Origin of the sequence: Flavobacterium sp. (assembly GCF_044361015.1) — a bacterium.
GTDB lineage: Bacteria > Bacteroidota > Bacteroidia > Flavobacteriales > Flavobacteriaceae > Flavobacterium.
Map to the genome: position 1 here is coordinate 1 of NZ_JBIKJL010000019.1, position 42,060 is coordinate 42,060.

Annotated in this window: 37 protein-coding genes, 1 tRNA gene and 2 pseudogenes; 22 read left to right on the forward strand and 18 right to left on the reverse strand. The window is 32.2% G+C overall.

The genetic code is table 11. The annotated features are described in order from the left end of the window. The 11 genes from ACIQ2Z_RS06535 to ACIQ2Z_RS06585 all read left to right on the forward strand — a co-directional run. On the forward strand, nucleotides 1–407 hold a 407-nt coding region (locus tag ACIQ2Z_RS06535; protein WP_396183344.1), incomplete at its 5' end, for an outer membrane protein assembly factor BamD. Nucleotides 408–416: 9 nt separating this feature from the next. After that, complete coding sequence (locus ACIQ2Z_RS06540) at nucleotides 417–734, forward strand: DNA-directed RNA polymerase subunit omega (RefSeq protein ID WP_290860995.1); 318 nt, start codon at nucleotides 417–419, stop codon at nucleotides 732–734. 6 nt (nucleotides 735–740) lie between these two features. Next, nucleotides 741–1,964 (forward strand): bifunctional phosphopantothenoylcysteine decarboxylase/phosphopantothenate--cysteine ligase CoaBC, encoded by a 1,224-nt coding sequence (gene coaBC / locus ACIQ2Z_RS06545; RefSeq protein WP_396183345.1) that lies wholly within the window; start codon nucleotides 741–743, stop codon nucleotides 1,962–1,964. Continuing rightward, nucleotides 1,957–2,844: a DUF4835 family protein gene (locus tag ACIQ2Z_RS06550; RefSeq protein WP_396183346.1), complete on the forward strand. Its 888-nt coding sequence runs from the start codon at nucleotides 1,957–1,959 to the stop codon at nucleotides 2,842–2,844. The genes coaBC and ACIQ2Z_RS06550 overlap by 8 nt, the downstream gene beginning before the upstream one ends. An 89-nt stretch (nucleotides 2,845–2,933) precedes the next feature. Next, nucleotides 2,934–4,586, forward strand: coding sequence for a DNA repair protein RecN (recN, locus tag ACIQ2Z_RS06555; RefSeq protein ID WP_396183347.1), 1,653 nt, complete (start codon nucleotides 2,934–2,936; stop codon nucleotides 4,584–4,586). A 52-nt stretch (nucleotides 4,587–4,638) separates the two neighbouring features. Continuing rightward, nucleotides 4,639–5,451: an enoyl-ACP reductase gene (locus ACIQ2Z_RS06560; RefSeq protein WP_396183348.1), complete on the forward strand. Its 813-nt coding sequence runs from the start codon at nucleotides 4,639–4,641 to the stop codon at nucleotides 5,449–5,451. An 89-nt stretch (nucleotides 5,452–5,540) separates the two neighbouring features. Then, complete coding sequence (locus ACIQ2Z_RS06565; protein ID WP_396183349.1) at nucleotides 5,541–8,165, forward strand: choice-of-anchor J domain-containing protein; 2,625 nt, start codon at nucleotides 5,541–5,543, stop codon at nucleotides 8,163–8,165. A gap of 80 nt (nucleotides 8,166–8,245) precedes the next feature. After that, the gene (locus ACIQ2Z_RS06570) at nucleotides 8,246–9,247 is read left to right on the forward strand and encodes a glycosyltransferase (RefSeq protein ID WP_396183350.1); all 1,002 of its coding nucleotides are present in this window, start codon (nucleotides 8,246–8,248) and stop codon (nucleotides 9,245–9,247) included. A gap of 1 nt (nucleotide 9,248) precedes the next feature. Next, nucleotides 9,249–9,833, forward strand: a complete 585-nt coding sequence (coaE, locus tag ACIQ2Z_RS06575; protein WP_396183351.1) for a dephospho-CoA kinase — start codon at nucleotides 9,249–9,251, stop codon at nucleotides 9,831–9,833. 71 nt (nucleotides 9,834–9,904) lie between these two features. Next, nucleotides 9,905–11,485 (forward strand): sensor histidine kinase, encoded by a 1,581-nt coding sequence (locus ACIQ2Z_RS06580; RefSeq protein WP_396183352.1) that lies wholly within the window; start codon nucleotides 9,905–9,907, stop codon nucleotides 11,483–11,485. Nucleotides 11,486–11,507: 22 nt separating this feature from the next. Then, nucleotides 11,508–12,221 (forward strand): response regulator transcription factor, encoded by a 714-nt coding sequence (locus ACIQ2Z_RS06585; RefSeq protein ID WP_396183353.1) that lies wholly within the window; start codon nucleotides 11,508–11,510, stop codon nucleotides 12,219–12,221. Nucleotides 12,222–12,267: 46 nt separating this feature from the next. On the opposite strand, the gene ACIQ2Z_RS06590 is transcribed toward ACIQ2Z_RS06585, so the two are convergent. From ACIQ2Z_RS06590 to ACIQ2Z_RS06635, 10 genes are all read right to left on the reverse strand, one after another. Further along, nucleotides 12,268–13,011, reverse strand: a complete 744-nt coding sequence (locus ACIQ2Z_RS06590) for an acyl-[acyl-carrier-protein] thioesterase (protein WP_396183354.1) — start codon at nucleotides 13,009–13,011, stop codon at nucleotides 12,268–12,270. 16 nt (nucleotides 13,012–13,027) lie between these two features. After that, complete coding sequence (locus ACIQ2Z_RS06595; RefSeq protein WP_396183355.1) at nucleotides 13,028–13,576, reverse strand: hypothetical protein; 549 nt, start codon at nucleotides 13,574–13,576, stop codon at nucleotides 13,028–13,030. Between the two features lie 52 nt (nucleotides 13,577–13,628). Next, entirely contained in the window at nucleotides 13,629–14,555 is a 927-nt protein-coding gene (gene miaA, locus ACIQ2Z_RS06600; RefSeq protein ID WP_396183356.1) for a tRNA (adenosine(37)-N6)-dimethylallyltransferase MiaA, read from the reverse strand. After that, nucleotides 14,545–15,384, reverse strand: a complete 840-nt coding sequence (locus tag ACIQ2Z_RS06605) for an ion transporter (protein ID WP_396183357.1) — start codon at nucleotides 15,382–15,384, stop codon at nucleotides 14,545–14,547. The genes miaA and ACIQ2Z_RS06605 overlap by 11 nt, the downstream gene beginning before the upstream one ends. A 32-nt stretch (nucleotides 15,385–15,416) precedes the next feature. Further along, nucleotides 15,417–16,778: an exonuclease domain-containing protein gene (locus ACIQ2Z_RS06610; RefSeq protein ID WP_396183358.1), complete on the reverse strand. Its 1,362-nt coding sequence runs from the start codon at nucleotides 16,776–16,778 to the stop codon at nucleotides 15,417–15,419. Between the two features lie 81 nt (nucleotides 16,779–16,859). Beyond that, nucleotides 16,860–17,555 (reverse strand): YggS family pyridoxal phosphate-dependent enzyme, encoded by a 696-nt coding sequence (locus tag ACIQ2Z_RS06615; RefSeq protein WP_396183359.1) that lies wholly within the window; start codon nucleotides 17,553–17,555, stop codon nucleotides 16,860–16,862. Nucleotides 17,556–17,816: 261 nt separating this feature from the next. Next, nucleotides 17,817–19,034, reverse strand: a complete 1,218-nt coding sequence (locus ACIQ2Z_RS06620; RefSeq protein WP_396183360.1) for a DUF1015 domain-containing protein — start codon at nucleotides 19,032–19,034, stop codon at nucleotides 17,817–17,819. Nucleotides 19,035–19,105: 71 nt separating this feature from the next. Then, on the reverse strand, nucleotides 19,106–19,993 hold the full coding sequence (locus ACIQ2Z_RS06625) for a 3-hydroxyacyl-CoA dehydrogenase family protein (RefSeq protein WP_396183361.1): 888 nt from the start codon (nucleotides 19,991–19,993) through the stop codon (nucleotides 19,106–19,108). Between the two features lie 48 nt (nucleotides 19,994–20,041). Beyond that, nucleotides 20,042–21,046, reverse strand: a complete 1,005-nt coding sequence (locus ACIQ2Z_RS06630; protein WP_396183362.1) for a YhcG family protein — start codon at nucleotides 21,044–21,046, stop codon at nucleotides 20,042–20,044. A gap of 100 nt (nucleotides 21,047–21,146) precedes the next feature. Next, nucleotides 21,147–22,112: a Gfo/Idh/MocA family protein gene (locus tag ACIQ2Z_RS06635; protein ID WP_396183363.1), complete on the reverse strand. Its 966-nt coding sequence runs from the start codon at nucleotides 22,110–22,112 to the stop codon at nucleotides 21,147–21,149. Nucleotides 22,113–22,268: 156 nt separating this feature from the next. Here ACIQ2Z_RS06635 and ACIQ2Z_RS06640 point away from each other — a divergent pair, with 156 nt between their 5' ends. Next, on the forward strand, nucleotides 22,269–22,910 hold the full coding sequence (locus ACIQ2Z_RS06640; protein ID WP_396183364.1) for a protein-L-isoaspartate(D-aspartate) O-methyltransferase: 642 nt from the start codon (nucleotides 22,269–22,271) through the stop codon (nucleotides 22,908–22,910). A gap of 32 nt (nucleotides 22,911–22,942) precedes the next feature. Then, nucleotides 22,943–24,223, forward strand: a complete 1,281-nt coding sequence (locus tag ACIQ2Z_RS06645) for a T9SS type A sorting domain-containing protein (RefSeq protein WP_396183365.1) — start codon at nucleotides 22,943–22,945, stop codon at nucleotides 24,221–24,223. A gap of 27 nt (nucleotides 24,224–24,250) precedes the next feature. Here the strand turns inward: ACIQ2Z_RS06645 and ACIQ2Z_RS06650 are convergent, their stop codons facing one another. From ACIQ2Z_RS06650 to smpB, 3 genes are all read right to left on the reverse strand, one after another. After that, entirely contained in the window at nucleotides 24,251–25,303 is a 1,053-nt protein-coding gene (locus ACIQ2Z_RS06650; protein ID WP_396183366.1) for a Fic family protein, read from the reverse strand. A 100-nt stretch (nucleotides 25,304–25,403) separates the two neighbouring features. Next, nucleotides 25,404–26,042 (reverse strand): hypothetical protein, encoded by a 639-nt coding sequence (locus ACIQ2Z_RS06655; protein WP_396183367.1) that lies wholly within the window; start codon nucleotides 26,040–26,042, stop codon nucleotides 25,404–25,406. Between the two features lie 80 nt (nucleotides 26,043–26,122). Then, the gene (smpB, locus tag ACIQ2Z_RS06660) at nucleotides 26,123–26,575 is read right to left on the reverse strand and encodes an SsrA-binding protein SmpB (RefSeq protein ID WP_396183368.1); all 453 of its coding nucleotides are present in this window, start codon (nucleotides 26,573–26,575) and stop codon (nucleotides 26,123–26,125) included. A 207-nt stretch (nucleotides 26,576–26,782) separates the two neighbouring features. Between smpB and ACIQ2Z_RS06665 the strand changes: the two are divergent. From ACIQ2Z_RS06665 to ACIQ2Z_RS06680, 4 genes and pseudogenes are all read left to right on the forward strand, one after another. Next, a pseudogene (locus tag ACIQ2Z_RS06665) lies at nucleotides 26,783–27,605 on the forward strand (IS982 family transposase). 84 nt (nucleotides 27,606–27,689) lie between these two features. After that, a tRNA-Pro gene (locus ACIQ2Z_RS06670) sits at nucleotides 27,690–27,763 on the forward strand. A gap of 261 nt (nucleotides 27,764–28,024) precedes the next feature. After that, the gene (locus ACIQ2Z_RS06675) at nucleotides 28,025–28,318 is read left to right on the forward strand and encodes a hypothetical protein (RefSeq protein ID WP_396183369.1); all 294 of its coding nucleotides are present in this window, start codon (nucleotides 28,025–28,027) and stop codon (nucleotides 28,316–28,318) included. Between the two features lie 11 nt (nucleotides 28,319–28,329). Next, on the forward strand, nucleotides 28,330–28,623 hold the full coding sequence (locus ACIQ2Z_RS06680; RefSeq protein ID WP_396183370.1) for a hypothetical protein: 294 nt from the start codon (nucleotides 28,330–28,332) through the stop codon (nucleotides 28,621–28,623). A gap of 53 nt (nucleotides 28,624–28,676) precedes the next feature. Here ACIQ2Z_RS06680 and ACIQ2Z_RS06685 read toward each other — a convergent pair whose 3' ends face one another. Both ACIQ2Z_RS06685 and ACIQ2Z_RS06690 read right to left on the reverse strand, forming a co-directional pair. Further along, a complete protein-coding gene (locus tag ACIQ2Z_RS06685; RefSeq protein WP_396183371.1) occupies nucleotides 28,677–29,699 on the reverse strand; it encodes a hypothetical protein in 1,023 nt (340 codons plus the stop codon). A 240-nt stretch (nucleotides 29,700–29,939) separates the two neighbouring features. Beyond that, nucleotides 29,940–30,362, reverse strand: a complete 423-nt coding sequence (locus tag ACIQ2Z_RS06690; RefSeq protein WP_396183372.1) for an energy transducer TonB — start codon at nucleotides 30,360–30,362, stop codon at nucleotides 29,940–29,942. 209 nt (nucleotides 30,363–30,571) lie between these two features. Between ACIQ2Z_RS06690 and ACIQ2Z_RS06695 the strand changes: the two genes are divergently transcribed. Further along, nucleotides 30,572–31,246 carry a hypothetical protein gene (locus ACIQ2Z_RS06695; RefSeq protein WP_396183373.1) on the forward strand — a complete coding sequence of 225 codons (675 nt, stop codon included), beginning with the start codon at nucleotides 30,572–30,574 and terminating at the stop codon, nucleotides 31,244–31,246. Nucleotides 31,247–31,312: 66 nt separating this feature from the next. On the opposite strand, the gene clpB is transcribed toward ACIQ2Z_RS06695, so the two are convergent. Then, the gene (gene clpB, locus ACIQ2Z_RS06700; protein ID WP_396183374.1) at nucleotides 31,313–33,916 is read right to left on the reverse strand and encodes an ATP-dependent chaperone ClpB; all 2,604 of its coding nucleotides are present in this window, start codon (nucleotides 33,914–33,916) and stop codon (nucleotides 31,313–31,315) included. 163 nt (nucleotides 33,917–34,079) lie between these two features. Between clpB and ytxJ the strand changes: the two genes are divergently transcribed. Next, complete coding sequence (ytxJ, locus tag ACIQ2Z_RS06705; RefSeq protein WP_396183375.1) at nucleotides 34,080–34,469, forward strand: bacillithiol system redox-active protein YtxJ; 390 nt, start codon at nucleotides 34,080–34,082, stop codon at nucleotides 34,467–34,469. Nucleotides 34,470–34,508: 39 nt separating this feature from the next. On the opposite strand, the gene ACIQ2Z_RS06710 is transcribed toward ytxJ, so the two are convergent. Further along, a complete protein-coding gene (locus tag ACIQ2Z_RS06710) occupies nucleotides 34,509–35,690 on the reverse strand; it encodes a hypothetical protein (protein ID WP_396183376.1) in 1,182 nt (393 codons plus the stop codon). Nucleotides 35,691–35,771: 81 nt separating this feature from the next. Beyond that, nucleotides 35,772–37,055: a fumarylacetoacetase gene (fahA, locus tag ACIQ2Z_RS06715; protein WP_396183377.1), complete on the reverse strand. Its 1,284-nt coding sequence runs from the start codon at nucleotides 37,053–37,055 to the stop codon at nucleotides 35,772–35,774. Between the two features lie 110 nt (nucleotides 37,056–37,165). On the opposite strand from fahA, the gene glyA reads away from it, so the two are divergent. The 3 genes and pseudogenes from glyA to ACIQ2Z_RS06730 form a co-directional block, all read left to right on the forward strand. Continuing rightward, the gene (glyA, locus tag ACIQ2Z_RS06720) at nucleotides 37,166–38,440 is read left to right on the forward strand and encodes a serine hydroxymethyltransferase (RefSeq protein ID WP_396183378.1); all 1,275 of its coding nucleotides are present in this window, start codon (nucleotides 37,166–37,168) and stop codon (nucleotides 38,438–38,440) included. 161 nt (nucleotides 38,441–38,601) lie between these two features. Then, nucleotides 38,602–40,830: a LysM peptidoglycan-binding domain-containing protein gene (locus ACIQ2Z_RS06725; RefSeq protein ID WP_396183379.1), complete on the forward strand. Its 2,229-nt coding sequence runs from the start codon at nucleotides 38,602–38,604 to the stop codon at nucleotides 40,828–40,830. Then, nucleotides 40,830–42,060 (forward strand): annotated as a pseudogene (locus ACIQ2Z_RS06730) (hypothetical protein); the annotation flags it as partial. The gene ACIQ2Z_RS06725 and the pseudogene ACIQ2Z_RS06730, both read left to right, overlap by 1 nt.

Sequence of the window (42,060 nt, forward strand, 5' to 3'; positions counted from 1 at the left end):
CAATCGATAAAATGCAAGGTTTTATTGATAATTACCCGGAATCAGTTCTACTTTCTGAAGCAAACGTTATTGTAAAACAGTTAAGAGAAAAAATTGAAAAAAAGGCTTTTGAAAACGCAAAACAATACAATACTATTTATGATTACAAATCAGCTATCGTAGCTTTGGATAATTTTATTTCAGATTATCCGGGTACACCATTTAAAGAAGCTGCGTTGTATTATAAATTTGATTCTGCTTATTATTTAGCAATCAATAGTGTTTCAGAGAAAGTAGAAGAACGATTAAAAAGTGCAAAAGAGGCTTACGATAAATATATTAAGCATTCTAATTCATCAGAATATAAAGAACAAGCAGATGATTTAATGAATAAACTAAATCAAAATTTACAACAATTTTCTAAATAGATACATGTCATGGATTTAAAAAAAACGAATGCTCCGGTAAACACAATTACATATGATAAAAGAGTAATTGAAGAACCTACAGGGAATGTTTACGAAGCTATTACTATTATGGCTAAAAGAGCAAATCAAATTAATTCTGAAATTAAAAAGGAATTAATTGAGAAATTAGAAGAGTTTGCTACCTATAATGATAGTTTAGAAGAAATTTTTGAAAACAAAGAGCAAATTGAAGTTTCAAAATTTTATGAAAAATTACCTAAACCACATGCGTTAGCTGTTCAAGAGTGGCTAGAGGGAAAAATTTACTACAGAGATACTACAAAATAAAACGCTATGTCAGTTTTAAAAGGGAAAAAAGTGCTGCTGGGTGTAACCGGTGGAATTGCTGCCTATAAAACTGCTTCCTTAGTTAGATTATTTATAAAAGCAGGTGCCGAGGTACAAGTCATCATGACACCTGCTTCTAAAGAGTTTGTGACACCATTAACTCTTTCCACACTTTCTAAAAATCCTGTATTTTCTGAGTTTTATAATGAAGAAAATGAATCGGACAATCAAAATGCTACTTGGAATAATCACGTTGAATTAGCCCTTTGGGCGGATTTGATGCTAGTAGCTCCTACAACGTCGAATACCTTAGCAAAAATGGCTAATGGGAATTGTGATAATTTATTGATGGCTACCTATTTGTCCGCAAAATGTTCGGTATATTTTGCCCCGGCAATGGATTTAGATATGTATAAGCATCCAACTACAATAGCCAATTTAAATAAATTATCGCTTTTTGGAAACATTATGATTCCTGCTGAGCATGGTGAATTAGCTAGTGGCTTATCCGGTGAAGGCAGAATGGCAGAGCCTGAAAATATTATTGCCTTTTTAGAAAATCATTTGCTCCAACAATTACCTTTAAAAGGAAAAAAAATATTAATAACTGCAGGTCCCACATACGAAGCAATAGATCCTGTGCGTTTTATAGGAAATCATTCAACTGGAAAAATGGGTTTTGATATTGCCAATGAAGCTGCAAAATTGGGAGCTGAAGTTATTTTAGTGACAGGACCAAGTCATTTTCAAAATGATAATTCAAGTATACAGTTAATTCGCGTGACATCTTCAGATGAAATGTTTGATCAATGCCATCTGTTATTTGATGATGTTGATGTTGCAATAGCAGCAGCAGCAGTGGCGGATTATAAACCAAAACAAATTGCTAAACAAAAAATAAAAAAAACTGAAGCAGCATTTTCTATTGAACTTGAAAAAACGAAAGATATTTTAGCTTCCTTAGGAAAAATTAAAACGAAACAATTTTTAGTAGGTTTTGCATTAGAAACTGAAAATGAAATTGAACACGCCAAGTTGAAGATTCAGAAAAAAAACTTAGATTTGATTGTTTTAAATTCGCTCAATGATGAAGGTGCCGGTTTTGGTAAAGCGACAAACAAAATTACATTTATTGACAAATCATTTAAAATTGAACCGATGCCATTAAAACCCAAGGAAGAAGTGGCTAAAGATATTTTAAATAAAATAATAGGGTTATATCATGCGTAAAATAATAGTTGTTTTAGTTTTAATGCTGTTTGGATTTATTCAAGCTCAAGAACTTAATTGTGTTGTAAGTGTAAATTCTGAAAGGGTTACGGCTAATACACAGCAGGTATTCAAGACGTTAGAAACATCATTAAATGATTTTGTAAATAAAACAAAATGGTCTAGCCAAAATTTTAACCAAAATGAACGAATTGAATGTTCTATGTTTATTAATGTTTCGGAAGTAGATAATACCACTTTTACGGCAACTATTCAAATTCAATCTTCCAGACCGGTTTATAACTCGATATATTCAACCCCAATATTTAATTATAACGATAAAGATTTCACATTCAAATATGTTGAATTTGAAAGTCTAAATTTTAATCCCAATTCATTTGACTCTAACTTAGTTTCAGTGGTTGCCTTCTACAGTTACATTATAATGGCCTTAGATGCAGATTCATTTGAATCTTTAAAAGGAAACAGGTATTTAGAGATGGCTCAAAACGTGATGAGTGTAGCTCAAACAGGAGGTTATAAAGGTTGGTCTCAAACCGATGGTTTACAAAACCGCTATTATTTAATCAGTGATTTGTTGTCTAATACGTTTAATCCAATCAGACAAGCCTATTTTGAATACCACGCAAATGGTCTTGATAAAATGGCAGATGATGTGAAATTGGGAAAAGAGAATTTGAAAACTGCACTTTTAAATCTCTCAGTAATTCATTCAGTTAGACCAAATGCATTTTTAACCCGAGTGTTTTTTGATGCAAAATCAGATGAAATAGCCGATATTTTTTCAGATGGACCCAGCATACAAACTACTGAATTAGTTGACAAGTTAAATCGACTTTCTCCTTTAAATGCGTCTAAATGGTCTACAATAAAGTTTTAATAACTTTGTTTAAATAATCTCATTTTTACTTCTATCTTCTTCTAATTTATTGAGTACATTGCAGTTGTTTATTTGTATTCAGAATAGTTATGCTAACTTCATTATCCATAAATAATTATGCTTTAATTGACAAATTATCCATTGATTTTTCAAATGGATTTTCAACCATTACCGGTGAAACCGGAGCAGGAAAGTCAATTTTATTAGGAGCACTTGGATTAGTTTTAGGGAAAAGAGCAGACTTAACTTCACTTAAAAATAAAGAAGAGAAATGTATAATTGAAGGGCATTTTTCAATTGAAAAATATGCTTTAAAAGATTTTTTTGAACTTAACGATTTGGATTATGAAGAGGTAACTATTATTCGACGTGAAATTCTTCCTTCCGGAAAATCGAGAGCTTTTGTAAATGATAGTCCCGTTAATTTGCAAACCTTGGTTGAACTCAGCGAATATTTATTGGATATTCATTCACAACATCAAACTCGGGAATTAACCGAAGAGCAATTTCAGTTTCAAATAATCGATGCTGTCGCTTCAAATCAGAATTTATTAGTTGATTATCGTCATAAATTGAAAAATTACAAATCACTTTTAAATACCGTAGAGCAACAAAAAGAATTATATGCAGAAGGTTTAAAAGAGCAAGATTATTTAGCCTTTTTGTATACGGAATTGGAACAAGCTAAATTAATTGATGGTGAACAAGAAGAAATGGAAATTCAATTAGAAAAATTGAATAACGTTGAATTAATTAAAGAACAACTGGAAAAAAGTTTGTTATTGTCAGATAATGAACAATTTGGGATACTTCAGCAAATAAAAGAGTTTAAAATTGCCATCCAAAAAATTAGTCAATTTTCGTCAGAATATGCTTTGCTTTATGAGCGTATTGAGAGTATTTCTATTGAACTGAAAGATATTGTAAATGAACTAAATCTTTTTTCTGATTCCGTTGATAATGATCCGGAGAGATTAGCTTTTATCTCTCAAAAACTACAATTAATTTACACTTTACAGAAAAAACATCAGGTTAATACCATTGGTGAATTGCTTCAAATTCAACAAGAATTGAATGGAAAAGTGAGTTCTTTGGAAACGTTAGAAAAATCAATTTTGGGACTTGAAAATCAAATTCAGAAGGAGCAAACAATTTTGATTGATTTAGCTAAAAATATTCACTTTAACAGAAAAAACAGCCTACCACGTTTGACAAAAATGCTTATTTCTATTTTGAGTCAGCTAGGTATGCCAAATGTGCAATTTAATATTGAGTTGACATTCTCGGACACCTTTTTTTCAAACGGAAAAGATACTATTCAGTTTTTGATTTCAACCAACAAAGGATCTGATTTTGGATTACTGAAAAAAGTAGCTTCCGGTGGTGAAATGTCACGAATTATGTTGGCAGTTAAAGCTGTTTTAGCTCAATATTCAAGTTTGCCAACCCTAATTTTTGACGAAATTGATACCGGTGTTTCCGGAGAAATTGCTAATAAAATGGGAGATATTATGAAGGAAATGAGTAAGAATATGCAAATTTTTGCTATCACTCATTTGCCACAAATTGCTGCCAAAGGTAATTTTCATTACAAAGTTTTTAAATCTGATTTGGGAGACAAGACAAAATCTGAAATTATATTGTTAAATAATGATGAAAGAATCATCGAAATTGCTCAAATACTTTCAGGGAATTCTTTATCTGATTCAGCCATAAATCATGCAAAAGCATTGTTAAACTGATTTTTTAACTATATTTGAAACCTCATATAAATAAAAATAAAATTAAAATAGTATGTATAATTTACTAAAAGGGAAAAGGGGAATTATATTCGGAGCATTAGATGAAAATTCAATAGCATGGAAAACAGCAGAGCGTGTTCATGAAGAAGGTGGTACTTTTGTTCTGACCAATGCCCCAATTGCTATGCGAATGGGAACAATTAATCAACTGGCTGAAAAAACAGGCTCTCAAATTATTCCTGCAGATGCAACATCAGTTGCTGATTTGGAAAATTTAGTAGAAAAAGCAGTTGAGATTTTAGGTGGAAAATTGGATTTTGTCCTTCACTCGATAGGAATGTCTGTGAATGTTAGAAAAGGAAACCATTATACAAATCAAAATTATGAGTTTACACATAAAGGTTGGGATGTATCTGCAGTTTCTTTTCACAAAGTAATGCAGGTTTTATATCAAAAAGATGCCATGAATGAGTGGGGAAGTGTTGTAGCCTTGACATACATGGCTGCTCAACGTGTCTTTCCTGATTATAACGATATGGCAGATAACAAAGCATATTTAGAATCTATCGCGAGAAGTTTTGGTTATTTCTTTGGCAAGGATAAAAAAGTTAGAGTTAATACAATTTCTCAATCGCCAACACCAACAACTGCAGGACAGGGAGTTAAGGGTTTTGATGGTTTTATTACCTATGCCAATAAAATGTCGCCACTTGGTAATGCCACTGCTTTAGATTGTGCTAATTTTACGATAGCAATGTTTTCGGATTTAACCAAAAGAGTGACATTACAAAATTTATATAACGATGGCGGATTTTCAAATATGGGTGTAAGTCAGGACGTTATGGAATATTTTACAAAAGAATAACAAAGAGTTTTATAAAAAATCATACTCACAATACAATTTTGTGGGTATTTTTTTTTATATTTATACATTGAATTTTAAAATTTATAAATATGAAAAAAATTACATTATTTTTATTAATGCTTTTCAGTTTTACTGCTTTTGCTCAGTTTCCTGAAAGTTTTGAAACTACCGTTCCTCCAGCTGGTTGGGCATCCTTTAGAGGGACCAATGGTTTAGGAACTGAATTTGATTGGTCTGTAACTACTGCGACTGCTTTTGTTCAAACAGGAACACAAGCTGCTTTTGTTCGTTGGGAAGATGTGACTGGTGGTTTAGCAGAGGATTGGTTAGTATCACCATTGCATACGGTTACTGCTCCAAATACATTGTTGACTTTTTATCAAAGACAACAATTTACTGTAGACTATGGTACAACGTATGATATTCGTGTGTCAACAACTTCACAAACAAATCATGCAACATTTACAACCGTTCTATCTCAAACAGAAGCAGACTTAAATTTAACAACAATGACTGTAAAATCTGTTGATTTGAGTGCTTATGTTGGTCAATCCATTTATATTGCTTTTGTCATGACAAATGATGATGGTGACAACTGGGCAATTGATAATGTAAACATGGAATCATCAGTAGCGGCTCCCGGTTGTGCAACATTGTTGACTCCTGCTGATGGAGCTACTATTCCTGTTGGACAAGTTAATTTCTCTTGGACTGCCCCAACTACAGGGGATGCTCCAACATCATATGATTTCTATTATGGAATTGCTCCTGATGCAGTTAATACTTTTTTAGGAAATTATACTACAACTTCAATTAATGTTAATGTCAATGATTATAGTTTTACATTCTATTGGAAGATTGTTCCAAAAAATTTAGGAGGAAGTGCAATAGGATGCCCTGTTTGGACATTTACGACTCAAGACCCTCCAGGATATTGTTTAAGTGCTCCTAATGGACAATATCCTGCGGATACTTATACTCCGGTAACTTGTGATGGATTGACAACAAATGTTATTGTAACAGATGGATGGGCTGGTGAGTACTCTGTTGTGAATGTAACTTCCGGTGAAACTTATATTTTCAGTTCCGGTTCTACAGATTTTATTACATTAAGTACTGATGCCGGTGCAACAGCTGCTGCTTTTGGAGATACACCTTTAACTTGGGTTGCTAATGTGACCGGGGAAATTAGGTTTTATTCTCACGTTGATGATGAATGTGGTGATGAAGATGTAAATAGAGTTCGTTCTATCGTTTGTGGTGTAGTAACGACTGATACACCGGATTATGTAAACCTACAGTTTCCTTCTGCGTTTGATATTACTCAAGGAGGTTCAGGAACTGTTTACGGCCAAATTTATAAAGCTGGTTTAACAGATGTTGAACCTGGTTATTCCGGTCAAGCAGCCGGGATTCAAGCATGGGTAGGAATCAGTCCTGTTGGAGAAAATACCAACCCATCTACTTGGACAAATTGGGTGGATGCCACTCACAATGCAGCTAGTGTTGGAAACAATGATGAATATATGGCAGAAATAGGCACGGGTTTAACACCGGGCACCTACTATTATGCAACAAGATTTAGACTGAATTCAGGAGATTATGTTTATGGAGGTATCAATGCCTCTAATGATGGTAACTTCTGGGATGGAACTACTTATTTAAGTGGTGTTTTAACAGTAAACGAACCTGTTTTTGTTGGTTGTTTGAATGATCCGAACGGACTATTCCCATTAGCTACATTTACACCAGCTTGTATTGGAATTACTCAAATCATTACTAATGTGGGATATGCTGGAGAATATTCAAATGTGAATTTAACCTCTGGGGTTGAGTATACATTTAGTAGTAGTATTGCAACTGATAGAATTACAATTGGTAACGTAGACGGTACTGTTGTATTAGCTTATGGTGTTACACCATTAACTTGGACATCTAATGTTACTGATGTAGTAAGATTCTATTTACACACTGATAATGCTTGTGGAGATAATACTACTTTCAGAGCTAGAAATATATTTTGTGGAACGCCACCACCTGCACCTGCAAATGATAACTGTGCCAATGCAATAGCTTTAACTGCTGGTGCTGTTTTTGCAGACTATGCATTAACAACAACTAGTTTAGGAGCTACTTCAAATGTTTCCGATCCACTTCCATCTTGTGGTGCATTTGGTTTTGCTACTAATGGAAAAGATGTTTGGTATTCTGTTGTTGTACCTGAAGCCGGAACAATCACAATAGAAACACAAGGTAATGCAGGTTTAGCAGATACCGCTATTGAAGCTTATTCGGGTACTTGTGGAGCACTAGTTTCTATATCGTGTAATGATGATACAACTGGTTTGTTTTCAACATTATCTTTAACCGGGTTAACAGCTGGTGAAACAATTTTAATCAGAGCTTGGGGTTATAATGGTTCTCAAGGTTCATTTGTGATTTCGGCATTTGATGGTTCATTAAGTGCTACATCATTCGATAATGCTAATTTTACATATTATCCAAACCCGGTGAAAGATGTATTGAACTTATCATATGTTTCTAACATTTCAAAAGCAGTTGTTGTTAATCTTTTAGGTCAACAAATGATAACTGCTAATGTTAATGCAACACAAGGTCAATTAGATTTATCAGCTTTAGCTTCAGGTACTTATTTAGTAAAAATAACTACTGAAGATAATCTTGAAAAAACAATCAAAGTTATCAAACAATAATTTTTAATAATTTGATTTCAAAAGCCATGCCTACCGCGTGGCTTTTGTTTTTTATGCTGTATATTTGTTAAAATTTCAACATGTATTTTTCAATTATTATCCCGGTTTATAATCGTCCGGAAGAAATAGAGGAATTACTTGATAGTCTCATAATTCAAGACTACAATAAACCATTTGAAATTGTAATCATAGAAGATGGTTCAGCAATTAGCTGTGAGAATATAATTTCTAACTATTCGGATAAACTAACAATAGCTTATTTTTTTAAAGAAAATTCAGGACCGGGTGATTCCAGAAACTTTGGCATGAAACGAGCAAAAGGAGATTATTTTATCATTTTCGATTCTGATTGCATTATTCCGACAAATTATTTATCAGAAGTAGAATTAGCTTTAAATAGTGACTATATTGATTGTTTTGGTGGACCTGATAAAGCGTTAGATAGTTTTTCTGACATCCAAAAAGCAATTAATTTCAGCTTGACTTCGTTTTTAACTACTGGAGGAATACGTGGTGGTTCTGAAAAAATCGATAAGTTTCAACCCCGAAGTTTTAACATGGGAATTTCTGAAAAAGCTTTTGAAGCATCCGGAGGTTTTGGAAATATTCATCCGGGGGAAGATCCTGATTTATCAATTCGATTATGGAAGTTAGGATTCAATACTAAATTATTGACTAAAGCCTATGTTTATCATAAACGCAGAATAGATTGGTCTAAATTTTACAATCAAGTATTCAAATTTGGAAAAGCACGTCCAATTTTAAACAGTTGGTATCCTGAATTTAGTAAGCCTACTTTTTTCTTACCAACCCTGTTTATTATTGGTTTGGATTTGGCAATCATAGTTATGTTTTTTGGTCTTTTTTTTCCCATTTTATTTTATGGGTTTTATTTTTTGCTTTTATTTTTTGTGTCTTCAATTTGTAACAAAAGTGTTAAAATAGGGTCTCTTAGTTTAGTTGCTGCCTTAATTCAATTTTATGGATATGGTTTTGGTTTTTTAATTTCGTTTATTTTAATAACCATTTTAAAGAGAAATCCCAAAACTGAATTTCCTGAATTGTTTTTTAAATCAAATTAAAATGACTAGGATTATTGGTTTAACTGGAGGAATCGGAAGCGGAAAATCAACTGTGGCTAATTTATTTATTTCAAAAGGTATTCCTGTTTATATTGCCGATACTGAAGCTAAAAAATTAATGGAAACAAGAAAAATCATTACTAAAATAACAAAAGTTTTTGGTAATGATATACTAGTAAATTTAAAAATTGACAGACCAAAATTGGCTAAACTAGTATTTAATAATCCTGCAAAACTTTCTGAATTAAATAATATTGTTCATCCTGAAGTGCAAAAGCATTTTAAAAATTGGTTAAAGAGCAAAAAGAATTTTCCATTTGTTATTAAAGAAACTGCCATTTTATTTGAAACCGGAGGCAATAAGCAATGTGATAAAGTTATTACGGTTGTTGCTCCGCAAGAACTCCGAATTAAAAGAGTAAAGGATAGAGATAAAGTAACTAGAGAAGCTGTTTTGGAAAGAATAAAAAATCAATGGACTGATGAAATGAAGATTTCAGCGAGTGATTTTGTAATTGAAAATATTGATATTGAGAACACTAAAACAAAAGTTGATCAAATTCTTAAAGTATTAAATGATTTATAATAAAAAGGCATGATGTTAATGTTTGGTTAATCTATTAACAATACAAATGTTAAAATGTTAAATTTGTAACGATGACTAGAGTGTTATTTAGACTATTAGTGTTTTTGATGAGTATTTCACTTATCGGAATAATTTTAGTTCAGGTTTATTGGTTTAATTCTTCTTTAGAAAACAATCAAGAACAGTTTAAATTCCATGTGAAACAGGTATTAGGGAATGTTTCGGCAAATATCCAAGAGCAGGAGATTTTATCTTTCGTTGATAAAATAAACCAGTTTAAGGACAGTACAGGAAGCGATAAAGTTGATGCGGATTTTTTAGAATTTGGCTATTATCAGCGAAATTCACAAACAAATGAAACTATAATTTATTCGAATAGTATCAATTCACAAGATTTTACTATTTCACCCTCGTTCTTTGATAAAAAATTTGACAGTATGAAAGTGAAAAGTTTTTCTGCAAAACGAAAAACTGAAATATATCATAATGGAATTGATAAATCAAATTTGCAAAATAATTTAAGACCTGATTTAAAAATTGAAAAATCAGGAAAACTTAAGGTTTTAGACAAATTATTATATGATATCTCTTTTAATGATATTGCATTAACTTATCCTATTCAACGAAGAGTTTCCAAAGAAAAACTTTTCGAATTATTGAAAAGACAACTCACGGAATATGGAATAAATACTCCTTTTGAATTTGGAATTTATAGTAACGGTTTAGCTACTAAAGTTAAATCTGATAAGTTTAAATTCAATAAAAATGATACATATAGTATTCCTGTTTTTACAGATAATGATGGTAGAAGTCAATACCAATTATTAGTAAGTTTTCCGGAAAAAAAGAAATTTATTTTTTCTGATTTGATAGGGGTTGCAATTCTTTCATTGATTTTTACGTTAATAATTATAATTGCTTATGCCAATGCATTGAATCAATTATTTAAGCAACGTCAAATTTCCGAGATAAAAACAGATTTCATCAACAATATGACTCATGAATTCAAAACACCTATTGCAACTATAAATCTTGCCTTAGATGCCATAAAAAATCCAAAAGTTATTGATGATAAGGAGAAAGTTCATCGATATTTACAAATGATTCGTGATGAAAATAAGCGAATGCATGCTCAAGTAGAAAATGTATTGCGAATATCTAAATTAGAAAAAAGAGAATTAGAAATTAATAAAGAAGCGATTGATATTAATGAAATAATTAGCGATGCTATCGAACATGTGAGTTTAATCGTCGAAGATAGAGAAGGTGTTATTAATACACATTTTAGTGCATCAAGAACTTCGGCTCTGTTAAATGATGTTCATTTTACCAACGTATTTGTAAATATTTTAGATAACGCCATAAAGTATTCACCTGATAAACCTAAAATTGATATTTTTACAGAAAACGTGAAAGATTTTCTGGTAGTTAAAATAAAAGATTGTGGTACAGGAATGAGTAAAGTAGCTCAAAAGCGAATTTTCGAAAAATTCTATCGAGAGCATACCGGAGATATACATAATGTAAAAGGGCATGGACTAGGTTTAGCTTATGTCAAACGAATTGTAGAAGAACACAACGGACAAATAACTGTTGAAAGCGAAAAAGGAAAAGGTAGTACCTTTATTATAAAATTACCATTAATAAATTAAATACCATTAAATAAATTAACTCATGGAAACTGAAAACAAAAAAATTCTTTTAGTTGAAGATGATCCAAATTTTGGAGCCATATTAAAAGATTATCTTGTGCTAAATGATTTTGATGTCGTTTTAGCCAAAAATGGAATGGAAGGATTTGAAAAATTCAAAAAAGACATTTTTGATTTGTGTATTTTGGATGTGATGATGCCTTATAAAGATGGTTATACTTTAGCAAAAGAAATTAGAGAAAAAAATAAAGAAGTACCTTTGATATTTTTGACAGCAAAGTCAATGAAAGAAGATGTTTTAAAAGGATATAAAGTTGGAGCAGATGATTATTTAAATAAACCATTTGATTCTGAAGTGTTATTGATGAAAATTAAAGCCATCATGCAACGCAAACAGTCTGAAAGTAAAACTGATAATTTAAAATTTGAATTTCAAATTGGAAAGCTTCATTTGAATTCTAAGTTGCGCTTCTTAACTTTTGGCAATCAAGAACCAATTAAATTGTCACCTAAAGAAAATGAATTGCTAAAAATGTTGGCTCTTCACGAAAATGATTTGATGCCAAGAGAATTGGCTTTAACAAAAATTTGGAGAGACGATAACTATTTTACTTCTAGAAGTATGGATGTTTATATTGCCAAATTAAGAAAATACCTTAAAATGGATCCGGATGTAGAAATTCTTAATATTCATGGAGAAGGTTTCCGATTAGTTATTAAAAATAAATCTATATAAATTTTTAATGCCTCTGAAAAGAGGCTTTTTTTTGTTTTATAATGAACTATGGGTTATATTCCAAAAAAAGAGCAAAACAGTATTTGTCATTTTTTATCACTGAAATGAAATTTGGAATTTCTTCCATAGATGATACTAATTCAACTTCATCATGCCAATGTAATTCTCTTAAAAAATTCATATCAAATGCATTGATGCCATTTTTGAGTAAAATGTTTGGGTGAATACAATCCAAACACCATTCTAAATATTTCACATTATTGGCATGATTGACAATGTCTAAATCAGACAAGAGAACCTCTTTGTTTTTTAGAAACGTAGTTGCTACATGCAAGTTGATTTTTGAAAAAGATTTTTCGGTGGGGACATTTTTAGGATACACTTCAAAGTGTTCAAAAGGCAAGGCCAAAGTTTCCGGTTTTCGCAATTCGGTATTTAAAACAACCCAATAGGTAAGTGAGCTGACCATTTTTTTATCTCCTACATACAATTCTAAAGCTCTCACTGAACGCGAACCCTGCATATCCACAATCCAAGTTTTTACTGTGACACGATCTCGCCATTTGGGTAATTCAGTTACCTCCACTCGCATTCTACTCAAAACCCAAGCTTGGTTGTGAACTTGCATATCACTAAAACTCAATCCGCCCATTTCTGCATGAAAGCCGGCAGTTAGTTGCAAGATATTGCACAGTTCCGTATGTTTCAATTGTCCGTTGGGATAACATTGAATGAAATTAATTTCCCAGTCTTTGGAATATACAGAAGTGAAATTTGGTGAGATGGCCATTTTTTTATGTTTGAATTTACTCCACTATAAAAGTAAACACTTTACTATCCATTCCATTAAAATCTGTTGGCATTGAATAGGTGGTGAAATTGCAACCTATCCGGTCTCGATTAAAAGAAGAAACATTGTATATAAGTAATGAATAAGTTCCCGGTTCTAAAAGTTTGATTCCGATTTTACTTTTGAATTGCTCATTGTTTTTTGTTAAAATAATGGTGTTCCAATCTAGTTCTCCTTCTTCCATTACGGTTGTGTTTTCATTTATGTTAAGAAAAATCGAACCATTGTAAAGTGATGTTTTACTAAATCCTAAATAATAAGCTAATTTCTGATCAGAAGAAAACAAATCATAGGTAGTTTCTGTTATTGGGTTTACCTGAAATCTGTCCACAATTGACGAAAGCCAAATTAAATCGCCAACTTGATAGGTGGTTTGTTGGTTTTCAATTGTAATCAAATCTCGTTTTTCAAATTCAATATATTCGCCACAAGGTCCCGGTTCAGGATCACATTGAAAAGCAAATAAAAAGGGGATCAATGCAAAAAGTAAAACTATTTTTTTCATCTGTAAGGCTTTGTTTCAGATGTAATAGTAGTAAAAAGGTTGTGTGATTTTTTTATTTTATGGAATTATTGACATAGTTCATAACTACCGAATTTGCAGTTTCAAAATCAAACCATGCCACGTTTTCCGTTCGCTTAAACCAAGTGAGTTGACGTTTAGCAAATCGGCGTGTATTTTTTTTAATTTCTTCAATGGCAAACTCTACGTTCGTTTTGCCATCCAAATAATCAAATAGTTCTCGATAGCCAACGGTTTGTAAGGCATTCAAATTTTTGTTGGGATGTAAATTTTTCACTTCTTCCAACAATCCGTCCTGCATCATGAGGTCGACTCTTCGATTGATACGTTCATACATGATTTCCCGATTGGCTTCCAATCCGATGATAATCGGCGTGAAATTCCGTGTACTTTGCTTCTGATTTAAAAAAGAAGAATAGGGTTTGCCGGTTCCCAAAGAAACTTCGACAAATCGCATCATGCGTTGCGGATTTTGTAAGGTCTGCGGATTTTCAGAACTTAGTTTTTCAAAATAATATGCATCTAATTCTTGCAATTTTTGTTGTAAAAATTCCAATCCTTTTTCTTCATAATTTCTTCTAATTTCTTCACGAATGGAGGATGCTATATCCGGAAAATCATCAAAACCTCGCAAAACAGCATCCACATATAACCCTGAACCGCCCACCATGATTTGGATGTTGTTTTTTTGAAACAATTCATCCAGTTTCAAAAGTGCTTCTCGTTCAAAATCACCTACGGAATAATTTTCGAAAACCGATTTGTTTTGAATGAAATGATGTGGTGCAGCTTTCAATTCTTCATCAGAAGGAACAGCGGTGCCAATTTTCATCTCTTTGAAAAACTGTCTGCTGTCGCAGGAAATAATGTCGCAGCCAAAATGTTTGGACAAAGTAATACTCAAAGCCGTTTTTCCGATGGCGGTTGGACCAACAATTGTAATCAAGTAATTAGTTTTCATCTAACGAATGTCCGCAGTTCTGACAATATTTTGCGTCGGATAAGTGTGTTTCCGACCCACATTCAAAGCAATGTAATTTGTTTGGCAGAGGCATTTTGGGAGTTGTGTTTTTAGCTAATTCAGCAGTAACTATTCCTGTGGGAACTGCAATGATTCCATAACCCATAATCATTACCAGCGAGGCAATAAATTGACCTAACGGAGTGATCGGTGAAATATCTCCATAACCTACTGTAGTTAACGTAACGATACACCAATAGATGCTCGTTGGAATACTTGTAAAACCTGCTTCTTTGCCTTCTACCACATACATAACAGAACCAATGATTATGCAACTAATCAGTACAAAATACATAAATACTAGTATTTTGCCTCTACTTGCAATGATAGACTCCCTTAAATGTACTGATTGGCCCGAAAACTGCGGGTGATTGAGGATTTTGAAAAGTCGGAGTAATCGTAACGCTCTTATTGTTGTAAAAATACTTGTACCGGCAAAGAAAAAAGAAAGATACATGGGAAGCGTTGCAATCAAATCAATAATTCCATAAAAGCTTAAAATATATTTAATCGGTTTATTGATGGTGATAATTCTTAGGATATATTCAATGGTAAAAAATATAGTAATGACCCATTCCAAAAAAACCAATTGCTCATGGAATTTTAAATCGATTCCTTCAACGGTTTCTAGCATTACCAATAAAACACTCAAAAGTATAATTCCCAATAAAATCAAGTCGAATAATCTTCCGGCAACAGTATTTGTCCCATAAATAATGATATGAGTTTTTTGTCTGAAAATTTCCCAAGATGATTTTACTGAATTCATGAGCCTTTTATCAACTTTAGTGCTAATATAAACTAAAATTTTACAATTTTCATTACTTTATGTTTTCTTAAATAGGCTTTAATGATATTTCGGGTATCCCGATTATTTTGCATGTGAATGATAATGTTGTTGAGCACATCTGTATTGGTAATTTGATAGTTCAAATCGTAAAAACAGTAACCTTTGTAAATACCGCCTTCAATTAATACCGCCGAACGTTCTTGGAGGGTTCTACCGCGGTCGATAATTACCATATTTTCGTTTTCAAATAAGTTAGTTTCAATAAACTCCTGCACTCGTTCATTGTATTCTTCCGGCGAAATTACTCCTACGCAAGCACCGTCGCATTCTTTTATTTTGTATTTAAAACAGGCATTTTTTGTGTCATACAAACCATTAATTTTTTGGCAAAGATTGAATTGGTCAGTGAATTTAAATAATGCATTTTTTCCTTCTTGAATGGAGCTAAAAGAGGTAATTTCTTTTTTGCGACCATCCGCTTTTTGCAGTTTTAATGCCAAATAGCCGTTTTCATCTTTTTGTGCATACAAAGCCCACTGGAAAATGGTTTTGCGTTGAGCTCGATTGTAAATGGGTTTATTGATTTTAATTTCTTCACTTTCTTTCAATAAAGCAATTAGTTCACTTCCGGTTTCTTCAAATGTTACCGCAAAAACTTCTAATTGAATTTTTTTGCATTTACGGGAAGTGCCTGTAAAATGTTGATTGACCCTCTTTTTTATGTTTTTACTTTTTCCGATGTAAATTAAATCACCTTTTTCATTATGGATGTAATAAATCCCGGTTTTGGAAGGCAAATTTTCAACAATGTCTAATAATTTCGGTGACATACCCGATTTAATTTCGGTTTTCACCATGCTTTTGACAATTTCTTTTTCAATATCTTGAGTCAAAAGCATTTTGAATAATTTCACTGTTGCCATCGCATCGCCACTTGCTCGATGTCGGTCGGCCATCGGAATTCCCAGTGCACGAACCAATTTCCCTAAACTATATGATTCATGTCCGGGTAACAATTTTTTTGATAATTCAACCGTGCAAAGTGTTTGTTTATGAAATTGAAATCCCAATCTTCTAAATTCAGTTTGCAAAATTCGATAATCAAAAGAAGCATTGTGAGCCACAACAATACAACCTTCGGTCATTTCAATGATACGCTTAGCTACTTCATAAAATTTGGGAGCCGACCGCAACATGGCGTTGTTGATTCCGGTTAATTTCACCACAAAAGGCTGAATAGGTTTTTCAGGATTCACCAAACTAATGAATTGATCAATCACCTCATGACCATCAAATTTATAAATGGCTATTTCGGTAATTCCTTCTTCGTTGTATTGACCTCCGGTGGTTTCTATGTCTAAAATTGCGTACATCAGCCCCCTAACCCCCGAAGGGGGAATTACTATTACTAATTATTTTCTTTTCTCTTTTCATGCCTACTATTTTAACAGTTCCTACTCTATTCCCCCTTCAGGGGTTAGGGAGCTCCTGTCGCCAAAGATACTACTTCCAATCCGAATCATGTTACTTCCGCATTCAATGGCAAGTTGATAATCGCCACTCATGCCCATGGATAACGTTGTCAGATGGCAGTTGTCAGTTTTCATTTGACTGTGTTTATCAAAAATAGCTTTTAAATGTAAAAACTCTCTTTTTATTTGTGTTTGATCGTCAGTAAATGTTGCCATTCCCATCAGACCGACAATTTTGATATTTACAAACTGGTCTTTGTCATGCTGAACTTGTTTCAGCATCTCTTCTAATTCATTTTCATCCAAACCAAATTTCGTTTCTTCTTCGGCAATGTGAATTTGCAACAAACAATCGACTTTTTTCCGCCATTTTGCGGCTAATCGATTGATTTCTATGAGCAATTTCAAACTATCCACGCCATGAATTAAACTGACATACGGAATCATATATTTCACCTTATTCGATTGCACATGACCAATCATATGCCATTGAATATCTTTTGGCATTTGTTGCCATTTTTCGGTCATTTCTTGGATTTTGTTTTCGCCAAAAATGCGTTGACCGGCGTTATAGGCTTCCATCAAATCAGTTACCGGTTTTGTTTTGGAAACGGCTACTAAAGTTACGTGTGGCGGAAGAGCGGATTTTATCTTTGCTAAATTATTTGCTATTGACATTTTATTGCTTTTATTAGAACACAGATTTAAGAAATTTTAAAAATTAGAAAAGCACTTATATAAATGATGCTTTACTTAAACTGTGATTTTTATTTGCATATATAGTTATACTTATAAAATCAATCACAGGTGGGTTATCTACTGGCATTTTAAATATTTGTGTGATTTCTCCTTTGTCGAAATGACAAAGAATGCGTCTGTTTTTTTTCTCTAAATTCTATCTTCTAATCTTCCATCTTCCATCTTCCCTCTTCCCTCTTTTCACAATTCATACACCATCAACCCACTTCTAAACTTCGGTTCAATATAGGTACTCTTCGGTGGCATAATCAAATGATTGTCAGCCAATGCTTTAATCTCCGAAATATCCGAAGGATAAAGCATAAAACCGACTTCAAATTCGCCTTCATCAATCAATTCCTTGAGTGTTAAAATAGATTGCTTTCCGGGAATGTATTCAATACGTTCGTCGTTACGCAAATCGTCAATTCCAAGCAGCGGTTGCAAAACTTTGTTGTATAAAATTTGAGCATCTAAGTTTTCTAAAATAGTTGGATTTTTAGTTTCTTGCTTGTAAAAAAGTGCGTAAAAATTACCATCTAAATACATGCCAAATTCAAACTTACTTTGTGGCTTCCACAATTCTTGTTCTTTGTTTTTAATGATGAAATGTTCTTCTAATTTCAATAAGAAATCAATTGTTTCATACCCGTTTAAATCACGAATAATTCGATTGAATTCGAAAATTTTGACATTACTTTCAGCAATTAAAAAACTCATGAAATAGTTCAAGTTTTCGTTGCCCAAATGCTTGTCTTGGTCATATAATAATTCAGCTGAAGCCGAACGATGATGACCGTCGGCAATGTATAATTCTGGAATCAATTCAAATTGTTTTTGCAACCACTGAATTTCTTCGGCACTTTCAATTTTCCAAAGCTGGTGCTTTTCTTTATTGGTTGTGGAATAATTGTAGATGGGCTGACTTTTTTTCTTTTCTTCAATCCATTGGTTAATCGATGGATTATCTGGATAGGTAATCAAAACAGGTTCGGTATTAAAACCGGTTTGATGCAAATAATCTTTGAATAATTCCACCCGATATTGCAAGGTATCTTCGTGTTTTTTAATCACATTGTTTTTGTAATCTTCAATGGATGTTCCCGCAACAATTCCGGTAAATACATTGGTTTTAGTTTGAATTTCATACAGAAAGAAAACGGGTTGATCTTCTTCTATAAAAATTCCATCGGCTTTAAAATCCTGGTATTTATGAGCTACACCTTTGAAACGTTTGTCCAATGTGATTTTTTGCGAATGCACATATGCCGGATGAATCACATGTAAAAATGAGTACGGATTAAAATTCAGCCACGAAGCCAATTCGGTCTGACTGTAATCGTCATAATTTCTACAAGTAACTAAAGCGACTTTGTCCGGTGTGGGACGAACGGCTTTAAAGGGGATTATTTTACTCATTAAATAAAAGTGTTCAGTTGGCAGTTTTAAGTGTTCAGTAACTGCCAACTAATTACTGAACACTGATTACTTTATTTACATTGTTTCGAAACTTTCTCCGCTTTCTTGCTCTCCGAATAATCATAAAAACCTTCACCGGATTTCACCCCTAGTTTTCCGGCCATCACCATATTTACTAATAGTGGGCAAGGAGCATATTTTGGATTTTTGAAACCGTCGTACATCACATTCAAGATGGAAAGACAAACATCTAAGCCAATAAAATCAGCCAATTGCAAAGGTCCCATTGGGTGAGCCATTCCTAATTTCATCACCGTGTCAATTTCTTGAACTCCAGCAACTCCGTTATACAATGTTTCAATGGATTCATTAATCATCGGCATTAAAATTCGATTAGCCACAAAACCAGGATAGTCATTTACTTCTGTAGGTACTTTGCCTAATTTGACTGATAAATCCATGATGATTTTAGTCACTTCATCCGAGGTATTATACCCGCGAATAATTTCAACCAATTTCATAATCGGCACCGGGTTCATAAAATGCATACCAATTACTCGTTCCGGATGAACCACTTGAGCTGCAATTTGTGTGATGGATATGGATGAAGTATTCGTTGCCAAAATCACATTGTGATCACAAACATCACTTAGTTGTTTAAAAATTGTCATTTTTAAGCCTACATTTTCAGTGGCCGCTTCCACAACTAAATCACAACCTACAACTCCGTCATTAATGTCGGTATAAGTTATAATGTTTGAAATGGTTTGGTGTTTGTCATCTTCAGAAATAGTGCCTTTTGCTACCATTCTATCCAAGTTGGAAGCAATAGTTGCGATACCTTTTTCTAACGATTTTTCAAATTTATCAATTAATTTTACTTTAAATCCGCTTTGAGCAAAGGTGTGAGCGATTCCATTACCCATGGTTCCTGCTCCGATTACTGCGATTGTTTTCATTTGTTATTTAGTTTCAAGTTTCAAGTTTCAAGTTTCAAGTACTTGAAGTTAGTTATTTTGATTTAATATGTTTATTTCTCGTCTAATTTCTTTCAATAATTGTTCTTCAGATGGAAGATATAGTTGATATTGGCTAGCTAAAATAGAATTGTTTTTTTCTGGCAATGAGTATTTTACAACGGCATTATTTTTATCAGCACAAAGCAAAATTCCAATCGTGTGTTTTTCGTGAGCTACTTTTTCAACGCGGTCATAGTAGTTAACATACATTTGAAGTTGACCTAAATCTTCATGCGTTAATTTATGTGTTTTAATTTCAAATAAAACGAAGCATTGCAACAAACGATTGTAAAAAACTAAATCGATAAAAAACTCATCACCTTCTAAATGAATTCGTTTTTGACGAGCAACAAATGAAAATCCATTACCTAATTCTAATAAAAAATCTTGGAGATTCGTAATAATAGCTTGTTCAAAATCTTTTTCATAATAAGCACTTTCACGTTTTAATCCTAAGAATTCTAATATTAAAGGATCTTTGATGATTTCATTTGGATGGGTTGGGATCACTTCATTTCGAGCAACTGCCAAAACACTTTCTTTGTCATTACTCAACAATAGTCGTTCAAATAATTGACTATTTATTTGCCTTTCCACTTGGCGAACCGACCAATTGTTTTTTGCTGTTTCAGCTATATAATATTCTCTTTTGTCTTCATTGTCAATACTTAACAGTAATTTGTAATGCGACCAACTCAATTGCGTCCGCAGTGTGGACGCAATTGGAAATATTCTGTAAAATTGCCTGTAACGTTCTAATTGTCTTACTGAAAATCCACTACCATATTCAGGTTGCAGCTGTTCCGAAAGATATTTAATCAAATAATTTCCATAATCCGCTCTCTCTTTTCCCTGTTGTTCTTCATTGAAAATACGTTCGCCAATATGCCAATACATGACCGTTCGATGATGATCTACCGAACGAATTGCACCTTCTTTAGCTTGAGCTATTAAAGTTTTTATTTCAAGTAGTAAACTATTGGATAAAGACATATAGTGTTTCAGGTTTCAAGTTTGGCTTTGCCTTGTTAGGCTTCGTATTGAGTCAAGTTTTAGGTTTCGCAACAACTTGAAACCTGAAACTTGAAACAAATTACCTTTCCATCGAATCAATAATCATATACGCCACTCGCAGAGCTTCCGTTCCATCTTCCAACGTCACAACCGGAGTAGAATTGTTATTTATCGCATCCGCAAAAGTTTCCAATTCATCCAAAATAGCGTTATTCAAAGAAACTTCGGGATTGTCAAAATAAATTTGTTTTTTGATTCCTTCCGCATTTTGTAAAATCATGTCAAAATCACCTGGGACTTCCGGTGCGTCTTTCATTTTTACCACTTCACACACTTTGTCTAAATAATCGACAGAGATGTAAGCGTCTTTTTGAAAAAAACGTGATTTCCGCATGTTTTTCATCGAAATCCGACTCGAAGTGACATTGGCAACACAGCCATTTTCAAATTCAATTCGAGCATTGGCGATGTCGGGAGACTGACTTAAAACGGGAACACCACTCGCATGAACGGCTTTTACTTTTGATTTCACCACACTTAAAATAGCATCAATATCGTGAATCATTAAATCTAAAACTACAGGAACATCCGTTCCACGAGGATTAAATTCGGCCAAACGATGAGTTTCAATGAACATCGGATTGTGAATTTGATTTTTTACAGCTATAAACGCAGGATTAAATCGTTCTACATGTCCCACCTGACCTTTAACATGATTTTCTTTTGCTAAAGCAATGATTTCTTCAGCTTCCTCAACAGTTGTAGCAATAGGTTTTTCTACAAAAACATGTTTGCCAGATTTAATTGAAACTTTAGCACACTTGTAGTGGGAAAGGGTAGGAGTTACAATATCAATTACATCCACCGCATGAATTAATTTAGCAATTGTGTCAAATTGTTTATATCCAAATTCGGCTGCTATTTTTGCTCCGTTTTCTTGATTTTCATCATAAAAGCCAACTAATTCGTATTTTGAGGATTGTTTGAGTAATCGTAAGTGTATTTTTCCAAGGTGACCGGCACCTAAAACGCCAATTTTTAGCATAAAAGTAAATTTTATCAAAAATAGTAATAATATGAGAAAATACAATGTTTAAAAACTTCAAATTGCTAAGAAGGTTATAAATATTTATTCTTCAACTTTAGATATTGTAAATTGGATTTTTTACCACTATTTTTACCAAAATAAAGATTACCAAAATTGAAAGACACTTCTAAACATCAAGGACTTCGAAATCAGTTGGTCAAGCTATTGGAAGGAAAAGGAATAGTTGATAAAAACGTGCTGGAGGCAATACAAAAAATCCCTCGTCATTTATTTTTAGATTCAGGTTTTGAACAATATGCTTACCAAGACAAAGCTTTTCCGATAAGTGCAGGGCAAACCATTTCGCAACCTTATACTGTTGCTTTTCAAACGCAATTATTAGAAGTAAAAAAGGGAGATAAAGTATTAGAAATTGGAACAGGTTCTGGTTACCAAACGGCAGTTTTATGTAGTATGGGAGCTAAAGTATATTCTATAGAAAGACAATTGGAACTGTTTAAAAAAACATCATTATTATTACCAAAATTAGGAATCAGAACCAAACATTTATCATTTGGTGATGGATACAAAGGATTACCTGATTATGCTCCTTTTGATAGCATTATTGTTACTGCCGGAGCTCCAACAATTCCCAAACCATTGATGGAACAGTTAAAAATTGGTGGAAGATTAGTTATTCCTTTGGGAAAAAACGAGCAGATAATGACTTTGTTAATTCGAAAAAATGAAACACAATTTGAAAAACATGAACATGGTGAATTTCGATTTGTTCCTCTGTTAGAAGATAAGAATTAGATTAATTTTCTTGTTTTTATAAAATAAAATTTATGCTAAAAAAAATATTCTTTTTATTCTTTTCTATGTTCTTGAATGCTCAAGGATACACTAGTTATTTTACCGGAAATTCAACTAATATTACCACGCAAACTCAATTTGGAGTTTGTTTGATGGGTGGAGCTTCTGAACATGATGAAGCTATGAAGTGGCTTTTACAAAAGGCTAATGGCGGTGATGTTGTAATTTTGAGAAGTTCAGGTAGTAATGGATATAATAATTATTTATTTTCAGAATTAGGAGTGGTAGTTAATTCTGTAGAAACATTGGTTATTACATCAGTAGCCGGTGCTACAAATCCTTATGTGTTAAATAAAGTGGCGAATGCAGAAATGTTATGGTTTGCTGGTGGTGACCAATGGAATTATGTATCATTTTTTAAAGACAATGCACTTGAGGATCTGTTAAATCAACACATCAATATAAAAAATGCCCCTATTGGCGGAACAAGTGCTGGAATGGCGATTTTGAGCGGTAAATATTTTAATGCTCAAAACGGTTCAATAACATCTGCACAAGCAATGAATAATCCGTATCATCCTAATGTAACAATTGGATATGATGATTTTTTATCCGTTCCTTTTTTAAACGATGTAATTACCGATACACATTATGATAATCCTGATAGAAGAGGAAGACAAAGTACATTTATTGCAAGATTAAAAAATGATTTAAATGTAAATGTAAAAGGAATTGCCGCTAATGAATACGTAGCCATTTGTATTGATGAAAATGGTAAAGCTCAGGTTTTTGGCGATTATCCGGCTTATCAAGAGTTTGCCTATTTTGTTCAAGCCAATTGCAGTAATCCGAATCCAATAGAAAATATTCAGGCTAATCAACCTTTGACATGGAATTATAATGGTCAGGCCCTTAAAGTGTATAAAGTTCCCGGTACTATGAATGGGAGTCACTTTTTTGATTTGAGTAATTGGTATAATGGCAATAATTCAGGTGGTAGTTGGGAAAATTGGTCGGTGAATAATGGTGTATTTGACTCTGTTGTTGGTACACCAATTGATTGTGCTTTATCATTATTTGATTTTAAAAAGTATGATTTTAAGGTAATTCCAAATCCATTTTCAAATCGTTTTTTTGTAGAAGGAATTACTTTAGCTAAAATTTTAATATTTGATTTACAAGGAAGATTAGTTTTGCAAACTCAAGTAATCAGTGAAGAATTTATTGAAACAAGTCAATTAAATTCGGGAATTTATACTATTCAAATAGAGGAAGAAAATCAAATACAATTTAAGAAACTAATAAAAAAATAAACACACAACTCTAGTAGTTTAGGTAGTTTATAGATGATTAATAATGCTTAAATATCGTTCTAAACTTTCTTTTTCAAGCTGTGCAATAAAGAGTAAGAAGTCTTCTTTATTTTTTTTTGTTTGAGCAGATTCTAAGGCATTGTAATACTTCATTCGATTATCATAATTACCTTTAATATTGGCTATAACATAACCATGTTGTAGTAAAATTAAGTTCATGACTAAACGGGAAGTTCTTCCATTTCCTTCAATAAAAGGATGGATATTGACTAACCTTTGGTGCATTTCTGCAGCTAAAATTAACGGATGTAATTTGTTTTTTTGACTTTCATACCAAATAAAATAATCTTCCATTTCTTTGAGAATCAAATAGGGTTGAGATGGCATGTTTTGACTTCCGGTAATAATTACTTGCACCCTGCGATAACTTCCGGCATCTTCCGGATTAATACCACGAAGAATCAAATTGTGAATAGAAAGCAATTCTCGTTCATTAAACGGAAAGCCTCTTTCTATCAATTGCTTGATATATCCGATGGCTTCTTTATGATTAATTGCTTCTAAATGTTCACGCATGCTTTTTCCGGAAACGGTTAAACCTTCGTTGATAACTAATTCGGTTTCACGCAAAGTCAATGTGTTTCCTTCAATTCGATTACTTTCAAAAGTATATTCCAACTCAAGAGCTTGTGCAATTCTAAGACGATCATTACTTCTTTTTTGATCTAAAAATTTCTTTAAACCATCAATTTCATTTAGAACTAGTTGCAATGAATTTGAAATTTCCTTTCGATTAAAAGAGAGATTATTTTTGATATGTTCTTCAGCTACTTGTATGGCTTTTAAGGCCAACTCATCAGAACCAATTTCATATAAAATTTTTTCTTTTAACCAAACAATCATCAAGGTTTCATAATCTATCTTTAAAATAGAAGCTAATTTGGCAATTTGTTCACGAGTTGGTTTCCTTGTACCATTTTCAAATTTACTAATCAATGCTTGATCTATCCCCAAAAGTTTTGCTACTTCACGAGTTTTTAGATTCTTTTGTTCACGAGCATTTTTTAATAAATTTTTCATCACATTAATGTCATTACAAAAATAGTCACATATGCTGGACGCACAAAAAAATCGCAAGTAACTTTTTAAATTACTTGCGAAACTATTACTTTTTGAACTTTTATTTTTTTGGAGGCAATGAACCGTCTTTTCTCATTTGAGTAACAATTTCATTTATAATATTTCCGGCTGTTTCGTCAATATGACCGGATACATTAGATGATTTTGTTGTTCCTGACCAAATTAAATTATTATTTTTTAATGAAAAGATATTGGTTTCTATAAAATAATAGGTGTTTTCAACATAATAACCAGGATCGTAATAATAAGGTGAATAATAGCCATACCAACCACCAAACATGGTACCATAACTGTTGTAATAAGGATTACCATAATACAATGAAGTGTTCATTCCTGCAACATAATCTGTTTCTACACGTGTGTCTACTAATCGCAATGTCACAACGCCATCAAATTTTTCTAAATTTAAAAGTTTAATTAACATCTCTTGTGTCATATCCTTGTTTCCTTTATGCAAAAAATTGTAGGAGGGTTTAAATCCTGGATTATATTCTTGGAATTTAGTCTCTACAACTCTTCTGGTAACATCATCTTTCAAAAGTGCAACTACTAATACTTTTTTAAATTGTTCACTGACTAACGATGTGTTTGGATCTCTCCAACTGTTAACAATGGTTGTGTTACTACTACTACAAGAAAGTAAAAAAGAAAATGCTATAAATCCCAGAATTTTTTTCATAAAATTATTTTGAAAAGTTTATTATTGTTTAAAAATAGAAATAAAATTAGAATAATCAGATAGACTTTTAAAAAAGTGCGTTAAAAACTTTTTTTCATTCTATCAATTTCACGCTTGGTATCTCTGTCTTTTATGGTTTCTCTTTTATCATAGGTCTTTTTACCTCTGCATAAAGCAATTTCCATTTTGGCATATCCTTTTTCGTTGACATATAATCGCAAAGGAATGATTGTTAGGCCTTTATTTTGCATACTTTTTTCTAAACTTTTTAATTCTTTTTTGTTTAATAAAAGTTTACGTTCACTTTTAGCTTTGTGATTATAATGAGTGCCATATAAATATTCCTCAACTTGTGAATTAATTACAAATAATTCACCATCGTGAAATTCGCAAAAACTTTCTGTGATTGAAGCTTTTCCGAATCTTATAGATTTAATTTCTGTTCCGGTTAAAACAATTCCGGCATCATATTTCTCCAAAAATTCGTAATCAAATTTGGCTCTTTTATTCAGTATGTTTATCATTCTTTGCATAATGTTGCAAATGTATGAACAAAAATGAGGATTATTTAAAAATTTATTATACTAGAAAACCCGTTGGGTGAAATTATTTGAAGTAAAATAAATTGAATAAATGTTGGTCAAGATGCTGAAAATCAGTATCTTGAAGTCGAAAAACAACCAACATTTATTATAAATATAGTTAAAAATTATTTTAGAGTATTAGAAGTTATAAGTTCTTTGAATTTTGAGTTAGATTTTAAATTAGGAATTGGCAGAAAGCAAAAAATGTCTGATATAGAAGTAGTTGCCTTGAGTTTGACTGCAGAATTTATGTCAATTGACAGTGAAAATTCACTTTTCAAACAGCTACTTCCAGGTGAAATTTCCAATTTAATTGAGCGTAGTCAATTTAATAAAAGACGTAAAAAGCTGTTTTTGTTTTCTGAACAAATTAGAACAGAGTTAGCTGCTAAATTTAAGTGTTTTGAAGACTACTTTATTGTTGACAGTATGCCTTTAGAGATTTGTAAATTTTCACGACATAACAGGATAAAAATCTGTAAAAATGATTTTGAAACGGCTCCATCAAAATGATTTTGTGCTTCACATAACAATTTGTTTTATGGGTACAAACTTCATGGCGTTTGTTCTGTTACTGGTGTTTTCCATTCGTTAGACATTACAAAAGCGGAAGTTCATGATATTCATTTTTTGAAAAACATAAAACAGCAAATGTCTGATTGTGTCTTGCTTGGAGATAGAGGCTATCTGTCTGATAGCATACAACTGGATTTATTCCAATCAGCAAATATTAAATTGGAAACACCAAAAAGAATGAATCAAGTGAATTATAAACCACAACCGTATGTTTTCAGAAAATCCAGAAAAAGAATAGAGACATTATTCTCTCAATTATGTGACCAATTTTTAATTAGAAGAAATTATGCTAAAACTTTTGAAGGATTTAAAACTCGAATTTTAGCCAAAATAACAGCATTAACTCTAGTTAAATATATCAATAAATTGACCAATAAACAATATCAAAAATCAAATCATTTAACTACACCCAACGGGTTAAATTAATAATTTCATCCCTATTATTTTGTGATATATAGTACAATGAATTACATTTGCCCTCACTATTCGGGATGTAGAGCAGCCTGGTAGCTTACTAGCATGGGGTGCTAGGGGTCGCTGGTTCGAATCCAGTCATCCCGACGAAACAAATCCTTTGAGGAATACTCAAGGGATTTTTATTTTCTAAAAATTAGTATTAATCGAACGATATTTTCTGCAAAATAATAATTTGAAATTTTTAATACTAATTGATATTTTACATAATAATTAAATCAACTATTCAATACACATTTCAATATTATTTTGAAAATAATCAAAAAAAATCAAAAAAAATGTTGATATTTAAAATATTATGTTAAATTTGAGTCCCCTTAAATCTATTATTAACCTAAATTTAGCACTATGGCGACTCTTTATGAATCCATTGAAAACGAGAAAATTTCTTCTCTCGTGTTTCCTAAGTCTGATGTATTAAGTAAAAATGAAGCAATTCTTCAACGTATTTCCGAGTTGAAATTGGCTTTGTCATTTGGCAATCTTGATTATTTTAAAATCAAGATATACTTTGAAGATAATCTTTCTAAAAAAGTTGTAGAAGCAAAAGTATGTGGTGTCACAAACAAACGCGTGATATTAACACATGGTATTGGAATTCCAATTAATAGAATTTATAGAACGTTTAAGTTTTATAACTAAATTGCTATTATATGAAGAAAACTATGCCCACTTTCTTTGAATCAATAGAGAAAGAATTGATTCATTCGCTGAGTTTTCCAAAACTAGATGTTTTAGAAAGCAAAGAGCTAAAAAGACACCGCATTGCCGGATTAACAAGAGCTTTAGCTCTAGGAAATATTGAACATATTAAAACAAAAATCTATTTTGAAGACAGTACTTCTAAAAAAATGGTAGAAACTACTATTTGGGGTATTACTGATGATAAAGTTATCCTAAAAAAAGGAGCAATCATTCCAATAAACAGAATCTATTATTCGCAATAGAATCTAGTTAGTTTGTTAAGTTGAAAACACCAACTGTGCCGGTTGGTGTTTTTTTATAAATTATCCAAAATAGATGAATCTAAATCATTTTGTTGATAATATTCAAGTACTGATTTTTTAAATTCAATTGATTTTTTGGCATCACCCATTTTATTTAAACATAAAAGTTGTTGATAAAGCAAATCACCTTTTTGTTCAGGTTCCATTTCCAATTTTGATAAAACGTCCAGTTCATCTTTAACAATTGATATGGTTTGCTTACTTTCAATTATTTTGATGTAAAAATCGGTAATGTATAAGGAAGAAAATATATTGTCTTTACTTTCGTTTAAAAGAACTTTCATAAGTGAAATTGCTTCCTCATTTTGTTTAGTTTCAACTAATATTTTTGCTTCTTCTTCCCATAAAAAATCATTTCCATCTTTTGATAATACTAATCCAATTGTCATTTTTTTTACTTTTCGATTGGTTTCCAAATTCCAAGTTGATTTTTGTTTTTGAATAGATTCTAATAAAATACGTTCCAATGCTTTTATTTCTGTACCCTTTTGTGATCCTTTTTCAACATCTTTTAGATTTTCTCTGTTTTCATACCAATAAATAAAAAATCCGTTATCAATGCTTTTGACGGAATTTTTTAAAATCAGATAACTTTGATTAGTTGCTAAATTTTGTTTGGGAAAAACATCAAAAAGCTGACTAGAAATTTCATTACTTAATGCATTATTTTGATACAGTTGAATCAAATCTGAATAGGCATAAAGAGTTTTGATACTTCTGTCTCCTGCTTCGTATTTTGTTTGAAGGCTTCCTGTTCTTTCTTTAGGATTTAAAGCTTTTTTTCCAATATTTATAAGATATTCTAAATCATTTTTTGCCCCGGAATAATGCACAAAATTCTTGTCTTGATCAAAAAATAAAAAGAAAGGAACTCCCGTGAATTTTAATTTTCTTTCAGCCATGAAAAGGCTATCTTTTCCTTTTAAACCACCTTTGGTGTTTATTTTATAATTAACAAAGTTGGTATTATAAAAATCAGCCATTTCCTTATTTTCAAATAAAGGTTGAATGCTCATACAGATAGTGCAATCCGTGTTGTAATATTCTATGAAAACTAACTTATTTAGTTTTTTAGCTTTTACAAATGCAACATCAGCACTCGACTCAAAAACTATTTTTTGACCAAATGATAGATTAAAAAATAAAATTAAAAACAAGAAATATTTCAAAACAGAATCTATTTACTATAATCTCACAAATTTATAAAGTTGCAATCAATTTGTTAGAATTTTTAGTCAAACTTTAACCAGTAATTGCTAAATTCGATCAATAATTATAGGTAATATATATTGACATCGCACTTGTTTGTTGTCTTTTACAGCCGGGTACCATGGTTCATCAAACTTAATCATTACCCGAATGGCTTCTTTACTGAAATTTTCAGGAATATTATTAAGTATCTTTATGTCAGTAATAGTTCCGTCAGTTTCAACTATAAAACTGCAAATAATTTTAGGAACAAGAGCTTCATTTTTTGGAAATTTAAAATTTCTTGACATGAAACGGTACATACCGTTTTCACCATATATAAGCTTAGGTTTGATGTCGACGTCTTTATCTAAATATACTTTTTCACCGGAAACAGAATGATTTAATTTTCTTGAATAATCAGTTTCTGATTGAGCAAAAATGGTGAAAGAGATGAAAAATAATAATAATTGTATTTTTAATTGTTTCATTTTTAATTGTTTAAAATTTATTTTCTATTAAAATGGTATTATAATAAAATTAATCAGTATTTAAACACTTCTTTTAATTTAGTATATTAAAATTATATTTTATTAGTATATAATCATAAATAAAAGAAATTGTTTAATAAATTAATAAATATTTTATTTTCTTAAATTAATTATATATTTTTGTGGCTTAAAATTTTAAATCTAAAAAAATGAAAAAAATAATTACTTTATTCTTATTGACATTAGTTTTTTATCCGGAATTATCTGCTCAAAGTTTTTCTCCCGATAAAAGAATTTCGCTTTATGGTTCCTATACTTTTGAAGATAGTTTTGATTCGTATTATGATTCTGGTAATTACTACCAAGGCGTTATTCAAGATGGAATGCTTTACGGAGTAGGTTTTGAATTTGAAGTTCGAAAAGATATTTTTTTGGAACTTTCTTATCTTCGTGAAAACACATCGGCTCCTACGCAGTATTTTAATGGAGGCATTTTTGGTAAATATGCTGATATTGATTTAAAAATAAATTATTTAATGTTAGGCGGAAATCACAGTTTTAGCAAACCGGGTTCTAAAGTTGAAGGCTTTGCAGGAGGTTCTCTAGGAATGGCCATCGTCGATTTAGATTATAATGATGGTAATCCAAATAATTATATAAATAATAGAGCTACAAAGTTTGCATGGGGTTTAAAAGCAGGTGCCATTGTTTGGGCAACGCCAAAATTTGGAGTTAAGTTGCAAGCTCAACTTTTATCTGTTGCACAGTCAGTTGGTGGTGGTGTTTTTTTTGGCACAGGAGGTGTAGGAGCTGGTGTAAGTACCTATTCATCAATTTACCAATTCAGTCTTGGTGGAGGTTTGGTTTACAGCTTCCAAAAATAGAAATAGATGCTGTTATAAAATAGAAAGCGACCCGATTTGGGTCGCTTTTTTAGTTTATTTAAATAGTTAAAGCACTAATTCACTTTGATTTCTAAATACTAATTCGCCATTCAAACTATCTAATAATATGATGCTGTCTGTTTTTATAGTTCCTCCTAAAATTTCTTTAGAAAGCTTATTTAAAACTTCACGTTGAATTACTCGTTTTACCGGTCGTGCACCAAACTGAGGATCATATCCTTTTTGAGCCAAATAATCGATTACTTCTGGAGTCGCATCTAATGTAATGTGTTGGATGGCCAACATTTTTGTCACACTTTTTAATTGCAACCCAACAATCTCTCTAATGTTGGCATTTGTTAAAGGGGTAAACATGACAATTTCGTCAATTCGATTAATAAACTCCGGACGAACGGTTTGTTTCAATAACCCTAACACTTCTGACTTTGCTGCTTCGGTTGCAGCGTCAATTCCTCCCTTTAAATTTTCAAATTTCTCCTGAATAATGGCACTTCCCATGTTGGAGGTCATGATGATAATGGTGTTTTTAAAATCAGCCAAACGTCCTTTGTTATCAGTTAATCGTCCCTCATCTAAAACTTGAAGTAGAATGTTAAAAGTATCTGGGTGTGCTTTTTCAATTTCATCCAGCAATATAACAGAATAGGGTTTTCTTCGCACAGCTTCAGTCAATTGACCACCTTCATCATAACCTATATAACCCGGAGGAGCACCAACTAATCGGCTCACAGCATGACGTTCTTGGTATTCACTCATATCGATTCGGGTCATTGCATTTTCATCGTCAAATAAATATTCAGCCAATGCTTTAGCTAATTCAGTTTTTCCAACACCTGTTGTTCCTAAGAAAAGAAAAGTTCCAATTGGCTTTTTCATATCTTGTAATCCGGCTCGACTTCTACGAACGGCATCGCTAATAGCTTCAATAGCTTCTTCTTGACCAACAACTCTGAGGTGCAATTTATCTTCTAACTTCAACAATTTTTCGCGTTCTCCTTGTAGCATTTTCATCACAGGAACTCCTGTCCATTTCGCAACTACTTCTGCAATATCTTCTAGAGTAACTTCTTCTTTTATTAGGGAAGTTCCAGACTGATTTTCAATTAATTGTGTTTGAAGGATGTCCAAACGTTCTTGTGCTTCTTTAATTTTTCCGTAACGAATTTCAGCCACTTTTCCATAATCGCCTTCTCGTTCCGCACGTTCAGCCTCTTGTTTGAAATCTTCAATTTCCAGTTTCACATTTTGAACATTATCGACTAAATCTTTTTCTGATTTCCATTTGGCAAAAATTTCGTTGCGTTCTTCTTTTAAATTGGCTAAATCCAAACCTAAAATTTTTAATTTTGTTTCATCATTTTCTCGTTTGATGGCTTCAATTTCAATTTCTAATTGCATTATTTTTCTATCTAAAACATCCAATTCTTCAGGTTTTGAATTGATTTCCATTCGAAGTTTAGAAGCGGCCTCATCCATTAAATCAATTGCTTTATCCGGTAAAAAACGGTTAGTAATGTATCGCTGAGAAAGTTCTACCGCTGCAATAATTGCGTCATCTTTAATTCTAACTTTATGATGAGCTTCATATTTTTCTTTGATTCCACGCAAAATGGAAATCGCACTTTCAGTATCCGGTTCATCGACCATGATTTTTTGAAAACGTCTTTCAAGAGCTTTGTCTTTTTCAAAATATTTTTGGTATTCATCTAAAGTGGTAGCTCCAATTGCACGTAATTCACCACGAGCCAAGGCCGGTTTTAAAATATTTGCCGCATCCATCGCCCCTTCACCGCCACCGGCACCAACCAGTGTGTGAATTTCATCAATGAACAATACAATGTCTCCTTCGGCGGCAATAACTTCTTTGACAACTGATTTCAGACGTTCTTCAAATTCACCTTTGTATTTTGCACCGGCAATTAAAGCTCCCATGTCTAAAGAAAAAACGATTTTGTCCTTTAAATTTTCGGGCACATCACCATCTACAATTCGGTGCGCTAATCCTTCAGCGATGGCAGTTTTGCCAACACCGGGTTCACCCACAAGCATTGGATTGTTTTTGGTTCGTCTCGATAAAATTTGCAACACTCTTCGGATTTCTTCATCTCGACCAATTACAGGGTCAAGCTTACCTGTTTTGGCTAATTCGTTGAGATTTTTTGCATATTTATTCAAGGAATTATAGGTTTCTTCAGCAGAAGCAGATGTTACACGTTCGCCTTTTCTCAATTCAGTAATAGCGGCTTCTAAGCCTTTTTCGTTCACTCCATGGTCTTTTAAAATCTGAGCAACTTTACTTTTCGATTTAAAAATGGCTAAGATTAAATGTTCGATTGAAACATATTCATCGTTCATTTTTTTGGCAATGATAGAAGCCTCGTTTAACATGGTTCCGGCTTCGCGGGAAAGCATTATTTCGCCACCGGAAACTTTTGGCAAACTCTGAATTGTACTATCTAAAATTTGTGAAAATAAGCTTACATTCACATTCATTTTTTTTAAAATAAATGGAGCAACATTTTCATCAACTTCTAAAATTCCTTTAAAAATATGTTCGTTTTCTAGTTGTTGTTGATTATAACTTTGTGCAATTTGCTGAGCTTGTTGCAAAGCTTCTTGCGATTTGATGGTTAAATTTTTTAAATTCATATAGTGTGTTTTTATAATTTTCAGACAAGTAAATGTCTTTTAATTCAATATCTTTGGTAAATAATTGTCAACTACTGTTCCAATTCTAAAATCAAGACAAAATGTCTTTTTTTGAGTAAAACTTATTCAAAACCAAGTCAAAATGTCTTAAAAGTGTCAAAATATGAGTTTTTTAACCAATTTATTCGGAAGTTCAGAAAAAGATAAAGTATCGAAAGTAGGATGGAGGATATTAGCCGATTTAGGACAACTTAATGAAATCATCGAGCTTTCTCATCAAAAGCCAGTTTTGATTTTTAAACACAGTACACGATGCAGCATTAGTCGTTTTGCCTTGAAAAATTTTGAAAACGAATATGATTTTTCAGAAGAAAAACTTCAGCCTTATTTATTAGATTTAATGGAATACAGAGCTATTTCAAATGAAATCACTAATAGATTTGACGTGATGCATCAATCTCCACAAATTCTTCTCATTAAAGAAGGAAAATGTGTTTATGATGATTCACATGATGGAATTGAAGTAAATAAATTGAAAAAATTTATTGTTTAACTGTTTTAGAAATTTTCATTTGTCAGCATATCAAATGAACTATCTTCTGATTCGATTTCTACTAATAATCTCTTTTAGTTTTGCTTTCAAATCTTCACCGGTATCAAAAACCATTTGTTCGTTAGATGGAAATGGAACTGCTCTTTTACCGAAATACGAAATATATTGTTCATCAAATGCTCTTCGATCACCCCGAAAAGTAGCATAAATATTTTCAAAAATAAACTCACTGGCAAGTGGGTAAGTGTTGATTAACTGATTATTATTGAAATCAATATAATCCACTTTTGCTGTAACTTGACAGGCTTTGAATTGTATAAACTGATACGCTGTTCCTTTTACAGTTATGAATTTATCTACTTTGATGGGATTTCCTAAACTGTCACGAACTATGTTTCCGTTGGCATCTAAAAGATTTTTCACACCATCTTTTATCTGTTTTTCTTGAATCACTTGTTTTTCCTTGATTTGTTCAGGTGAAATGTTAATTTCTCTGAAATTCAAAATGATGCCGAAATCATAAGTAATTCCTTGATGTCTGTTGCTGTGATAAACCGTCCATTTATCGTTTAAACCATAGGTGCTAAAATCCAATAAATCATCTTGCAAACGAATAGGAATCATCATGTTGGTTTCGTTTTTTGTATAAACATTTACAAAATCAGTTCCTTTGAATTGAGCTTCTTCAATTAGTTTTTTGACATCTTTAAATCCCGGATTGATGCTGTTTAAATAGTTTAAATCATCGAAAACTTTTCTAGCTTCAATTTTATTTGCTGTTTGTAATAAGTTTTTAGAATTGGTATATAAATAATTAGACAAGGCATTTTTACTATCAATAATTTCTGTAGAATAATTGTCCATAGGAAAAAAAGCGTCTCTACCTTCTTTCAGTAATTTTAAGGGTAGCAAAGGTCTAATTAATTCTTGACGACGATTGAGTTGAACGTACGAATTATATATTTGTTCTAAATTTGTTGGATTGGCGTCTTTTGACCATGAATCGATGTTTCTTAAATCTCTTTCTTTTGCTTTGGCAAATGCTTCTTCAAGTATATAAACGTAATCTTGTTTTCCTTTTGTATTTTTATTGTTTCGTAAACTATTTACAGCAATATGAATTGCTTCGTCATAATTACCTGAATTTAGCTGGTTGGTAGACTGTTTTACTCCACAAGAGAGAATGCTGTAGAAAAATAAAAGAAGCGTAATTTTTTTCATGAAATCAAATTTTTATAAAAATCAAATATAATAAACATGAACAATCTGGAGCAAAAAAAATCCGGTAAAACCGGATTTAAATTATTGTCTTACAAAGGGGGGGAGTAGCTTGCTTTTAACTTCACCAAAGCCAATTCTAATTTGTCCATTTTGACAATATCCCTTCATTGTAACAGTATCGTTGTCATTTATGAATTTTCGTTCACTTCCATCTTTCATTTTTATTGGGTTTTTTCCACCCCATGTTAATTCCAACATAGAACCAAAGCTATCTTCAGTAGAACCTGAAATTGTTCCGCTTCCCATCATGTCTCCGGAATTTACTTTACAACCATTAGAAGTATGATGAGCTAATTGTTGGGCCATTGACCAATACATATATTTAAAATTCGATTTGCTCACTAAAGTGGAGTCTGTTTTTTCAGGAGTGATATAAACTTCTAAATTAATATCAAAGGCATGTTTTCCTTTTTGTTGCAAATAAGGAAGAGGAGCCGGAGATTGTTTAGGGCCTTTTGTTTTAAAAGGTTCTAAGGCATCCATCGTTACAATCCAAGGTGAAATAGAAGAAGCAAAATTTTTCGATAAAAAGGGACCAAGCGGAACATATTCCCATTTTTGAATGTCCCGGGCACTCCAATCATTCAACAAAACCATTCCGAAAATATAATCTTCTGCTTCATTAACGGGAATATTTTCTCCCATTATATTAGCATCGGTTGTTATAAAAGCCATTTCTAATTCAAAATCAACTAATCTTGAAGGACCAAAAACCGGTTGGGTATCTCCATTTGGAAGCGTTTGACCCATAGGACGATGAACAGGTATTCCGGAAGGAATTATTGTAGAACTTCTTCCGTGGTAGCCTACTGGAATATGAAGCCAATTTGGTAACAATGCATTCTCGGGATCACGAAACATTTTACCAACGTTTGTTGCGTGTTCTTTACTAGAATAAAAGTCAGTATAATCACCAATTAATATAGGAAGTTGCATCTCTATATCATTCATTTTAAAAATGATGATATCTCTATGCTCTTTGTTATCTCTTAGTTTTGGGTTATTGCTATCAAATAAATCTCCAATTCTGTTTCTTACTAAACGCCAGGTTTTTTTTCCGTCAGAAATGAAATCATTTAAAGTATCCTGCATGAACATATCATCCGTTAAATCAATACCTTCAAAATAATTCAATTGCTGCATAGCACCTAAATCAATAGCACAATCACCAATTCTTGTTCCAATGGTTACAATATCATCCTTAGTTAAAAAGACGCCAAAAGGAATGTTCTGAATAGGAAAATCACTCTCGATTGGTACTTCTATCCAAGATTTTCTGTTGGGGTTGTTAGCTGTTATAGGCATTTTTAAATGTTGATTTAATGTTGAAAAATTATAAACCAAATATATTATTTACTATCAATTTAACAAACGATTTTTGTAATTTTGAGCTCAATTTAACGAAATATTATCAAATGCAACGCGACGAACAAATTTTTGACCTTATTTTAGACGAGCAAGATAGACAAATTCACGGATTAGAACTTATTGCCTCTGAAAACTTTGTGAGTGACCAAGTGATGGAAGCTGCCGGATCTGTTTTAACAAATAAATATGCCGAAGGTTATCCGGGTAAGCGTTATTATGGAGGTTGTGAAGTAGTGGATCAAGTGGAACAAATTGCCATAGATAGAGCAAAAGCCCTTTTTGGTGCCGAATATGCTAATGTCCAACCTCATTCAGGTTCACAAGCGAATACAGCGGTCTTTTTTGCTTGTTTAAAACCGGGAGACAAAATTCTAGGTTTCGATTTGTCACATGGCGGGCATTTAACGCATGGTTCACCGGTGAATTTTTCAGGAAGATTATACAATCCTGTTTTTTACGGAGTTGAAAAGGAAACCGGACGTTTGAATTATGATAAAATTCAGGAAATAGCAACTAAAGAAAATCCTAAAATGATTATTGCGGGAGCATCTGCTTATTCCAGAGATATGGATTTTAAACGATTCAGAGAAATTGCAAACAGTGTTGGAGCAATACTCTTAGCAGATATTTCTCATCCTGCCGGATTAATAGCAAAAGGTTTATTAAATGACCCGATACCACATTGTCATATCATCACAACAACTACTCATAAAACACTTCGTGGTCCTCGTGGAGGGATGATTTTGATGGGGAAAGATTTTGAAAATCCATTCGGAATAAAAACACTTAAAGGAGAAATCAGAATGATGTCCTCGTTATTAGATGCTGCAGTTTTTCCGGGAAATCAAGGTGGTCCACTAGAACATATTATTGCAGCCAAGGCAGTTGCTTTTGGTGAAGCGTTATCAGATGAGTTTTTTAGATATTCACTTCAAGTGCAAAAAAATGCAAAAGCAATGGCTGAAGCATTTGTCAAAAGAGGATATGATTTAATTTCAGGCGGAACAGATAATCACATGATGTTGATTGATTTACGAAATAAAAACATCACAGGAAAAGAAGCTGAAAATGCATTAGTAAAAGCAGAAATTACGGTGAACAAAAATATGGTTCCATTTGATGATAAGTCACCTTTTGTGACATCGGGAATTCGAGTAGGAACTCCTGCTATTACTACAAGAGGTTTAGTTGAAGCGGATATGGAAACCGTTGTTGTCTTAATTGACCGCGTAATTATGAATTTTACAAACGAAGAAATCATTGAGGAAGTTGGTAATGAAGTGAATGATTTTATGGGTGAAAGAGCCATTTTTGTGTATTAAAAAATTGTTAATAACAATCTTAAAAATAACCTTCAGAAGACATAAACTTTCGAAGGTTTTTTTTAAATTTATAAATTAGAAAAGTAAGTTTTTATTTACTATTGTAATTTAATCGAATGAAAAAATTTTATTTTTTAATTATACTACTGCTACAGTCTTGTTTGAGCCTATTATTTGCTCAGGAAGGCATTACAAAACACACCGTTTTAAAAGGAGAAACAGTGATTTCTATTGCTCAAAAGTATAAAGTGACACCAAATGATTTGTATAAACTTAATCAGGAATTGGCAAACGGAATTAAGGAAAATGAAGTAATTAATATTCCCGTTTCTTTGGTTACTAAAGTTCAAAAGACAGAAGCCAAGAGTGAAAAGGATACATCTAATTCAAATAATGATGTAATAATTTACACAGTAAATCCCGGGGAAACAAAATTTGGTTTAGCAAAACGATTTGGAATTTCAATTAGTCAATTAGAAAATCAAAATCCTCATATTGTTAATGGACTTCAAGCTGGTCATAAACTTGAAATCAGAGGTGGAAAAGATGTTTATGTGTTAAAGGAATCAAAAAACGTAAATCAATTTATAGATTTTATTATTTATGTTGTTCTCCCACAAGAAACCCTTTACGGAATTTCGAAACGAAACGGTTTAACAGTAGATGAATTAACTGAAGCAAATAAAGATTTTTTGAATGGTGTTTTAAAGAGTGGACAAACTTTGAGAATTCCGGTTAAGAAAAACAATTCTTCTAACTCTGAGAATTCTAATTATCATCTTGTACAAGCTGGAGAAACAAAATATGGATTGTCAAAACGCTACGGAATTTCAATTGAAGAATTAGAAGCAAAAAATCCTCAGATAATAAAAATGTTGCAAACCGGTCAACGAATTGTTGTTTCAGGAGGAGTGTCTTCAAATGCAGTATCAAAAGAAGAAGTTCCTAAAAGTGAGCCGGTTTTGGCTGAAGTTCCAAAAGTGGAACAAGAAAATGTAAAGTCAAAAGATAATCCTGTAAAAGTCGAAGTTCCTCAAAGTACAGATTCTGGTTGGGTAGATTATGAAGTTCAGCCAAAGCAAACTTTATTTGGTCTGTCAAAAATGACTGGAATGAGTCAAGATAAATTAATAGAAGTTAATCCTAATTTAGCAGAAGGAGTAAAGATTGGAATGATAATAAAAATTCCATCCGATAAAATTACGACTGAATTGGCTGCTGTAAATAAAGTTTCGGAGTCAAAACCAGTTGTGCCAGATGTTGAAATTAACCAAAGCAAAGTTGAGTCAAAAGTTAAAAACAAAAAAGAACAAATAGGCTTACTTAAAACATTAAATAAAATGGAGAAAAGAGAAGTGGTTATGTTGCTTCCTTTTTCATCAGAAAAATATGAATATTTCATAAAAAATCAAACGGTAAGTACAAATCAATCAACTGAATTTGATTTTTATGCTGGTGCTACATTTGCTATAGACTCATTAAAAAGAATGAATGTTCAGGTTGATGTAAAAACTATTGAACTTGAATTTAATAAGGAAATGAAGGCAGAGTTAGTTTCACTTAAAAAAAATAAAGTTGAAAATTCGAAAGCTATTTTATGCTTTTCTTCAAAAGGGAGCACTGAAAAAATAGGTGATTTTGCTTCAAAAAATAATATTCCATTTATAGTAAATAGACAAGAAGAGGGGAGTAAAAATTATCCGTCAACGTTTGTTAGTATTCCCTCTAAAAATGATTTAGCTCAAATGATGCTGAATTATATTGCCGAAAAAAACGGAAATTTAATTGTGGTAAGCGATGCCATAAATGCTATAAATGAAGAGTTTATTTTTCAAAATTTCCCTAAAGCTCGCTTTGTCAAATTAAGCAGTAAAGGAGTTTTAGAATCTGAATCACTTACAAACGAGCTAATTTTAAACAGAAAAAATTATGTTGTTTTAAATACTGACAAAACCGGTTTAATATTAAATACAACTACTATTCTATTGAAAGAATCGAAGGACTATCAAATTCAATTGGCATTATTACAACCTAAAGAATATATCAGTGGGGAAGGTCTATCCGATATGCGATTTAAAGCATTAAAAATGTTGTATCCTTCCTATTCTAAAAGAAATAACCAGGAGCAAATAAATCGTTTTAAAATAGATTTCATAAGAAATTATAATTTTGAACCAAATCCTGAAAATATTAAAGGTTTTGATGTAACTTTTGATGCATTGGTTAGGCTGTTTCAAGACAAAAATTTTGAAGCAACAGCAAAAGATGATAGTACGGAACAATTAAATTATACTTTTCATTATTTTAAAAATTCAGATAATGGTTATTCAAATAAAGGAGGTTATATTCTTCAATATGATGTTGATTCTGATACTAAAATTGCCAATTAATGATAAAAAACTCGCGATATCTTATGGGTTATTTTAATAAAATAAGTTCTATTTCAACAACTTTTAAAAGTAAGTTGTTCAGAACGTTTCTACTACTTTTATTATTTACTGGAAATGAGTTGTTAGCTCAATGTCCAACTGTTACTAATTTGAATCAGTCTTTCTGTGATATACAATCACCAACTGTCGCTAATTTGCAAGCAATAAATAATGGTGATGGTATAGCTTGGTTTGAAACAGATGTTTCCACAATTCCTTTAGCTCTTGGAACAGGACTAGTTAATGGGGAAGATTATTTTGCGGATAATAGTACAGGAAATTGTGGAACAAGAATACGTGTAGTTGTAACAGTTTATTCAGCACCTACCGGGCAAAATTTTCAAGGTGTATGTGTAGATTTTCCTAGTCAAGCTACAATTGCAAGTTTATCTGCTATTGGAAATAATGTGCAATGGTATAATGTTCCTGTCGGGGGATCTCCTTTGCCATCAACAACTGTTTTAATACAAAATACTATTTATTATGCAAATCAAACTAATCCAGACACTGGATGTTTGACTTCTAGACTATCAGTATTTGTTAGTGTTGGCGTTGTTCCTGTTCCAACGGGTTCTGCAATTCAAATTTTTTGTGAAAATCCTTCAAATCCTCCAACTGTTGCTAATTTAAATGCAACTGGAAATAATAATTGGTATCTTACAAGTACTTCAGCTTTACCATTGGACATTGATACGCCCTTAATTAATGGACAAACATATTATGCAACTACGGTTAGCCCACCTTGCGAAAGTTTAGAACGATTAGAAGTTACTGTTACAATCCAACCTTTTAATAACGCAGGTAGTAATGGTGTTTTTGATATTTGTGAAACAGAATTATTATCAACTTCTCCAATTAATCTTTTTGATATTTTGGGTGGAACTCCTTTTTCATCAGGAGTTTGGTCAGGACCATTGCTAACTTCAAATGGTAATTTAGGAACGATTGATGTTTCCTTGTTAACCTTAGCAGGAAGTCCATATGTTTTTACTTATACAGTTTCAGAATCAACGGAATGTCCAATAGCAACATCAACGGTTACGATTAATGTAATTGCTACAAAAAACGCAGGCACTAGCGGCAGTATTACTTTATGTACTACGAGCCCTAGTATAGATTTATTCACCTTATTAGGAAATAGCCCTGAAACAGGCGGGACCTGGAGTCCGGCATTAGCCAGTGGCACAGGTG

Bases quoted from the DNA above. Each gene is read 5' to 3' on its own strand.
- ACIQ2Z_RS06540 (WP_290860995.1), top strand. From the start codon at position 417: ATGGATTTAAAAAAAACGAATGCTCCGGTAAACACAATTACATATGAT.
- coaBC (WP_396183345.1), top strand. From the start codon at position 741: ATGTCAGTTTTAAAAGGGAAAAAAGTGCTGCTGGGTGTAACCGGTGGA.
- ACIQ2Z_RS06550 (WP_396183346.1), top strand. From the start codon at position 1,957: ATGCGTAAAATAATAGTTGTTTTAGTTTTAATGCTGTTTGGATTTATT.
- recN (WP_396183347.1), top strand. From the start codon at position 2,934: ATGCTAACTTCATTATCCATAAATAATTATGCTTTAATTGACAAATTA.
- ACIQ2Z_RS06560 (WP_396183348.1), top strand. From the start codon at position 4,639: ATGTATAATTTACTAAAAGGGAAAAGGGGAATTATATTCGGAGCATTA.
- ACIQ2Z_RS06565 (WP_396183349.1), top strand. From the start codon at position 5,541: ATGAAAAAAATTACATTATTTTTATTAATGCTTTTCAGTTTTACTGCT.
- ACIQ2Z_RS06570 (WP_396183350.1), top strand. From the start codon at position 8,246: ATGTATTTTTCAATTATTATCCCGGTTTATAATCGTCCGGAAGAAATA.
- coaE (WP_396183351.1), top strand. From the start codon at position 9,249: ATGACTAGGATTATTGGTTTAACTGGAGGAATCGGAAGCGGAAAATCA.
- ACIQ2Z_RS06580 (WP_396183352.1), top strand. From the start codon at position 9,905: ATGACTAGAGTGTTATTTAGACTATTAGTGTTTTTGATGAGTATTTCA.
- ACIQ2Z_RS06585 (WP_396183353.1), top strand. From the start codon at position 11,508: ATGGAAACTGAAAACAAAAAAATTCTTTTAGTTGAAGATGATCCAAAT.
- ACIQ2Z_RS06590 (WP_396183354.1), bottom strand. From the start codon at position 13,011: ATGGCCATCTCACCAAATTTCACTTCTGTATATTCCAAAGACTGGGAA.
- ACIQ2Z_RS06595 (WP_396183355.1), bottom strand. From the start codon at position 13,576: ATGAAAAAAATAGTTTTACTTTTTGCATTGATCCCCTTTTTATTTGCT.
- miaA (WP_396183356.1), bottom strand. From the start codon at position 14,555: ATGAAAACTAATTACTTGATTACAATTGTTGGTCCAACCGCCATCGGA.
- ACIQ2Z_RS06605 (WP_396183357.1), bottom strand. From the start codon at position 15,384: ATGAATTCAGTAAAATCATCTTGGGAAATTTTCAGACAAAAAACTCAT.
- ACIQ2Z_RS06610 (WP_396183358.1), bottom strand. From the start codon at position 16,778: ATGTACGCAATTTTAGACATAGAAACCACCGGAGGTCAATACAACGAA.
- ACIQ2Z_RS06615 (WP_396183359.1), bottom strand. From the start codon at position 17,555: ATGTCAATAGCAAATAATTTAGCAAAGATAAAATCCGCTCTTCCGCCA.
- ACIQ2Z_RS06620 (WP_396183360.1), bottom strand. From the start codon at position 19,034: ATGAGTAAAATAATCCCCTTTAAAGCCGTTCGTCCCACACCGGACAAA.
- ACIQ2Z_RS06625 (WP_396183361.1), bottom strand. From the start codon at position 19,993: ATGAAAACAATCGCAGTAATCGGAGCAGGAACCATGGGTAATGGAATC.
- ACIQ2Z_RS06630 (WP_396183362.1), bottom strand. From the start codon at position 21,046: ATGTCTTTATCCAATAGTTTACTACTTGAAATAAAAACTTTAATAGCT.
- ACIQ2Z_RS06635 (WP_396183363.1), bottom strand. From the start codon at position 22,112: ATGCTAAAAATTGGCGTTTTAGGTGCCGGTCACCTTGGAAAAATACAC.
- ACIQ2Z_RS06645 (WP_396183365.1), top strand. From the start codon at position 22,943: ATGCTAAAAAAAATATTCTTTTTATTCTTTTCTATGTTCTTGAATGCT.
- ACIQ2Z_RS06650 (WP_396183366.1), bottom strand. From the start codon at position 25,303: ATGAAAAATTTATTAAAAAATGCTCGTGAACAAAAGAATCTAAAAACT.
- ACIQ2Z_RS06655 (WP_396183367.1), bottom strand. From the start codon at position 26,042: ATGAAAAAAATTCTGGGATTTATAGCATTTTCTTTTTTACTTTCTTGT.
- smpB (WP_396183368.1), bottom strand. From the start codon at position 26,575: ATGCAAAGAATGATAAACATACTGAATAAAAGAGCCAAATTTGATTAC.
- ACIQ2Z_RS06675 (WP_396183369.1), top strand. From the start codon at position 28,025: ATGGCGACTCTTTATGAATCCATTGAAAACGAGAAAATTTCTTCTCTC.
- ACIQ2Z_RS06680 (WP_396183370.1), top strand. From the start codon at position 28,330: ATGAAGAAAACTATGCCCACTTTCTTTGAATCAATAGAGAAAGAATTG.
- ACIQ2Z_RS06685 (WP_396183371.1), bottom strand. From the start codon at position 29,699: ATGAGCATTCAACCTTTATTTGAAAATAAGGAAATGGCTGATTTTTAT.
- ACIQ2Z_RS06690 (WP_396183372.1), bottom strand. From the start codon at position 30,362: ATGAAACAATTAAAAATACAATTATTATTATTTTTCATCTCTTTCACC.
- ACIQ2Z_RS06695 (WP_396183373.1), top strand. From the start codon at position 30,572: ATGAAAAAAATAATTACTTTATTCTTATTGACATTAGTTTTTTATCCG.
- clpB (WP_396183374.1), bottom strand. From the start codon at position 33,916: ATGAATTTAAAAAATTTAACCATCAAATCGCAAGAAGCTTTGCAACAA.
- ytxJ (WP_396183375.1), top strand. From the start codon at position 34,080: ATGAGTTTTTTAACCAATTTATTCGGAAGTTCAGAAAAAGATAAAGTA.
- ACIQ2Z_RS06710 (WP_396183376.1), bottom strand. From the start codon at position 35,690: ATGAAAAAAATTACGCTTCTTTTATTTTTCTACAGCATTCTCTCTTGT.
- fahA (WP_396183377.1), bottom strand. From the start codon at position 37,055: ATGCCTATAACAGCTAACAACCCCAACAGAAAATCTTGGATAGAAGTA.
- glyA (WP_396183378.1), top strand. From the start codon at position 37,166: ATGCAACGCGACGAACAAATTTTTGACCTTATTTTAGACGAGCAAGAT.